The sequence below is a fragment of the Streptomyces caatingaensis genome (genome assembly GCF_001187435.1).
GTDB classification, from domain to species: Bacteria; Actinomycetota; Actinomycetes; order Streptomycetales; family Streptomycetaceae; genus Streptomyces; species Streptomyces caatingaensis.
The window spans coordinates 172777-230326 of sequence record NZ_LFXA01000013.1 but is presented as its reverse complement, the minus strand read 5'-3'; the positions used below and the strand labels follow the sequence as shown (position 1 = coordinate 230326).

Sequence of the window (57550 nt, the reverse complement as noted above, 5' to 3'; positions counted from 1 at the left end):
TGGTCTCGTTCCGCGCCCCCACACGCCTGGACGTGACCCATGGCCCCCGAGCGGGACGAGAGGCCGCACATCCCGCGTGAAACCGGCGGACCTCCACGGTTCCGGCCCCTCCCGGGCCGGGAGGCCCGCCCGCGCGGCGCCCCGCCGACCCGGTCCCGCACCCCGATCACCTGGAAGGTCCCGTGAAACCAGAGATCGCCCCACCGGGTGGCGCCCCCCACGCCCGCATCCTCGGGGTGGGCGCCCACCGCCCCCGGCGCGTGGTGGACAACGACGAGGTCTGCCGGTTCATCGACTCCACCGACGCGTGGATCCGGCAGCGGACCGGCATCGTGACCCGCCGCTGGGCCGCGCCGGACGAGACCCTGGAGACGATGGGCGCCGAGGCGGCCGGCAAGGCCCTCGCGGCGGCGGGCATCGACCCCCCACGGATCGACTGCGTCATCGCGGCCACGTTCACGCACCTCCTCCAGACCCCGGCCGCCGCCGCGCTGATCGCCCACCGCATCGGCGCCACCCGCGCCGCGGCCTTCGACGTCTCGGCCGGGTGCGCGGGCTTCGTCCACGGCGTGGCCCTCGCCGCCGACACCGTCCGCGGCCGCGGCGGCCACGTCCTGGTGGTCGGCGTGGAGCGCATGACCGACGTGCTGGACCTCCACGACCGCTCGACCGCCTTCATCTTCGGCGACGGCGCCGGGGCCGTCGTCCTGGGCCCCTCCGACACCCCCGGAATCGGCCCGGTGGTCTGGGGCGCCGACGGCTCCCAGGCGGACGTCATCACCCAGACGGAACCGTGGACGGCCCTCAGGGACACACCCGGCCGCGCGTTCCCCTCGCTGCGGCAGGAAGGACAGCGCGTCTTCCGGTGGGCCATCTCCCAGATGCCCGGCGTGGCGCTGGCCGCCCTGCGCGCGGCCGGCCTCCCGGCGGAGGACCTGGACGTCTTCATCCCCCACCAGGCCAACGTCCGCATCATCGACTCCCTGACGTCCCGCATCGGCCTCCCCCCGCAGACGGTCGTCGCCAAGGACATCGTCCACACCGGCAACACCTCGGGCGCCTCCATCCCCCTGGCCATGGAGGCGGTGCTCGGCTCCGGCCGGGCCGGGAGCGGCGACACGGCCCTGCTCCTCGGATACGGCGCGGGCCTGTCGTACGCCGGGGTCGTCGTGACCCTGCCCTGACGTCACCGGGCCTGCCGCGCAGGGCAATTGACCGTCACCGACCCCGGAATCCGGCGGCCGTGTCACCGCCGCCGGCCGGGACGGGCCTCCGCCGCGGCGCGGGCGGCGTGGGGGAGGGCGTCGAGGACGCGGTCGACCGCGCGGTCGTCGTGGGCGGCCGTGACGCACCACGCCTCGTAGACGCTGGGCGGCAGGGCGACGCCGCGTTCGAGCCTGGCGTGGAAGAACGGCGGGAAGCGGAAGGCCTCCTGGGCCTGCACGTCGTCGTGGTTCCGGGCCGGCTGCGGGGCGAAGAGGACGGAGAACAGGTTGCCCGCCGACCGGACGGTATGGGGCACGCCGGCCTTCGACAGGGCGTCGGACACCGCTGTGCGCACGGTGGCGCTCGTCCCGTCGAGGCGGGCGCAGGCCGAACGAGAGCCCCGCGACGCGGCGTCCCGGACCGCGGCCACGACCTCCGGACGGGCGTGACCGAGGATCGCCGGCCCCCAGGAGGCGAGCTCGGTCCGCCGGGCACGCGCCCGGTCACGGGGAACCGGCGCCCGCGGGAGCCTGTCCACCCGCTCGGCGGCCCTCGCCTGCGGCCTCCTCCGGCTCGGCGAGCCGGCTCGCGAGCCGTTCTATCGCCGCACGGATGCCGTGGCCGTAGCCGTCATCCTTGAGGGCGTCGAGGTGTTGCCGCGCCTTGGCGAGGTGCGTGCGGGCCTGCCCGGTGTCACCAAGCTTGTGGTGGTCGGCGGCGAGGTTGAGGTGCAGGGACGGGTAGAAGCCGCGGATCGACAGGGACGCGTGGTGCTGTTCGGCGCGCTCGTCGGTCACCGACCCGGCGGCTTCCAGGGCACGCAGGTCCCAGGCGAGTTCGTCCCGCGGGTCCTGCTGGAGATCGGCCATGTAGTGGGCGAGGACGCATCGGTGGAAGGGGTCACCGTCGGAGGCGATCTCGTCCCAGATCTCGGTGAACCGCTGCCGGGCGCTCCCGGTGTCGCCGGCGTGCTGCAGCGCGATGGCCTCCTCGATGCGCCTCATCGTCCTGTCCTCGGTGGTCACGGGTCCTCCTCGGTGGTTGCCGGTGGTCGTGCCCGAAGCGTAGGGGCGGCCACTGACACCCGTGCCGGACGCGCCGGGGCGGCGCACGTCGCTCCCGGCTTCCCGGCGCGGCTGTGCGCCGTCGCCGCACCCGCGCCGTGGCACGGCCGGGCCACCGCTGCACGAGGAAGGACGCGCCGTCCGCCGGCGTCCCCCGCCCGCACCGGCGGCGGTCAAGGGCGCAACGGGTTGGACAGCAGGGTCCACTGGTCGCCCGCCGGGGACAGGCGCATCAGGGTCAGGGCCTTGGCGGGGAGGGGCTCGGTGCGGAGGGTGTGGAGGTCGGGGGTCGGGGGGAGGCCGCGGAGGGCGGACTCCAGGAGGGTGCCCAGGGCCGCGGCGTTCCCGGCCAGGGGGCCCAGGGCGCCGGTGAGCAGGCAGCCGAAGACCTTGCGGCGGAGGACGGTGGGGTCGTCCTCGAGGAGGCGGCCGGTCAGGGGCGGGGGCGGGAAGCCGTGGCGCAGGAGGCGGGACGGGCTGACGCGGATGTCGGCCAGGTCGCGGTAGACCAGCCGCCGGGCCCAGCCGTCCGCGTCGACCACCGCCAGGAGGTTCTGGCCGTGGCCCTCCACCGCCACGCCCAGACGCAGGAGTTCCGAGCACACCTCCAGGGCCAGGCGGGCGAAGGCGATGGTCCTGGACAGGCGTTCCCCGCCGGGAAGGGGGGCAAGGAGGGTGGGCAGCTCCGCCACGGGGACGACTTGTTCGTCCGCACCGGCGTACACGTACGGGGACTCGCGTAGCACCGCCGCCAGATCCGGCGTGCCCGCGCCCGCCGCGGCCAGCGTCCGCGCGATGTGCAGGCGGCCGTCCAGACGTTCCGCGACTTGTTCGGCGACCCGGGAAGTGACCAGGGCGTTGTCGACGGAGTAGGGCGAGATGTCGCGGACGGCCGAGGTCAGGCGGGTGCTCAGGGCCGTTTTCACGTGCGTCCGGCCGTCCAGGGCGAGGGAGCGGAGGGCCAGCAGGGGGTGCGCCGCCGGGCCCGGCAGCAGCGGGCGGCCCACCAGGACGTGGCCCGCCTGCCAGGGGTGTACGGGAATCAACGGCGTTGCGCCGTCGTGGAGTTCGGGCGGCCACGGGCCCGTCACCGTGGCGGTTCTCACCGGCGCCAGCCGCAGGGACACCAGCGGCCGGTGCTCCGGCGCGTACGCCAGCTGCTCGGCGGCCGAGAAGCCGGGGCGGGAGCGGCAGCCGGGGTGGTAGGGATGGCCGTCCGGCGAGCGCTGCTCCCAGTCCCACGGCGTCAGCGGTGGGGCATCGGGGCGGGGTGCCGTTCTGGACAGGGCCAGTGACGCGACGCTGTTGTCGAGTTCGGTGGCGAAGCGGTCGCCGCCCGGTACCGCGAGGGCCGTCAGGAGGCGGGCGGGGTGGTCGTACGCGACGTCGTCCAGCTCCAGGGCGGCGACCGTCGCGCCCGTCGTCCACGGGTCCGACGGAGGGCCGTGCAGGCGTCGTCCGTCCGCCAGCCGGAGGGTGACGCCGTCGGCGGACGGCGCGCGGGACGTGACCCAGGGCAGCGGCTCGTGGACCAGGCCGCGCCACAGCCGGGCCAGCACCGCCGCCCGCGCACCGGGCAGGGCGGCGAGGTACGCCGTGGTCAAGTCCGGTCGAACGCTGTCCAGTTCCTTCGCGAGATCCTGCTCGGCGATGGTGTGGCGCACGGGCATGTCCTACCGCACTCGAACATCCTCCACACATACTGATGCTCGATGAATGCCTCGTCGATGAACGCCTCCGCCCGGGCGGCCGACGTGCTGGCCGTCGCTCCCCTCCTCAACTGCCTGCTCCGCGAGGCCGCCGCACCGGTGGGGGAGGAGCCGGTCGCCGGCCGTGCCGTCCACCGCCTGCGCAGGAGCGGCCAGTTGCTGCGGTTCCGCACCGGGCACCGGCCCTCCGCCCCCGAACTGCGCACCGGCGGCACCTGGCGGCCCCTGCGCCATCACGACCTCGTCGCGCTCGTCGCGCAGGAGATGCGCGCCGCCACCGGCCGCACCAACGCCGCCCTCACCGCCGAAATGGCCGCCAGCCGCGCCGCGGTGGAGGCCCTGCTCGCCGCCCGCGCCCACGGCACGCCGCCCGGTGACCCGTGGCTGCGCTCCGAACAGGCCCTCGTCATGGGCCATCCCTTCCACCCCGCCCCCAAGTCCCGCAGCGGTGGCGGGCCGCCGCAGTCCTGGCTGCGCTACGCCCCCGAGGCGTACGCCCGTTTCCCGCTCGTCCTGCTGGGCGTGCGGGAGGACGCGGTGGTCGACGACGGCGACACCCGCGCCCTCGACGCCCTGGGGCAGGCCCCGCCCGGGCATCGCCTGCTGCCCGTTCACCCCTGGCAGTTTGCCCTCGCGGGGCAACTGCCCGCCGTACGCGCCGCCTTGGCCGACGGGCGGCTCGTTCGGCTGGGGGATACGCCCTGGGAGGCCCGCGCCACCTCGTCCGTGCGCACGGTCCATGTCCGGACGGGGCCCCAACGGCCGGATCTCTTCCTGAAGTTCAGCCTTGAAGTGCAGATCACGAACGACGTCCGGCGGATCCGGCGGCATGAGCTGAGCGCCGTCCGCCGCACCGACCCGCTGGTCGCCGCCGCCTTCCGGGCCATGGACGGCCCCGCCGCCTGGTTGCGGGAGCGCGGGCACCGTACCGTACGCGGCCTGGAGGAGACCTTCCCCGTCCTCGTCCGCGACGGACTGGACGGCCACCTGCTGCCGGGCACCACCGCCGTCCTGGCCGCCGCGCTCCCCGAGGGCTTCGACGGCAGCCCGCTGGACCGCCTGACCGATCCGCTGCCGTGGTGGTCGGCCTACCTGGCCCACGTCGTGCCGCCCGTCCTGGAGGCATACGACCGGCACGGCGTCGCCGTCGAATGCCACCTCCAGAACACCCTGATCGCCGTCGACGGGGACGGCACGCCCGTCCAGGCCGTCTTCCGTGACACCGAAGGCGCCAAGGTGATCCCCGTAACGCCCCGCGCGAGAGCCTGGGAACGTCTCGCGTACTGCCTCGTGGTCAACAACCTGACCGAGATCGCGGGGGTGCTCGCTCACCGCTTCCCCCGTTCCGCCGGGGCGCTGTGGCCCGCCGCGCGGCGGGAGGTCGAACGGTGCGCGAAGGAGCGGGGCTTCGCCGGGGCCGAGGAGCTCCTCGCCGCGCCGACCGTGCCGGCCAAGGCGAATCTCCTCTCACGGTGGATCGATGCGGACGGGACCGAGCCGCGCTACCTTCCCGTCCCCAACCCCCTGGCCCTCACGAGCCCTGCTGATCCGCCGAGTTGACGCCGTCCTCCGGTACGGTGCGCCGGGCGCGCAGGGCCCGGACCTTGTGGCGGTTCCCGCAGCGCTCCATGGAGCACCAGCGGCGCCGGCCGGGGCGCGAGGTGTCGACGAACACCAATTTGCAGTTGTCCGCCGCGCATTCGCGGATCCGTCCGGCGTGCGGGCCGGTGAACAGCTCGACGGCGTCGCGGGCGACGGTGGACAGCGCCTGCGTGGCGGTGGCCGGCAGGGCCCAGGCGCGTGTGCCGGCGGAGGCGATGCGGGGGACGAGCGGGGGAGCGGTCGCTGCCGCGTTGACGGCGGCGACGTCGTCCGGGTGCGGTCGCGTGCCGCGGACGATCGCTCCGGCCGCGCGCCACAGCGCGTCCCGCAGGGCGCGGCCTTCCCCCAACTCGGCCGCCGAGACGGTCACTTCGTCCGGCCGCAGCCCCAGCCGCGAGCGCCCCAGCCAGTCGGCCAGATCCCGCGGCTCGTGCAGCCGCTCCCAGTGGGCCAGTTCGCCCGGGCCGCCCGTGCACAGGAGCTCCAGGCACAGGGTGCCGGGGTCGAAGCGGAAGCTCGTGCCGTCGGAGGAGTGCAGGAGGAGTCCGGTTGCGATGGCGATCACGTAACCACTATAAGTGGTGTCGGGCCTCAAGGTCCCGGAAAATCGGAGGAACATCTCATGGCCGTCCACTGGAAAGTCGTCGTCGACTGCGCCGACCCGCTGCCTCTCGCCGACTTCTGGGCCGCCGCCCTCGGCTACGAGGTCGAGGACCACGGCGCCCTCATCGACCGGCTGCTCGCCGCCGGCGTCATCGACGACAGCCAGTGGACGGCCGTCGGCGACCGCAAGGCCTGGGTCCACGCCGCGGCCGTCCGCCACCCCGACGACCCCGTCGACGCGTCCACCGGCACCGGCCTCGGCCGCCGCATCCTCTTCCAGGCCGTCCCCGAACCCAAGGAGGGCAAGAACCGGCTCCACCTGGACCTCCACTTCGGCCCGGAGCAGCGCGACGTGGAAGTCGCCCGGCTGGAGGGGCTGGGGGCGCGGGTGCTGCGGACGGTGGTCGAGCACGGCAGCCACCACGTCACGATGGCGGATCCTGAGGGGAACGAGTTCTGCGTGCAGTGACCCGTTCACGCGGGGGGGGAGGGTGGCTCGTCAGGCTTGCCATCCCTTCCTCGATGCCGGACACCGTGGTGGCCCCCGCCCTCGACCGCTACGGCCGGTCCCTCCAGGGCCTGATCAAGATGGTGGCCGAGCCCCGCCGCCGCGAGATCGGCTTCACCTCGGCTCCGCGAAGACCTCGGCACCCCCTCGGGCGGCCGGCTCGTCTGCCAGGTCTTCGCCGCCCTGGCAGACCGCCATGCCACAGCAGAGGCCGGCTGCTCATTAAATGCTTGGCGACGCAAGGGAGTTCGGCGCTAGGGTCCGGCCGGACGTGAACTCGCATCAGGCTTGGCCAAGCAGTTGGGCCTCTCACGAGAGGAGTGTGACGTGGAGGGGTTCGATCCCAAGACGAGCTTCGGCTACGAGGTGTCCCAGCGGTACGACGACGATCCACGCGGTGATGAGGCCGAGACGGTCGAGTTCCTGGCGAGGCTCGCCGGTCAACGGGACGCCCTCGAACTCGCCGTGGGCACCGGCCGGATCGCGCTCCCCCTCAGGGGGGCCGGGGTACGGGTGGACGGGATCGAGTTGTCGCAAGACATGGTCGACCGGATGCGCGAGAAACCAGGCGGAGATCAAGTCGACGTGACCATGGGCGACATGTCGCGCGTCACCACCGGCCGCACCTACGGGCTCGTCTACCTGGTCTTCAACACGATCGGCAACCTGCTCACCCAAGAGGACCAGGTCCGGTGCTTCCAGAACGCCGCCGGCCATCTCACCGAGGACGGTGTGTTCGTCCTCGAATGCCGCATCCCCACCGCACCCTCGCGCCCCGGGCACCAGTACCTCGACACCGAGCAGGTCGGTCTCGATCACGTTGACCTCGACGCCGGCCGGTACGACCCGCTGACCCAGATCCTCGATCTGAACCACATCCGCATCAGCAGCAAGGGCATCAGGCTCTCCCCCATCAGGCTGCGTCTGGCCCACCCTCCCGAGTTCGACCTCATGGCCCGCCTCGCCGGACTCCGGCTCCGCGAACGCTGGGGCGGCTGGAAGGGCGAGCCGTACACCGCCGCAAGCTGGCGCCACATCAGTGTTTACGAACGCGACCGCTAAGAACACCCCTTTCGTCTCTGGTCGGGTCCGCCCGTTGCCCGGGAACTGACCTCGCTGGCCGCGGTGCCCGCGGGCACCGCGATGCCGCCGATGACGCTGCCCATGACGACGGTGCGGGAGAGGCACAGGGCCGAGGGGACGCCGACCAGGACCGAACAAGCCGAGCCCAATGCCGGGCGACAGCTCGGTTGAAGACGCCGCGACGGCGCCGATGTTTTCGCGCATGCCCGCAGTGTGAAGTCGGCCCCGCCGGGGCTGCGGAGGGGGTGTGCGGGCTCACGTCAGCCGAGCTGGTCATGGCCCGTGCCCCCGCCGTTGCACCCGCATCACCCGCGACCGTCCCCCGCCCCCACCGCGGGCGGCCCGCCCCACGGTGCCTCCAGTGCCGCCCGCAGCGCGTCCACCGCCGGCCGGCCGATGCGGGCGGCGAGTTCGGACTCCAGCTGCTGGAGGATGAACTCGGCCTGCTGGTGGGCGCGTTCGCCGTCGGGGGTGCGGCGGATGAGGCGTTGGCGGCCTGGGGTGGGGGAGTGTTCCAGGAGGCCGGCGGTGATGAGGGTGTGGACGGCCTGGTGGGCGGTCTGGCGGGTGACGCCCATGCGGCGGGCCAGTTCGGAGACCGTGGTGCCGGGCTCGTCGAGGACGGCGAAGAGCTGGACCTGGGTGGGGGAGACGGGGGTCGCGCCGGTTTCCTGCATGGCCGTCGTCAGGGCGTCCTCGAACCAGCGGCGGGCCTCGGTGAGCAGCTGGGGGAGGCTGCGGGCGGTGGGGGGCATGTGGTCCTCACGGTGCTGACGGGATGGCTTGCCGTGCGGCAGGCGCTCGTGTCAGGCTACCTGACATTCGACGTCCCGCGACTGGAGACGAGCATGACCATCGAGTACGCCACCCCCTACCGCCGGGCCTCCCGCATCCCCGCCGAGCCGGGCAAGCCCTACTTCATCGAGAAGGGCGAGGGCGACCGCGCCCACCTCTTCGGCGACCTGATCACCGTCTACGCGGGCGGCGAGCAGACGGAGAACGCCTTCAACTTCTTCACCGTCGAAGGCCCGAAGGGCAAGATCATCCCTGCCCATCTGCACCCCGACACCTACGAGGTCTTCTACGTGACGGACGGGGCCGTCCGCCTGTTCGTCGAGGACACCGGGGGCGAGCAGCAGGAAAAGCTGCTCACCCCGGGCGACTTCGGCTTCGTCCCCAAGAACTGCCCGCACGCCTACCGCATGGAGCGGCACCACAGCCGCGTCGTCGGCGTCGCCGCCGGCCCCGGCGGCACCTTCGAGCGGTTCTTCGAGAACCTCGGGGTCCCCACGGAGCAACTCGGGCTGCCCGGCGCCCCCGTCGTCCCTCCGGCCGAGAAGTTCGCCACCGTTCCTCGGCGTTACGACGTGCGGTTCCTCCCCGATCACCAGTGGCGCACCGGCTGAGCGGCGGCCATTCCCGGCCAAGTCGTACGCCTGTGCGGACAGGGTGATGGGCGTCGCACCAGCACCGGACGTCACGGGAGTGCTCCACAGCGTGGCCGAAGCCTTTCGGGCGGTGGTGTCAGGCGCCCCACAGGTCCCTACTCTCCTCCGCCATGCGCCCTACAACACGCAGACGCCTCGGTCTCTCCAGTGTCCTCGCCCTCGGCATCGCCCTGCCCGGCCTGGCGGTCCAGCCCGCCTCGGCCGCCGCGGCGGCGCCCATGACGATCAGCGTCGACAAGGCCAGCGCGACGCCCGGTTCCACGGTCACCATCACGATGACCTTCACCAACGACCAGCAGACGAACACCCAGTTCGTGTACCAGTCGATCCAGCCGACGTGGAACACGACGCAGGACCCCGGCCTCAAGTACGCGTTCAAGTCCTGCACCGGCGAGGCCGTGCAGTGTGACGTGAACGGCACGAGCGGCACGGTGCGTTACAACGTCCCCGTCATCCCCGGCGCGACGCGGACCGTCAAGCTGACGTACGACATCGCCGCGGATTCGGCCTGCGGGCCCAGCCGCCGCATCGACTTCTACTCCTACGTCTACTACGAGTACCAGGGCGGCCAGGCCAAGAAGGACGGCGTCTACAACACGGGCACGGACATCGCCTGCAAGACCACGCCGGCCAGGGCGGCGCTGAAGGGCGCGCACACCGCGAAGGGCCTCAAGGCCCCGGCCGGGAGGCACTGAGGCACGGTCGAGGGGGCCGGGCCACCGCTGCCCGCCCCCTCACCTCGCCCCGCCTCACCTCACCTCGCCCGGCGCGCCGCGGCGTGCGCCCGCAGCCCGGCCGCGCCGAGTGACAGCCCCGTCAGCGACACGACCGCCGCCAGGGCGGCGATCGTCCGCCCGCCGCCCGCCGGCCCCCCGTACAGCACCGCGGCGGCGGCCGCCCCGGCCGTGAGCGGACCGGCCAGCAGCAGACCCGCCACGGTGCGGCGCGGACGCGCCACAAGTCGGGCCGTGTCCCGGCCGGTTGGGCGGATGACGGCGGCCGCCCCGGCCCCGCCCGTCAGCTCGGCCCACTCCTCCCGCGCCGCGCGCCGCTCCCGCCGGCGGCACACCGCGGCGCCGCAGCCCAGCCCCGCCGTGAGGACCGCCCCCGTCAGGGCCACCGCCGCGACGACGGGCCACGGGGCGCACAGGAACAGCAGAGGGGCCAGCAGGGCCGTCGTCGCCCAGCCCGACAGACACGCGGCCGCCGCCGTGCGGCGGTGACGGGGGCGGTCGTCGCCCGCGCGGAGGTCGGCGACCGCCGGCAGGTACCAGACGCAGCCGGAGACGCACAGGGCCGCCGCCCCCAGGCCCAGGACGGCGTGGGACATGGACTGTTCCTCCTCGCGGTCGACGCACGGAGCCGGGAAGGGCCTCGATGCCGCGGGGGACTGGGCATCCCGGGCCCTTCCCGGCCCTGTCCCAGGATCCGGCGCGGCCCGCCCCGGGCCGTAGGGCCGAACGGGGCCCAGGCCCTCGGACCGAAGGTCCCGCCCCCGACGTCCTGACGGCACGTCACCTCGCACACCCCGCACCCCCTCCGCTTGGGCCGAACGGCCCCGTCACCCAGGGCCCCTCGGGCACATGCGGCCAGTGCCATACTGACGCGCGCCGCCCACCGGCCGGCCGGGAACACCGGCTCCACGGCAGCCGGCCCGTACCACCCCGCCTCCCCCAGGAGACCCGCCCATGGCACGCCCCGACCCCCACGCCCCCACCGCCGGCCCGGCGGCACGGGCCCCGCGAGCGAAGGGGTGCCGCCCGTGAACACCGTCGGCGACGAGTACCACGGCCTGCTGGCCCGCCACGACGCGATGCGGCTGCGCCGCTCCCTGCTCTCCCCCGGGCAGCCCGAACGCCCGGCCGCCCCCGTGCGGGCGCCCTACGACGGCCGGGCCGACCAGCAGCTGATCCTGCGCGGCCTGGACCTCGTGTCCCCCTTCGACGGCCTGATCGCCGAGCTGTACGCCGAACTCTTCGCGCGCCACCCCTACTTGCGCGCCCTCTTCCCCGAGTCGATGGAGTTCCAGCGCCGGCACCTCGCGCACATCTTCCACTACCTCATCGAGCACCTGCACGACCCCGACCACGTGACCGCCACCTTCACCCGCCTCGGCCGCGACCACCGCAAGCTCGGCGTACGGCCCGCGCACTACGAGGCGTTCGAGGAGGCCCTGCGCGAGGCGCTGCGCCGCACCGCCGGCTCGCGCTGGACGGGCGCCCTGGAGGGCGCGTGGCTGCGGATGCTGCGCTTCGCCGTGGCCGCCATGGTCGAGGGCGCCGAGGCGGCCCTCGGGGAACCCGCCGCGTGGCAGGCCGAGGTCACCGGGCACGAGCGCCGCCGCCGCGACCTCGCGGTGCTGCGGGTGCGGACCGGCGAGCCGTACTCCTGCCGGGCCGGCCAGTACGCGGCCGTGCAGTCGCCGCTGCTGCCGCAGGCGTGGCGGTACTACTCGTTCGCCGGCGCGCCGCGCCCCGACGGCGAGCTGGAGTTCCACGTCCGGCTCGCCGGGCGCGGGGGCGTGAGCGAGGCCCTGGTCGAGCGCACCCGGGCCGGCGACACCCTGCGGCTGGGGCCCGCGAGCGGCACGATGACCCTCGACGAGGAGCTGCCCCGCGACCTGCTGCTCGTCGCGGGGGACACCGGATGGGCGCCCCTGAAGGCCCTGCTGGAGGAGATGACCGCGCGCCGTCCCGGGCCGCGCTCCGTCCACCTCTTCCTCGGCGCGCGCCGCTTCGCCGACCTCTACGACGCCGACGCGGCCACCGAACTGGCCCTGCGGCGCCCGTGGTTGCGCGTCGTCCCGCTGATCGAGGACGAACCGGGGCCGCGCTGCTGGGAGTCGGTGGCGGGCGCGGTGCTCCGGCACGGCGACTGGTCGCGCCACACCGCCTACCTCGCCGGCCCGCCCGCCCTCGTCGCCACGGCCGCGGCCGGCCTGACCGCCGCCGGGCTGCCCGCCGGCCGGGTGCGGCACGACCCGCTGCCCGCGGCCCCGGACAGGGCGCGGGTGGGCTCATGAGGCCGCGTGTCCCCCCGCGGTACCGTCGTCCGCCCGGTCGTCCAGGACGATGGTGACGGCGGTGCCGGACCGCGCGTCGCCGCCGGTCCGTTCGACGGCGGCGGCGACGCGCACGTACAGCTCCACGGCCAGCGCCCAGTCCCCGGTGGCGGCGTGCCCCGCACCGGCCGTGTGCCACAGGCTCGTCAGGACGGCGATCAGGGAGCGGCCCGACAGGGCGGCCTCGACGCGGTCGCCGCCGGGGCTGAGGACCTGCCCCGGGGCGCGGAAGTGCCGGTCGCGGGCGGCCTGTTCGAGGACGAACGCCCAGGTGTCGCGGTGGCACAGGAGGGTGGCCGACGCGATGCCGGCCGCGCACCGCAGCAGGCCGGGCAGGCGCGCCGGGGCCAGCGGCGACGGCTCGTCCGGCCCGGCGGCCTCCCCGCCGTCCTCCGCGGCAGGTGCCGGGGCGGCGGGCTCCGGCGGCCGCCGCGCCTCCAGCAGGTGGCGGCGCAGGGACTCCATGTCCGTACGGGCCCGGGCGATGTCCTGCCGGGCCTCGGCCAGTTCGCCCACCGCGCGGTCCAGGCGGCGGCGCAGGTCGCGGTTCTCGTTGCGCAGGTCCGAGACGCCGGAGGTGACCGCGTCGAGGAGCTCCTGGCGTATGGCCCCCAGGGAGCCGCGGAGTTCGGCCAGACCCGAGCCCAGCGCGTCACCGATCTCGCGGCGGGTCGCGCGGTTGTCCTCCAGGACCGCCGCCGTATCGCTCCGGTTGTTCCAGGCCATGCGCGGTCCCCCTGACTCCCGGCTGCCGACGCGGAGATGTCTTTCCGTGCGGACCGCCGCCGACGCATCACTTTTCGGACGTACGACGCGTCCGGTGCGGGAAGCGGACGAACCGGTGGGACCGCTGGGTCAGCGGACGCGCCACGAGCCGTCGGCCAGCGCCTCCGTCACCCGGCGCTTGACCGCCGCGCGCGCCTCCACGTCCAGTAACTCCCGGTCCAGCAGGCCCGGTCGGTACTCGTACGGCGCCAACCGGCCCCGGATCCAGGCGTATTCCTCGGCGTACAGCTCCGCCAGCCGGCAGCCCGCGCGGTCGCGCGCCTCGGCCTCCGCGACGCACCGCGGGTCCTCCCGGCCCACCCGCCCGGCGGCCGCCGCCACGTGCCGGGTGCGGTGGCCGCACTCGACGCGCCGCTGCAGCACGGCGGCCATGAACCGCCGGGCGTTGAGCAGCCGGAACAGCTCCCCGTGCGGCAGCGCCGCGGCCGCCGGCGGCAACGGGCCGAGCGCGCACGGGCTCCCGGCGCCCGCCAGGGGGAACGTGATCCTGGCCAGCTCGCGCAGCGCCTGGTCCCACCGGCGCAGCAGCAGCGGGTGGAGGAGGGCCGGCTCGCGGCCCTCCGGGCGGCGGGCGTCGTCGGCCGCGGCGTCCCGCACGGCGCGCGCCGGGGCGCGCAGCAGGCCGCGGACGCCGGGGGTGAGCGGGGCCTCGATCCAGCCGCGCCGGTAGGCCAGTTCGATCGAGTCGTAGACGTCCCGGGCGGCCGGCTCCTCCAGCGGAGGGAGCCCGTGCGCGGCCCGCTCCTCCGCCAGGAGCTTGGCGAACTCGTCGGCGTGCGCCTTCGACAGCCAGTTGCGGGCCGTGTGGCAGGCGTCCCGCATCGGCGAGCGCAGCAGGCCGCTGTTGTGGGCGCGGCGCCGGAAGTCGGCCGCGACGCGGTGGGCGGCGGTCAGGGTGCTGCGCACCCGGCGCAGGCGGTACTCGTTGCGGGTCGCCCGGGCGTCGCCGGTGCACAGCATCCGCTCCACCGACACCTGGAGCTCGCCCTCGGCGTACTTGAGCGCGTCCAGCCAGTCCAGGTGCCACTCCCGGCGGCGCAGCAGCCGCCGGGTGGACGACGGGACGCGCATCGTCGCCTCGGCGATGGCCACCGTCACCAGGGCCGTGAAGCTCCGTTCGACATACGGGATCAGCTCGGCCGTCGGCATCACGGCGACGTCGCCGAGCCTGAGCCTTGGGTGTGCCGCTGGTCCGTCCACGCTTCCCCCCTCGCAGGCCGGTGGGCAATCGCGAACATTCTGTCCCGCGCGGCGGCCGTAAGGGGGCGGTTCCGGCAGGCCGCCGCCCGCCCGGGGCATCCGGGGGCGGCGGCCCGCCGTCAGTGCCGGCGGGCGGACAGCCAGGGGGACACCGGCAGTCCCACGGGCTCCCTGTACGTCACGTCACCGGGGACCGGGACCACCAGGGTGGTGGCCGGCGGGAAGAGGCGGGTCCGCAGACGGGCCCGCCCCGCGTACACCGCGTCCAGGAACGCGGCCGCGTGCTCGTGCGGCACGTCCGCGAACTCCACGCCCTCCACGACGATCCTGGTGTCGCCCTCGGGGTGCACCGTCAGCTCGACCGCCGGCGGGCCGGCGATCTCCGCGTACACCTCGTGCGGGAGCGAGCCGTCGGGGTCGGTGACCGCGAGGAGCGGGGCGCCGGTGCGGCGGGAGACGCGGTCCGCGCCGATGTCGTGCTCGACCGTCGTCAGGGTGCGGCCGTGCCGCGCGGCGACGTCGCGGACGGCGGTGAGGACCTCTTCGGTGTACATGGGCCCAATCATGCGGGAGCCGGTGCGGACGTGCCGGGGCGGGTCTAGAGGTGGATCTCCTCGCACGCCCGCCCGCGCGACTGGAAGCCCCCCTTCACGTGCTCCCAGCCCTCCGCGCACACCACCGACCGGTTCGGCAGGTCCCGCCCCACCGGCACCGTGAACTTCTGGTGGTAACCCCAGAAGCCCGTACGGCTGTTGGTGTCCAGGCCACCGCCCCACACGTGGAAGTGCCCGGTGAAGTCACCGCCCCACGTCGTGGACGCCGACACCGCGTCGACGTGGAGCCCGCTCCCGTCGACGGCGATGCACGTCCGGTGGTTGCAGCCCCGGGAGCCCGCGCCCGCCGGCGGCGCGCCCACCGCCAGGAGCGCCACCGCCCCGGCCGCCACCGCCCCCGTCCGCAGGGCCCGTCGCGCCCTCGCCCCCGCCGTCGGTCCGGCCTTCGTTCCCCAGAAGCTCAAGAAACCCACGCAGCTCACGCTCTCCGTCTCACACCGCTGCCAACGCGGGCGACCCTGCCAGTGATCGGGCCCCGGCGCCTCGTCCGGCCGCCGATTCCACCCGATCGATGGAGGCGGGGGCCGTCGTGTGAACGGCTGGGAGCAGGCGGGCAGTTCGGGCCGCCGCCGGGGAGAGGTCCGGGATCGGGCGCGCGGCCGATCCGGTGACGGCGTGCGCGCCGGGCCGGGCCGGGGCCGCGCGCGCTCCTAGCCTGACCGGATGCGCATCAGTACCGTCATCCTCCCCGTCCACCGCTGGCCCACCGCGCAGGAGCACTGGCGCCGCGCGGAGGAACTGGGCCTGCACGCCGCCTACACCTTCGACCACCTGGCCTTCCGCAGCTTCCGCAGCGGCCCGTGGCTGGGCGCGGTGCCCACCCTGGCCGCGGCCGCGGCCGTCACCTCGCGGATCCGGCTCGGCACCCTGGTCGCCTCGCCCAACTTCCGCCACCCCGTGACGCTGGCCCAGGAGCTGATGAGCCTGGACGACATCTCCGGCGGCCGGGTGACCGCCGGGATCGGCGCCGGCGGCGAGGGGTACGACACCACCATCCTCGGGCAGCGGCCGTGGACGCCGCGCGAACGGGCCGACCGCTTCGACGAGTTCGTGCCCCTGCTGGACCGGCTGCTCACCCGCCCGGCCACCACCTCCCGCGGCACCCACTACGCGGCCGTCGAGGCGCCGATGATCCCGGGCTGCGTCCAGCGCCCCCGCATGCCCTTCACCATCGCGGCCACCGGGCCGCGCGGCCTCGCCCTGGCCGCCCGGTACGGGCAGGGCTGGGTGACCTTCGGCGACCGCCGGCAGGCCGCCGGGCAGAGCGGGGACGCGGCCGCCGCGGCCGTGCGCGACCAGGTGACCCGGCTGGGCGAGGCGTGCGCGGCGCTCGGCCGCGACCCCGGCGACCTGGAGAAGGTCCTCATGACCGGCTTCACCAAGGACCCCTGGCAGGCGTCCGTCGACGCCTTCGTGGACCTCGCGGGCCGCTACTCCTGCCTCGGCATCACCGAGATCGTCCTGCCGCGGCCGGTGCCCGGCACGATGTTCGACGGCTCGGAGGCGGCCTTCGAGAAGATCGTCACCGAGGGCCGGGGCCAGCTGGCGGACTGACCGGCCCGCCGGCCGGAGGGCTCAGGAGGCCCCGTCCGGCACCAGGACGAGCGCCGCCACCTCGCCGTCCGCGTCGTGGACGTCGTCGATGACGAGCCCGGCCGCGGCGGCGAGGGCGTTCCACCCGGCCAGGGTGCGCTCCCGGCCGCCGGTGATGGCCATCATCCACATGTCGGCCAACCGCCCCCGGTCCGGCCCCCGTTCGGACAGGACACGCTCCAGCAGGACGATCCGCCCGCCGTCGTCCAGGGCCCGGTGGCAGCGGCGCAGGACGGCGACGGCCTCCTCGTCGGCCCAGTCGTGCAGCACACTGCCCAGCAGGTAGGCGTCGTGGCCCGGGGGCAGGTCCGAGCGCAGCATGTCCCCGGGGTACAGGACCAGGCGCTCGCCGAAGCGGGCGCGCAGGGCGTGCGGCACCCGCTCGATCACCTCCGGCCGGTCGAGCAGCGTGACGCGCAGCGCGTCGTCGGCGGCCAGCAGCAGTTCCGTCAGGCCGCCCGTGCCGCCGGCCACGTCCACGACGTCGCCGAAGCCACGCTTGCACAGGTACGGGACGAGCGGCGCGTACAACTGGGCCGCCCGCGTCCGCATGTAGGAGTGGAAGGCGTCCAGGGACGCCGGGTCGGCGCCGATCCGCTCGAACAGCGCGCCGCCGCGGGCCCGTTCGTAGCTGGTGCCGCCGTGCGCGACGCACTCGGCGAAGGCGCCCCAGCCCAGGAACATGTCGGTCTCGGCGAACTCCGGCCGCAGCGTGTCCGGATGGTCGGAGCGCAGCAGCCGCCCGCCCTCGGTCAGGCGCACCGTCCCGGACGCGTCGACGCGCAGCACACCGAGCGTCTCGGCCGCCAGCACCAGCCGGGTGAGCCGGCCGGGATCCGCCTCGGCGGCCGAGGCGAGCCGGCCCGTCCCGATGCCCTCGGGCGGGATCAGGTCGGGGACGGCCAGGGCGCACAGGGCGTGCAGGATCCTGCTCGGCGCGACGTCGAACAGGTCGGCCAGCCGCCGCCGTTCCTCCTTCAGGTCCGCCTCGTCCATGCCTGTCCTTTCGGCCGGTCCTTCCGGCCCGTCTTCTCGGCCCTCGCTTCCGCCGGTGCCGCGGCGGGCGGGCTACGCCGGCAGCGGGGTGTGCCAGTCGAGGAGCCGCCGCAGGCCCTCGTCCAGGTGCGAGAGGCGGCGCAGCGGACTGCGCGGCCGGCGGGCGGTGGCGACCGGGATCCAGTCCGGGGGGCCGCTCGCGGTGAGCAGGGCGCTGACGGCGATGTTCCGCTCGGCGCGCGGCCTGCGGTGGCGTTCGTAGCGTTCCAGCGCCGCCTGCCGATGGGGGGCGTCGCGCAGGGCCTTCGCCAGGACGACGGCGTCCTCGAAGGCCATGGACGCGCCCTGCCCGGTCGCGGGCGGCGCGGCGTGGGCGGCGTCGCCGACGAGGACGACGCGGCGGCCGCACCAGCGCACGCCGGGGGTCAGCCGGACGGCGTTGGTCACCATCAGCTTGTCCTCGGTGGCCCGCACGATGTCGGCGGCGGGGGAGCGGTCCGGGCGCAGCAGGGCGACGAGCCGGTCGCGCCAGGTGCCGGGCGGGGTGACGGCGGCCTCCTCCGCGCCGACCGCGGGGCCGCGCAGACGGGCGAACCAGTACGTCTCCCCGGCGGGCGAGACCAGACAGCCGAAGAGCACCCGGCTGGCCCTGATCATGGTGAGCCGGTCGGGTTCGAGGCACGCCCCGGCGGCCGGGTCGCGGGTGTAGCCGTAGAAGATGCTCTGGCCCGCGTAGACCGGCCGCGCCGCCGGGTCGAGGTGCGCGCGGACGGCCGAGCGCAGCCCGTCGGCGCCCACGAGCAGGTCGCCGGTGGCCGAACTCCCGTCGGAGAAGCGGGCGGTGACCCGCTCGTCGTCCTCCTCGACGGACACCAGACGGGCCGACCAGCGGAACGGCACGCCGCGCCGCCGGGCCTCCTCCTGGAGCGCGGCGCCCAGCTCGGCGCGGCGCATGCAGCGGTAGCGCAGCAGCGGCGCGTCCTCGCCCAGCGGGACGGACTCCAGCCGCGCGCCGCTCTCGTCGACGAAGCGCATGCCGGTCACGGGGAAGCCGTGGCCGGTGACCGGCCCGGCCGCGCCGATCTGCGCGAGGGCCTGCATGCCGTTGCTCGCCAGGGTGAGGAACGCCCCGATGTCCGCGCCGGTCTGCGGGTGCGCCTCGTGGACGGTGACCTCGAAACCGGCCTGCCGCAGGGCGAGTCCCGCGGCGGACCCGGCGACGCCGCCGCCGACGACCAGGATCCCGGACACGGCCGTCAGCAGCCTTCGGCGTCGTACATCGCGCGCTCCCAGTCGGTGACCGCCCCGCAGAAGCGGGCCCACTCCTGGCGCTTCAACCGCAGGAAGAGATCGGTCAGTTCGGGGCCGATGCCCTGCACCAGCACCTGGTCGGCGGCCAGGAGGTCGAGCGCCTCGTCGAGCGCCAGCGGCAGGGTGCCGAAGCGGTCGGCGACGGCGGCGTCGGTGCCGCCGCGGGGCGGGCCGGGGTCGATGCTGTTCTTCAGGCCGTCCTCGACGGAGGCGAGGATCGCGGCGTGCGAGAGGTACGGATTGGCCATGGCGTCGGGCGCCTTGACCTCCAGGCGCCCGGCGGCCGGCAGGCGCACCGCACAGGTCTTGTTGTCCATCCCCCAGTTGATCGCCTGCGGCGCGAACTGGCCCGTGGCGACGAAGCGTTTGTAGGAGTTGACCGTCGGCGCCATCACCGCGGCGGCCGCCGCGGAGTGCGCCAGGATGCCGCCGAGCGCGTGCCGGCCCGTCAGGCTGAGGTGGAGGCCGGACGCCTCGGGATCGAGGAGGACGTTGCGGTCGCCCTCCCAGAGGCTGATGTTGTGATGGCAGCCGTTGCCCAGCCGGTCCTCGGCCGGCTTGGGCATGAAGGTGACCTTCGCCCCCAGCTCGCGGGCGACCTGGCGGCAGATCAGCCGGTGCAGCACCAGCCGGTCCGCCGTGCGGTCGGCGCGGTCGTACATCCAGTTGAGCTCCAGCTGCCCGGGGCCCTCGCAGTTGCTCTCGATCATCGCCAGGCCGAGCTCCTGCCCGTAGGACATGACCTTCTGGTAGACCGGCCGCAGCTGTTCCATCTGGCCCACGTGGTACATCGGGTGCGGGGCGCCGGGCACGTGCTCGCAGGACATCCCCGGCACCGTCCAGGTGGCCTCCGGCTCGCAGCCGCTGCGCAGCTCCAGCCCGGTGCGGGCGGTGAACGCGGCGTGCGACCGGGCGAAGGCGCCGCGCGCGTCCAGCGGCATCGGCCGGCCGCCCGTCCCGTCCGGCGCGCCCGGCGGTTCGTACATGCGGCAGAAGAAGAAGCCGGTGCGCCGGTCCCAGGGCAGGACGGCGAACGAGTCCAGGTCCGGCATCACCACGCACTCGCAGCGCTCGGGGTGCCCGGCGAGCATGATGCCGGCGCCGTCCGTCTGGAGGTCCGCGAGGACGCCGGGGTGCGCGCGCAGTCCGTTCTCGACGTTGCGCATCAGCTCGGTCGCGGGCGCCACCTTGCCGACGATCCGGCCGGTGACGGTCACCACCTGGTAGTAGACGAACTCCACGCCCGCCTCGGCGACGCGCGCCCGCACCGCCTCGATCGCGGACTGGTCGCCGTTGCGTTCACGGTGCTCGTCCAGGAGGGACTGCACGGGCTGGGGGGCGGCGGTCGTCATGCGGGTCTCCCGTGGGTGGTCGCCGAACCGGCGGAGCGGGCGGACGCGGAGGGGGAAGTGGGGGCATGGAGGGGACCGCGGGCGGTGCGCGCCGCCCGCCGGCGGGGCCGGAACCACGCGCCCCGCGGGGGCACGGTCTCCCGGCCCCGGACCACGTTATGCCACGCCGCGGCGGCCCGCGCGCCCGACCACCGGGGCACATAGCCCGTTGGGGGGACATTCCCGCCGGACCGCATATCGCCCCCGGCGGGGGGAACACGTCAGCCGCTCGCTTCCCGCCCGTGGGGCGGAAGCGCCGGACCGGCACCAACAGGCCTGTTCCCAGGCCGAGTTGGGGAAAACCGCGGGTCCGTTCGGGGAGAGCGCGTACGGCCCCCTTTCCCGGGCGCTGTGCAACACGTCCTGAGCAAGGGAGCGATGGGTTCATGGTGCTTCACCGCATGGCGCGCAGCGGCATCCGACTGGGGACCCTGGCCGAACGGGCCGCCGCCCGCCACCCGGCCAACGTCCTCGTCCTCGACCACGACCTCGACGTCGCCCCGCACCTGGGGCGCCGCACCACGGTCGCCGAAGTCGCCGACCTCGTGGCCGACCTGGCCTCCCGGCTGGCGGCCGCGGGCGTCCGGCCCGGCGACCACGTCGCCGTCCACAAGGCCGACGGCCTCGACATCACCCTCCTGGCCTTCGCCGCCGCCCGCGCCGGCGCCGTCCCCGTCCTGCTGTCCGCCCGGCTCGACGGCGCGACCGTCCTGCGGCTGCTGCGCCGCGCCGGCCGGCCGTTCCTGGTCACCGACCGGCACAAGCTCGACCGCGAGCTGCCCCAGCCGGTCTTCGACGAGACCGAGCGCGTCCTCGTCGTCCGCGGCTCCTACCCCCGCGCCACCGGCCTCGAAGCCCTGGCCGGCGCCGAGCGGATCGCCCCCGTGCACACCGCGCCGCACCGCCCGGCGCTCATCACCCACACCTCCGGCACCACCGGTGTCCCCAAACTCGCCGTGCACACCGGGATCACCCAGGAGATCCGCTACCTCCTCCAGCTCTCCGCCCTCGCCCCCGTCGTGCCCCGGCGCGAGACCATCGCCATCCACGCCTCCTTCGTCCACTCCCGGATGATCAGCGTGCTGGCCATCGCCCTGCTGCGCGGCCTGCCCATGCTCGTCCTGGCCGACGAGAACCCCCAGCGGGCCGCGGACCACTTCGTCCGCATGCGCCCGGGCATCATCGAGGCGCACCCCAACACCTTCATGGCCTGGGAACCGCTGGCCGACGACCCCCGCCGCCCCTTCGCCAACGTCAAGCTCTTCAGCAGCACCTTCGACGCCCTCCACCCGCGCACCGTGCACCGCATGCTCGGCGCCTCCGGCCGGCGCGCCCCGCTCTTCGGCCAGATGTACGGCCAGACGGAGACCGGCCCCGTGGTCTGCCGCGGCTTCACCCGCCGCCGCTCCCACCGCGCCGACGGCCGCTGCGTCGGCTTCCCCTTCGTCGGCACGACCGCCGTCCGCGTCGTCGGCCGCGACGGCCGGCCGCCCTCCGCCCGCACACCCGGCTTCATCGAGGTGCGCAGCAAAGGGCGCTTCGTCACCTACCTCGGCGAACAGGAGCGCCACGACCGGCAGTTGTCGGCCGACGGCTGGTGGCGCACCGGCGACGTCGGCTACCGCACCAAGTGGGGCTGCGTCCACCTGCTGGACCGCGAGGTCGACGTCATCGACGACTTCGGCAGCACCCTGGACGCCGAGGACCGGCTGCTCGGCGGGATCGCCGACCTGACCGAGGTCGTCATCGTCCGCGGCGCCGACGGCCTGCCGGTCCCGGTGGTGTGCACCCACGACGACCGGCCGTTGGACGAGGCGGCCTGGCGCGCCGCGGCCGCCGCCCTCCCGCCCATGGCCCCGCCGGTGCACTGGCGCGAGGACGACCTGCCCAAGACCGCCACCATGAAGATCAAACGGTTCGAGCTGGCCCGGATCCTGGCCGAACGGCAGAGCGCGGCCCAGGGCCCCCGCCGGACCCCATGAACCGGCCCCCGTCCGCGGGAGACCGCCCCCGGGAGACTGCAGGAGACTGTGACGTGGCAGAGATGCGAGCCATCCTCAAACAGGGCACCTCCGTCCAGGTCGAGCACGTCCCCGTGCCGGAGCCCGCCGCCGGGGAAGTGCTCATCCGGGTGGCGGTGGCCGGCGTCTGCCGCAGCGACGTCAACGCCGCGCTCGGGCTCGTCCCCTGCGCCGACCCCCTCGTCCTGGGCCACGAGTTCTCCGGCGTCATCGCCGGACTCGCCCCGGACGTACGGGGGTTCGCCGTCGAGGACCGGGTGACCGTGATGCCGCTGATCCCCTGCATGAACTGCGAGCGCTGCGCCGAGGGCGACACCGAGAGCTGCCCCTACCACGAGTGCCTCGGCTTCCAGCGCCCCGGCGCCTTCGCCGAGTTCGTCACCGTCCCCGCCCGGGTCGTGCACCGCATGCCCGGCACGCTCACCTTCCGCGAGGGCGCCTACGCCGAACCCGTCTGCTCCTCGCTGGGCGTCCTCAAGGCCGACATCAAGCCCCCCGACCGCGGCCTGGTCCACGGCGCCGACCGCACCGCCCGGCTCGCCGAACGCGTCCTGCGCTCCTACGGGTTCACCTCCCTCGACGTCCGCGGCACCGGCACCGGCGAGGACCGCGCCGGGCGCATCCCGCCCGACACCTACGACTTCGTCGTCGCCAGCGAGCCCCGCGCCGAGGTCCTCGACGAGATGATCCGCGTCGTCCGCCCCGGCGGCCGCGTCATCGTCCGCGGCCGCCCCCTCGAACCCGTCCCCCTCGACCTCGCCACGGCGCTGCGCAAGGAAGTCACCCTGGAATCCGTCTCCTACGGCACCTTCGCCGCCTCCCTGGCCTTCCTCTGCCAGGAGCGGGGACACGTCTCCGATCTGCTCGGCAGCGTCCGCCCGCTGGAGGACTTCGAGGACGTCTTCTCCGCCGAGAGCGAGAGCCAGCGCCTCAAGAGCTTCTTCTGCCCCGACTTCGCCGGGATCGGCACCGACGAGATCGAGGCGTGGGCGCGGCTGATGGGCCCGGGGGCCTGACGGCGGCCGGTCCCGCGGCCCGTCCCGCGAGCGCTCCGGGTGCCGCGGACGGGCGACGGCGCGCGGGGGCCCGCCGGGGACGTGCGGAGTGCACGGGGGCGTACGGTTCCGCGGCGGGCTTCGGAACGGAGGCCGGGCATGCACTCACAAGAGTGGTCCTTCCTCTTGAACGTGACATTCCGGTCCAAGCTGGGTGGAGACCGTACGGACAGTGTCCACCGTCGGGAGGAGCACCGCCGGCATGAGCGATCCGTTCACCCGGGAGCCCGCGTGGGATCCCCGGCTCTTCCCGCCGGCCTTCCGCGCGCCGCGCGCCGTGCAGACCGCGCGCAACCTCCTGGATCCGCTGGCGTACGGGCAGGCCCTGCGCCGGAGGTTCGGCCCGGTGTACTCGCTGCGCATGTACCCCTACCGGGGCGCCCTCGTCTGCGCGACCGACGTGGCGACGAGCCGGGCGGTGATGACCGACCACAAGCGGTTCCCCGGCGGGGACGCCGCCGCCGGCCTGGCCGCCGTCGTCGGCGCCGCGTCGCTGATCTGCACGCCCCCGCCCCGGCACCTGCCCCACCGCATGCTCCTGCTGCCCCCCTTCCACGGCGAGCGGGTCACCCGCTGGACCCGGCGGGTGCGGGAACTCGTCCGCGCCGGACTGCCCGACCTGCTGGCCCCCGGCCCCAAGGCGGTACGGCCCTGGGCGCAGCGGCTGACGCTCGACGTCATCCTGCGCGCCGTCTTCGGCCTCACGGACCCCGCCCGCATCGCGGCCTTCCGCGACGCGGTGGACGCGTTCATCGGCATGGGCAACTTCCCCGTGCTCTTCCTGCCCCGGCCGCTGCGCCGCGACTTCGGCCCCCTCTCGCCCGGCGGCCGCTTCCTCCGGCGCCGCGCGGCCGTACGGAAGCTGGTCCGCCAGGAGATCGCCGCGCGCCGGGCCGTCACCGACCGCGCCGGCCGCGACGACGTGCTGTCCATGCTGCTCGACGTCCGCGACGAGCACGGCGCCGGGCTCAGCGACCAGCAGCTCCAGGACGAACTGCTCGGCCTCGTCCTGGCCGGCCACGAGACCACCGCCACCACCGTCGCCTGGGCCCTGCACCTGCTCGCCCACCACCCCGCCGCCCGCGACGACCTCATCGCCGACCTCGACGCCGGATCGGACCGGCTCCTCAAGGCGGTCCTCAAGGAATCCGGCCGGCTGCGCCCCGCCGTCTACGGCTCCCTGCGCACCGCCGCGCACGACACGGAACTCGGCGGGCACCCCGTGCCCGGGCACGCCTTCGTCGCCGCGATGTTCCCCCTCACCCACCTCGACCCCGAACTGTGGCCCCAGCCGCACGCCTTCCGGCCCGAACGGCACCTGGGCGCCGACCCCGTGCCCTACGCGCTGACGCCGTTCGGCGGCGGCGTGCGCCGCTGCATCGGGGTGTCGCTGGCGCACCTGGAGGTCGAGACCGTCCTGCGGGAGACCCTCGCGACCGCCGTTCCCGAACCGGCCGGGCCGCTGGAGTCGGCGCGGCTCATGACCGTCATGCTCGTCCCCGCCCACGGGGCGCGGATCCGGCTGCGCCGCCGGACGGCCCGAGTGGCGTGCCGGTAGGGGAGGCCGGCCCGGCCGCCGGGGTCAGCGGCGGCGCCACAGCGCGGCGGTGGTGAGGGAGAAGAAGAGCAGGTTGCCGACGCTCAGGGCCGCGCCCCGGAGCGCGGTCCCGGCCGCTCCGGGCAGCGCCTTGGTGATCAGCGCGCCGACGGGGACGAGGACGAGGGGCGTGGCCGCGCACATCCACCTCGGGAAGGCCGTCGGCCCCCGCAGCACGCACACGGCCATCCCGACGGAACCGGCCGCCCAGCAGGCCAGCAGGACCGCGTACGGGACGACGAGCACCGCGGCGATGTCGCCCGGCAGGCGGTGAGCACCTGCGCGCGGGCGCCGGAGTCGTGCACGGCCCGGGCGGCCCGGCCCCAGTAGGAGAACGAGCCGTGCGCGAAGGGCGCCAGCGCGAAGCCGGCCGTGAGCAGGGCGACGGGCGGCAGCGACAGCCGGCGCGGCGCGGTCCGCAGCCCGCACCACACGTGCCGGCAGGCCGCCAGGTACAGGGGGCCGGTCAGGAACGCCCAGGAGGGCTCCGACGGCGAGGCGCGCCGTCGAGGCGGGCAGCATGGCCGCCAGCGAGTCGCGGGCCGTGCCCTCGTACGCCGCCGGCAGCGGGTACCGGTCGGCTGTGCCCATGGGCTCGCCGAGCAGCAGGACGTCCCCCGCCAGCCAGGCGACCGAGGCCGGCACGCCCGCCAGTCCGGCCAGCCGTGGCCAGGGGGTGCCGAGGGGGAGAGGGCGGGGCGGGGCGGGCGGGGCCGTGGGTAAGGCCTCCGGCCGTGCCGACGACGTCATCGAGGAGTTCCCCCTCCGGGTCGACCAGGATCAACTTAGGTTAGCCGAGCCTAAATTGTCGATCGCAGGGGCGGGCCGCCGGGGGCGCGTCACATCGCCCGCAGGACGCGGCCGCTCACCTCCGCGGGCACGACCCGGATCCACAGGTCGCGCTCGCCGCCCGCCCACGGCCGCGCCCCCGGCCGCTCGGCGAGCGTGCGCACCACGTGCGGGTCGGTGACGCGGTCAGCGGTGCCCTGGACGAGCACACTCCAGCCGTTGCTCAGGTGCTCGTCGAGGTGGTCCGCCTCGAAGGCCAGCCGCTCCCCGGCGGCCACCGCCGCCGGTCCGTCGGCCTCCGTCCGGTAGACGACCGTGCGGGCGTCGACCAGGAAGTTGACCGGCAGGACGACGGGACCGGCCCCGCCGGACAGCCCCAGGCGGCCGATCCCGTGCGTACCCAGCCGCTCCCAGCACTCCTGCTCCGACAGCCGCATCAGCACCGGGCGGGCCGCCGGTGGCGCCTGGCCGGGCGCGGCGTCCGGACGGCCCGACACCAGCTCCGCGTAGGGCATCTCCAGGGCGGCGGCCAGCCGCATGACGGCGCCCGGGTCGAAGTCGCCCCGGAACGTCTCCAGTTGACGCAGATAGGCGACCGACATGCCGGCCCGCTGCGCCAGTTCCTCGCGCGACATGCCCAGCTGCCGACGGCGCAGGGTGGCGCGGGTGCCCAGCGTGTCGCCGTCGGACTGCACCGTTCCGTCTTCGTCTCGCACGGCCGCTCCTCCGCACTGTCGCCCGCCGCCGGTCCCCTCGTTCAGAGGATCAGACGGACCGGTGTCGTGCCACCGCTGGGCGGCCGTTCGGCACGGGTCAGGGCTGCGGAGCCACGTCCGGCGCCTCCGCGAGCCGGAGCTCCACGTTCACCACCCCGTCCACGGCCCGGACGAGCCGCGCCAGGACCGCCGCCAGCGACGGATCGGCCGGCGACCCGGAGAGCGTGACCACGCCCTCCCGCACCCGGGCCTCCACCGGGGGCCGCCGGTCGCGGAACAGGTGGGCGAGCACGTCGTCGCGGATCTCGCGGGCGATGTCCTCGTCCTCCCGCAGGTACACCTTGAGCAGGTCGCCGCGGCTGACGATGCCGGTCAGCATGCCGTGCGCGTCCACGACCGGGAGGCGCTTGACGCCCCTGCGCGCCATCACCCGGGCCGCCTCCGCGAGGGACGCGTCGGCGTGGACGGTGACCGCGGGCGTGCTCATGAGCTCCTCGGCCGTGCCCGCGTCGGCCTTCGCCAGCTCGTCGAGCCGCGGCGACAGCTCCGGCCGGGACGGGTCGCGGTCCATGAACTCCTCCTTCGGCAGCAGGTCGGCCTCGGAGACGACGCCGATGACCCGGCCCTCGCCCTCGAGCACCGGCATCGCGCTGACCCTCCACTCGGCGAGCGTCCTGACGATCTCCTTGTAGGGCGCGTTGCGGCTGATCGCCACGACCGTCTGGGTCATGACGTCGCTGACGGTGCGCCGGTTGTCGTTCATCGCTGACTCCTCGGGTCGCGATCCGACGGACCAGGAAGCGGGGAAGGGGCCGCGCACCCGGACCACGTTCCGCGTCATGAGCCCGCCGACCGCTCGGGGCCGCCGCGGCATGGCCCCGCTCCTTCTCCGGGGGCTTTCGGTGCCCACGATTCCAGCGTCGCAGGACGGGCGGCACCGCCGGAACGAAGCCGGTCGGCCACCCCGGCGCCCGCGCCGCGGTACTCACCGCGGCGGCGGAGCCCCGGTGGAGCGCAGCACCTCCAGGCGCCGCCGGTACTCCTCCTCGTCGATCTCGCCGCGGGCGAAGCGCTCGGCGAGGACCTGTTCGGCGGGCGCCGTGGGCGGAGGGCCCCAGCGGGTGTGCTGGTGCGGCCGCCCCAGGGAGCGGGCCAGCAGGACCAGGGCCGCGACCACCACGGCCCAGAAGAGGACCATGCCGATCGACATGGCGACCCAGCCCCAGCCGCCGCCGTGGTCCCCGTACCAGAACGTCATCGTCGGTCATCTCCCGGCCGGACGGTCCCCTCCTCCCAGCCTGCCGCACGGCGCGGCCGGGGGCGGCCCGCCCTCACCGCGGTTCGCCGCTCCCGGCCGGGCCGTAGAGGTCCAGGAGCCGGGTGCGGGCGGCGCGCAGGCGCCGGCCGATGGTCTCCGCGACGTAGACGAGCAGCGCGTGGTCGAGCTCCGGGTCGCGGGCGCACAGCGCGCGGACCTCGTCGGCGTCGAACTCCCAGGCGCGCACGGGGCCGGTGGCCTCGGCGCCCAGGTGCCACTGCCGGGGCGCGAACAGCCAGGACCAGCCGAGGAGTTCGCCGGAGCCCACCGTCTCGATGACGGCCGGGCGGCGGCCGGGGACGTGCAGGTCGAGGGCGACGGTGCCGGTGTGCAGGACCCAGAAGCGGTCGGCGTGCCCGCCCTCCTCGAAGATGCGGGTGCCGACCGGGAACGACACCTCGCGCGCGGCGGCCAGCAGCGTCTCGCGCCGGCCCTCGGGCAGGGCCCCGAAGACGCCCGCCCGGGCCATCACGGCGGCTCCCCGGCCGGGAGCGCGTCCGTGCTCTCCTGCGGATCCCGCGGGGCGGTGGCACACGCCATGCCCCCAGCGTGACCGCACCCTCGCCGGCCCGCACCCCGAGCGGGCCGCCCCGCCCCCGCGGTGGCCGTTCCCCCGCGACGGAGGTCTCCTGAACGGACGGGGTCTCCTGGACGGACGGAGATCCCCGGATGGTGGAGGGAGGCGACGACGGCCGTGCCGGAGCGGAACCCACCGGAGGCACCCGGGTGGACCTGGGAGTACACCGGCTACGACCCCGCCACCGAGGGGCTGCGCGAAGCGCTGTGCACGCTCGGCAACGGACGCTTCGCCACCCGGGGCGCCGCCCCCGAGAGCCCCGCGGGGGCCGGGCACTACCCGGGCACCTACGCGGCCGGCTGCTACGACCGCCTCGTGTCGTCCGTCGCCGGCCGCGAGGTCGAGAACGAGGACATGGTCAACCTCCCGAACTGGCTGCCGCTGCGCTTCCGCCCGCTCCCCGACGACGGCCCGCCGGGGCCCTGGGCCGTCATGGACGACGGCGGGTTCCTCGACCACCGGCTGACGCTGCGGCTGCGGCACGGGACGCTGATCCGGACCTTCCGCCACCAGGGCGCCGACGGCCGCGTCCTGGCCGTCGCACAGCACCGGCTGGTCCACATGGGCGACCCGTACACCGCGGCGCTGCGCACCGTCCTCACCCCCGAGGGCTGGAGCGGCCGGATCGAGGTCGAGTGCGCCCTCGACGGCGCCGTCGAGAACGCCAACGTGCCGCGCTACCGGGACCTCGACGGCCGCCACCTGACCGGCTTCCGCACCGGGACCGCCGGGCCGGACACGGTCTGGCTGCGCTGCCGCACCCGCACCTCCGACATCGCCGTCGCCCTCGCCCAGCGCACCACCGTCACCAGCGGCGGACCCGTGGACGCGCGACGCGAGGCCCGCGCCCGGTGCGCGGTCCACCGGCTCCGGCTCGCCGTCGCCGACGGCCGGCCCGTCACCGTGGACAAGACCGTCGCCCTGCACACCTCCCACGACCGCGCCGTCAGCGACCCCTTCACCGCGGCCGTCGAACGCGTCGGCGCCGCACCGGACTTCGCGGAGCTCCTGCGGACGCACACCGTCGCCTGGGAGCAGCTGTGGCGGCGCGCGGACGTGCGGTTCCCGGGGGAGGCGGGCCGGGTCCTGCGCCTGCACGTCTTCCACGTGCTGCAGACGCTCTCCCCGCACACCACGGACCTGGACGCGGGGGTGCCCGCGCGCGGACTGCACGGCGAGGCCTACCGGGGCCACGTCTTCTGGGACGAGCTGTTCGTCCTGCCGTACCTGAACCTGCACTTCCCCGAGGTGTCCCGGGCGCTGATCGACTACCGTCACCGCCGCCTGCCGAGAGCACTCCTGACGGCCCGTCAGGAAGGCCGGGCCGGGGCGCGCTACCCCTGGCAGAGCGGCAGCGACGGCCGCGACGAGACGCAGACGCTGCACCTCAACCCCCGTTCCGGCCGCTGGCTCCCGGACCGCTCGCGGCTCCAGCACCACGTCGGCTCCGCCGTCGCCTACAACGTGTGGCAGTACTGCCAGGCGACGGGCGACGAGGAGTACCTGCACACCAAGGGCGCCGAGATGCTGCTGCCGATCGCCCGGTTCTGGTCCCACAGCGCCGTCCACGATCCCGCGAGCGGCCGCTACCGCATCCGCGGGGTCGTCGGCCCCGACGAGTACCACGACGCCTACCCGGAGTCCGCCGCCCCCGGCATCGACGACAACGCGTACACCAACGTCACCGCCGCCTGGGTCCTGGGCCGGGCACTGGAGCTGGTGGGGAGACTGCCGGGGCGGCGGCGCCGGGAGCTGGCCGAGCGCGGCGTCCTGGACGCGGAGGAGCTCGCGCGGTGGGAGGAGGTCGCCCACCGCCTCCACGTGCCGTTCCACCGGGGCGTCATCGGCCAGTTCGAGGGGTACGGGGACCTGGCCGAGCTCGACTGGGACGCCTACCGCGCACGCTACGGCGACATCCGCCGGCTCGACCGGATCCTGGAGGCCGAGGACGACACGGTCAACCGCTACCAGGCGTCGAAACAGGCGGACGTGCTCATGCTCGGCTACCTCTTCTCGCCCGCCGAACTGGCCGATCTCTTCCGGCAGTTGGGCTACGAGCTGACCGACGGCACCTGGCGCCGCACGGTCGACCACTACCTGCGGCGCACCAGCCACGGCTCCACCCTCAGCAGCCTGGTGCACGGCTGGGTGCTGGCCCGGGCCCGGCGGGCCGACGCCTGGCGGTACTGCCGCGAGGCGCTGGAGGAGGACGTGGCGGACGTCCAGGGCGGCACCACCGCCGAGGGCATCCACCTCGGCGCGATGGCCGGCACCCTCGACCTGGTACAGCGCGGTCTCACCGGACTGGAGACCCGCGAGGACGCCCTGTGGACCGACCCGGTGGCGGTTCCCGGGCTCTCCGGGTTCGGCTTCACCCTCCGCTACCGGGGGCACTGGGGGATCGGCGTGCGCCTCAGCGGCGACCGCCTCACCGTCAGCGTCCCGGAGTCGGCCGGATCGGCCCTGCGCATCGTGCTCCGCGGACGCCCCCTCACCGTCCGGCCCGGCGAGACCCGCACGTTCACGCCCGCCCGCGGCGGCCGCTGACCCGGCGCGGCCACGGACGGCGCACGCTCGTCACGGCACCGCCGCCCGCTCCCCGTCCGGATCCGGATCCTCCGGCCGCACCCGTCCCCCCAGCCGCACCGACAGGCACTCCCGGGCGATCGCGTCCGCGTCGCCCAGAATGACCGAGTCGACGCCCGGCCGTATCCCGGCGGCCGTCGCCCAGTGCACCGTCTCCGTCGGCACACCGAAGGCGAACCGGTACGGATGCGGGCGGCCCGCCGCGTCCACCAGGCGGTACGGGCGCGGCGTCACCATCAGCCCGCCCGTCTCCACATGGCCGTCCCACCCGGAAGGGATCAGGTAGGGGCGGCAGGCGCCCCGGGCCCGCAGGTCGCGCACCAGGGGATCGGTCGTGCTGCGTACATCCACCTCTGGGAGCCGCGCCTCCACCAGCGTCGTCACGCGCCGCTCCGAGCCCGGCACGGCCGCCGAGGCGACCGCGAAACCGCCGGGCACCGGGGCCACCCGCATCCCCGGCCCCACCATCTCCACCACGCCCGCCTCGATCAGCGCGATCAACTCCTCGATGCGGCGCGGCGGCGGGCCGATCGACAGGTACGCGTTGAGCGGGGTGAACCAGGTGCGCAGCTCGTCGCGGTACGACTCGCCGGTGATCCCCGCGTGGTCCACCGCGAGCCGCACCTCGTTGCGCAGGTCCCGCAGGACGTCCAGGGCCGCCTTCAGCGGACCGTCCACGTTGCCGAGGCGGGCCTCGGCGAGGTCGTCGCGGAGGTAGCCCAGCAGCCATTCCCGGTAGGCCGCGGGGCCCGTGAACTCCCGGTCGCCGTACGGCCGGCAGATCCGCTCCCAGTCCCACGCGTCGTCCCGCACGATCCCGAAGCGCTCCAGCAGCCGTTCGTCCACCGGCGTGCCGAACGGCTGCCGCAGGTACTCCCTCAGGAACGCCTCCCGCTCGCCGCGGCGCGACCGCCGGGCCAGCAGGGCCGCGAAGTACACGGCCGTCACCTCCCGGTCGATCAACGGCCACACGTCGCGCAGGAAACGAATCTGCTCCCCGTTCCGCCGCCGGCGCCGCAGCGCGGCGATCCGCTCCTGGGTCAGCACCACCGGCCGGTGCCGGCCGAAGGCGCCCTTCTGGTTCTCGCCGCGCGCGTGGTACGGCACTCCGCGCCGCGACCCGGCGAACAGCCGGGGCTCCCAGCCGGACGGCAGGTAGCGCAGCCGGCCGCCCGCCGTCCGGTGGAAGGAGCCGCCGCGGCCCACCGTCAACAGGGCGAGATAGTCGAAGAAGTTGAGGCCCAGGCCGCGCAGGGCGACCCGTTCGCCCGCCGCCACCGCCCCCAGGTCCGCCTCCGCCGGGCTGGCCGGCGGGAGGTAGCCGAGGCCGTACCGCCGCGCGTGCCCCAGCAGTTCCGCCTCCTCCGGGCACGTGGCCGCCGGCATGTCCAGGTGCCCCTGCGCCAGGACCACGCAGTCCACCAGCAGCCGCGCCCCCGTCTCCAGCGTGACGACCTGCGCCGCGCCCTCCGCCTCCGTCAGCCGCACCGCCCGGTGCCGGTGCGTCCGGACGGTCACCCCGTCCGGCGCCGTACGCGTCAACAGGTCGAGCACCCACGTCAGATAGCGGCCGCAGAAGGCCCGCGAGGGGTACGACCCCGGGCCCAGCCGCGCGGCCTCCGCCCGCACCCAGCCCGGCACCGCGCCCGCCGGCTCGGCCGGCACCACGTCCTTGGCCCAGTCGTACAGGCTCGGCCCCGGCCGGATCGGCCCCGCGCAGCTGACGCTCCGGTCGGTGAACATCGTCACCTGCGCCGCCACCGTGTTCATCAGCAGCTCCCGCGGCTGCGTGCTGCGCCACACCCGCCCGCCGGCGCCGAGGTAGGGGTCGACGACGTGGACGACGACGGGCCGGCCCGCCGCGCCCGCGTTCGCCGTCAGGCGCTCGACCACCGACAGCCCGCGCGGGCCCGCGCCGATCACGGCGACCGTTCTGGCCCGTCCCTCGTCCACCACCGCCACCCTCCCCCCGTCGTCAGCGGCAGATCAGCAGGGAGCTGCGGGGCGCCCGCTGGTAGTCCTCCCAGAACGCCGCGTTCCAGCGTTCGTCCGGCGGGGGCGTACGCGTCGACTGCCACCGGACGTTCCCGAACCCGGCCTCGCGCGCGGCCTGTTCGTAGTCGGCGCGCTGCCACTCGTAGTACGCGAACGGCACCGGCGGGTCGGACAGGAACTCCATGCGCATCAGCGGTGCCTCCCCGCCCGGCACCCGCTCCACCAGCCGCGCGCCGGCGGCGCCGTGCGCCTCCTCCAGGAAGGGGCCGGTGTTGGGCACGATCGCCAGCAGCGTCCCGTCCGGCGCCAGATTGGCCCGGATCGCCGCGAACATCGCGCGCTTGACCGCCCGCGTGGGCGCGTAGTTGAACAGATAGCTCGCCGTCGCCACCGCGAAGCGGCCCAGCACCGGCAGTTCGGCCGCGTCCGCCACCAGGTACCGGATCCCCCGCGGCTCCCGGTGCTCCAGGGCCCGCGCCAGCCGCACCATCTCCGCGGACACGTCCACGCCGATCACCGGGGAGGCGCCGCGCCCGGCCAGCAGCCGCGCGATGTCGCCGTGCCCGCACGCCACGTCCAGCGCGGGCTTCCCGCGCAGGTCCCCGCAGGCCCGCAGCGCGTCGAGGAGCGTGTGGGAATCGGCCACGCAGAAGGCCGCGTTCTCCTTCATCCGCGCGTACCGTTGCCCGATCACGTCGTACTGCGCCTTCTCGGTCATCTGCCCTCACCTCGTGCGGACGGGACGGGTGGTGCGGCGGACCGCCGCCGGGGCGTGCCCCGTGCGGGGCGCGCCCTCGTCCGGCAGCGCCTGGACGGTGGCGGCGGCCTTGAGCAGGATCTCGGCGTACTCGGCGGCCGGATCGGAGTCCAGCAGGATCGCCCCGCCGGTCCCCGCGGTCAGGACGCCGTCGTGCAGGACGGCGGTGCGGATGACGATGCTCAGGTCCGCCGGGCCCGAGGCGGACAGATAGCCGAGCGCGCCCGAGTATATGCCGCGCGGCCGCTTTTCGAGCCCGTCGAGGATGTCCAGCGACCGCAGTTTCGGCGCGCCCGTCATCGACCCGCCGGGGAAGCACGCCCGCACGGCGCCCACCGCCCCCACGTCCGGGCGCAGCCGGCCCCGGACCGTCGACACCAGCTGGTGGACGGTGGCGTAGCTCTCCGTCGCGAGGAACTCGGGCACCTCGACGGTGCCCACCTCGCAGACCCGGCCGAGGTCGTTGCGGAGCAGATCGGCGATCATCAGGTTCTCGGCACGGGTCTTGGGGTCCTCGCGCAGCGAGCGACACAGCGCCTCGTCCTCCGCCGGGTCGTCGCCGCGCCGGGCGGTGCCCTTGATCGGCTTGCTCTCCGCCGTCCGGTCGCGGTCCACGCGCAGGAAACGCTCCGGGGAGGCGCTGAGCACCCACGTCCCGCCGAAGCGCAACAGGGCGCCGTACGGGGCCGGGTTGAGGGCGCGCAGCCGGGTGTAGCAGGCGAGCGGGTCGTCGGGCGCGGGCAGGGTGACCGTGTTGGTCAGGCACAGCTCGTAGCTCTCGCCCGCGTACAACTGCCGTCGGCACTCGGCGATGTCGGCGAGGTAGCCGGCCTCGGGGCGGGCCAGGGCGGCCTCGGCGCGGCGGGCGGCGGCCCGGGTGTCCGGCGGGCGCGCGGCCGCGGCGCCCGGCGGGCGCCGGGTGTGCGGCAGTTCGCGCACCGCCCGCGCGGTCGCCGCCAGCCAGTCCTCCGCGGCCTGCGGCTCGCCCGGCTCCTCCGGGCGGCACAGCGCCACCAGCCAGGTCCGCTTCTCCCGGTGGTCGACGGCGACGAAGCGGTCGCAGAACAGCCACTGGGCGTCCGGGGCGGGGGCCCGGCGGCCGTGCGGGGAGCCGCAGTCGGCCCGCAGCTCGTACCCGAAGTAGCCGACGTACCCGCCGGCGAAGTCGAACGGCGGATCGTGCGGCGGGGCCACCGACCGCACCCGCAACCGCTCCTCCAGGACGTCGAAGACGCTGCCGGGGCAGGTGGTGGTCACCCCGTTGCCGTGCCGGACGGTCACCCGCCCCTCGCCGGCGCGGTACGTCAGCAGCTCGCCCAGCGGGCCGGACGCGTCACCCAGGAAGGAGAAGCGGGAGAGCCCCTCCGCCACATGCGCGCTGTCCAGCCAGAAGACCGGGTCGCTGTCGCGGTACAGGGCCGTGAAGACGGCGCGGGTGTCGGTCTCGCCGGGCAGGACGGTGTACTTGACCTCCAGCGGCGGCGCGCCGGGGGCCGGTCGCGCGGCCGTCCGGCGGGGGGCCGCGCGCGGGGCCGAGGGCCGGGCCGCCGTCCGCCGGCCGTCCCGGCGGTGGGCGGCGCGCGCCAGGGAACGGAAGTTGGCCATCAGCCGGGCACCGTGCTCCGAGGCCACCGACTCGGGATGGAACTGCACACCCCACCACGGGCGTTCGCGGTGGGCCACCGCCATGACGACCCCGTCCTCGGCCCGCGCGGTCACCCGCAGGACGTCCGGCACGGGCTCGGCCAGGCACAGCGAGTGGTAGCGCACCGCCGTGAACTCCCGTGGCACGCCCGCGAACAGCGCGTCACCGGTGTGCGTGACGGTCGTCAGGTGCCCGTGCCGCGGGCGCGGGGACTGCACCACCCGGGCGCCCGCCTCCGCCCCGAGGCCCTGGTGGCCCAGGCACACGCCGAGCACCGGGAGGCGGCCGTCGGCCAGGACGTCCCGCGAGCGCCCGAAGTCCCGCGGTCTGCCGGGGCGTCCGGGGCCGGGGGAGATGACGGCCGCGTCGTAGGAGCGGAGGTCGACGCCCTCCCACGCCGGGTCGTCGTTGGTCAGGACGTCGGGTTCCGTGCCGTATTCCGCGGCTATGAGCTGGAAGAGGTTGTACGTGTACGAGTCGTGGTTGTCGACGAGGAGGACTTTGATGGCGGGCTCCGAGGTTCGCGCCGGACGGGGGACCCTGTGCTGGGTGTCCCCTCGTCCCGGCCGCAAAAGCACCCGGCTCCCCGGCCACACGGATGGACGCACGACATCGGCCGTTCGCCACGGCCGGGTTGCGGGCCCCGACCCCCGGGCTCAGCGCCAGAACTGCGCGAGGATGCCCTCCTTGAACGGGGTGGGCGGGATGGTGAGGTCGCCGGAGAACGGGCGGTCCAGGGTGAGGACGAGGAGGACGCTCACGCCGATCAGGGCCGCGACCGCGCCGACGAAGACGATCTGCACGCGGATGCTGCGGATCCCGTACACCCAGGTCAGCGGGATGATCACGAGCGCGCCGCCCAGGACCAGGACGGTGAGCAGGACCGGGAGCTGCTCCTGGGAGGTCGCGAGCCGGCTGCGGCGCGCGGCGGCGACGCCGCCCAGGTTGGAGACCGCCTGGGCGTAATAGGCCTTCTGCGCCTCGGTGGTGGGCTCGTAGGTCTGGAACGCCCGGTAGAGGGCGACGACTTGGGGGTTGGTGAGGTTCGGGTCCGGATGCCCCTCGCGCATGCGCGGCCACTGCTTGTCGACGATGGCGTGCACGTACGCCCCTATGGCGGAGGATACGGCGCGCTGCTGCGCGGGCGGGAAGACCGCGGCGTCCCGCAGGACTTCGGCGGTCTGCGTGGCCTCGGTGGCGACGTTGTTGCGGGCGGTGCCCAGGGCCTCCCACTCGGCCACGATGACGAAGGCCAGGATGATGCCGTAGATCGCGCCGTAGATGCCGAGGACGACGCCGACGGTCTCGTTGTGCCGCCCCGCGACGGTGTGCGGCATCCGGCGCCGCACCAGCAGGCCGCCGGCCACGGCGAAGAGCACGATGCCGCCGATGAAGACGGTGGCCAGGGCAGGGGTGCTGAAGGTGTTGAGCAGCCAGAGTTCCACGACGCCCTTCCGCGAGCCGTCCGGTCGGTCCTTTCCGGATCATCCCGTGGTGCGGGGGTGCCGGGCGGGCGGACGGCCCGGGGAGCACAGGGCCTTCGCAGCCGCTTCACCGGGACGTCGTCCGGAGGCCCGGAAAAAACCGGATGCGGAGGGCCGGGCTCCGCGTTAGCATGCCTCCCATGCCGACGCCCCGCATCTCCTAGCCGAGGAACCCGCCTCCACGCCACCCGTGTGTTCCTCAGCCCTTCCGGAGCGTCATCCCATGATCACCGCCCGTGGTGTCGACCTGCGCGTCGGCCCCCGCCTCCTGCTCTCCCAGGTCTCCTTCCACGTCGCCCCCGGCGACCGGGTCGGCCTCGTCGGCCGCAACGGCGCCGGCAAGACCACCCTGCTGACCGCCCTGGCCGGACGGGCCAGGCCGGCCGCCGGCACCATCACCCGCACCGGCGGCGTCGGTTACCTGCCCCAGGACCCGGCCGCCGCCGACCCCGCCGCCACCGTCACCGAGCGGATCCTGTCCGCCCGCGGCCTCGACGGGGCCGTCCGCGCCCTGCGCCGCACCGCCGACGCCATGGCGGAGGCCACCGCGGAGGCCGGCCGGGAGCGGGCCATGAACGCCTACGCCCGCGCCGAGGCCGAGTTCCAGGCGGGCGGCGGCTGGGCCGCCGAGGCCGAGGCGGCCCGCGTCGCCGCGGGCCTCGGCCTGCCCGCGCACGTCATGGACCGGCCCGTCGGCACGCTCTCCGGCGGCCAGCGCCGCCGCGTCGAACTCGCCCGCGTCCTGTTCGCCGGCCACCCCACCCTGCTGCTCGACGAGCCGACCAACCACCTCGACGCCGACTCCGTCGCCTGGCTGCGCGGCTTCCTCGCCGACCACCGCGGCGGCCTCGTCCTCATCAGCCACGACACCGGCCTGCTCGCCGCCACCGTCAACCGCGTCTTCCACCTCGACCCGCAGCGCGCCGCGCTCGACGTCCACAACACCGGCTGGACCGCGTACCTGGAGCGGCGCGCGGCCGACGAACGCCGCCGCGCCCGCGAACGCGCCAACGCCCAACGCAAGGCCGCCGCCCTGCACGCGCAGGCCGACCGCATGCGCGCCCGCTCCGCCACGGCCGTCACCGCGCGCAGCATGGCCCGCCGCGCCGACCGGATGCTCGCCGGCCTCGAACCCGCCCGGCGCGCCGAAAAGACCGCCCGCATCCGGCTCCCCGAACCCGCCCCCTGCGGCCGCATCCCCCTCGGCGCCGTCTCCCTCGCCAAGTCCTACGCCGGCCGGCCCGTGCTCGACGGCGTCGACCTCGCCGTCGACCGCGGCAGCCGCCTCGTCGTCCTCGGCCTCAACGGCGCGGGGAAGACCACCCTATTGCGCCTGCTCGCCGGCCGCGAACGCCCCGACGCCGGGCGCGTGGTGCGCGGACCGGGGCTGCGCGTCGGCTACTTCGCGCAGGAGCACGACACCCTCGACGGCGACCGGACCGTCCGCGCGAACCTGGCCGCCGTGGCACCGCACCTGACCGACGGCGAAGTGCGGCACGTCCTCGGCGCGTTCCTCTTCGGCGGGGACGACGCCGACAAGCCCGCCCGCGTCCTGTCCGGCGGCGAGAAGACCCGCCTCGCCCTGGCCTGCCTCGTCCACTCCGGCGCCAACGTCCTGCTGCTCGACGAGCCCACCAACAACCTCGACCCCGCCTCCCGCGACGGCGTCCTCGCCGCCGTGGGCACCTACCCGGGCGCGATCGTCATGGTCACCCACGACGAGGGGGCCGTCGACGCGCTGCGCCCCGACCGCGTCCTGCTGCTCCCGGACGCGGACGAGGACCTGTGGAGCGAGGAGTACCGGGAGCTGGTCACCCTCGCCTGAGCCGGGCCGTCGCCGCCGCGCGCAGCTCCCCGCGCACGGCGGCGACGGCCGTGCGGAGCGTGCGGGCGGTCACCTCGGCGGGGATCATCGGCACCGGGGCCGGGAGCCGGCGGGCGCGCTCCAGCAGGCCGGTGCGGTCGCCGGCGCCGTCCGCGATCCAGCGGCCCATCGCCTCGCGCAGGTCGCGGCGCACGGCGTCGGGGACGGACTCCCAGCGGAACATGGGCAGTTCGAGGGTGAGGACGGGGATGCCGAGGGCGTCCGGCAGGAAGCACCCGGCGCTCTCCTGGCCGCGCACGCCCAGGCGGGCGGCAGGGAAGTAGGCGTAGGTGCGCGGCCCCAGGCGGTCCGTCCAGGCGGCCGGCGGCACCGTGCCCGCCGGGTGGTCGGGGGAGCGCAGCAGGGCGTCCTCCAGGGCGGGCCAGGGGCGGTGGGCGTAGAGGTAGGGGAAGGGGGAGAACGCGTCGTTGTGGAGGAGGAGCAGCGCCTCGGCCCCGGTCGCGCCGACGGCGCGGCGGAAGGCGTGCGCGCGCCGCTGCCCCAAGGTCGCCGGCTCCGCCGCGGTGTGGGAGAACTCGGCCTGGTCGGGGAGGGGCGGCAGGTGTCCGCCGGCGAGGAAGGCGAGGAGGTCGCAGGGCAGGGGGAAGCGGCCGGCGGCGGGCGGGGGTTCGACCGGGCCGACCAGCCACAGCCCCTCCGGGTCGCCGGCGTAGTCGCCGGTCCGCGACAGGACGACGTTGCCGAGGGGCTCGTTGGCGTGGGGCAGCAGGCCCAGGGCGACGGCGGGCCCCTCCGTCCCGCCGACGCGCGTCGCGGTGACCGCGTCGTGCGCCGGCCACGCGTACCACGCCTTCTGGGTGGGGGAGTTCACCAGATGCTGTACCCCCCGTCGGCCACGAGCACGTGTCCCGTGACGTGGTCCGACATCGCCGAGGCGAGGAAGAGCAGCGGGCCGTTGAGGGAGTCGCCGCGGCCGACGCTGCCGTTGGGCATGAAGCGGTCGACGAAGGACCGGCCCGCCGGGGAGGCGAAGTAGCCGGCGTTCTTGGGGCCTTCGAGGTAGCCGGGGGCCAGGACGTTGGCCTGGACGTGGCGCGGGGCGTACTCCAGGGCGATGCTGCGGGTGAAGCCGATCAGGGCGGCCTTGGCGGCGGCGTAGGCCGCGACCGTCGGCACGGGGTGCATCGCCAGGACCGACGAAACGTTGATGATCTTTCCGTGGCCGCGCTCGCCCATGCCCGGGGCCAGGCGCCGGCACAGCCGCACGGCGGGCCGCAGGTTGGCGTCCAGCATGCCGTCGAGCTGCTCGTCGGAGGTGTCGGCCAGGGTGATCGAGACGCCGGAGCCGACGTTGTTGACGAGGACGTCCACCACGGGCCACTGGTCGGCGACCGCGTCGCAGAACGCCGGGTCCGCCAGGTCCCCCACCAGGTGGCCGGCGAGCACGCCCGCCGCCCGCAGGCCGTCCAGCGGCCCCTGGTTGCGGTCCACGGCGAGCACCTTGGCGCCCGCCTCCGCGAAGGTGTGGACGGCTTCCCTGCCGATGGCCCCGGAGGCCCCGGTGACCAGGACGTGTTTGCCGTCCAGTGAACAGAGCGACTCGATCCGCTTCACACCGCCTCCTTGTCACACTGCTTCACCCTGCATCGTCCCTTTCACACTGCGTCCTCGCGCCGGGTCCTCGCCGTACCGAGGTGGCCGGCCGGCTGCGCAGCCGCCGGCCGGCGCAGCTGGACGGACATCGTGGCGCCCGCCGCCAGCAGCAGCGCCGTGCACGTCAGCGCCAGGCCCGTGCGGTGGAGCCGGTCGACGAGCAGGCCCAGGAAGGGGGCGAGCACCGCGAAGCCCAGGCTGGTGGTCGTCGTGACCAGGCTCATGGCCGCGGCCTCCCCGTACCGGCCCAGGTCCCGCATCACCCGGGCCCGGTAGCGCGGCAGCAGCCGGGCCTGACCGGCCTGGACGAGGACGCCGCCGGCGAGCGCCACCGCCGCCACCGGCACCGTGAACGCCAGCGCCCCGGCGGCGGCCAGCAGCACCGGGACGCGCAGGGTCCAGCCGCCCGGCAGCAGGTAGCCGAGACCGGCCGCCACCAGGGAGATGCCGGCGCTCGCCGCGCCGGTGAGGTGGGCGTCGACGCCCGCGCCGACCAGGAACGCCGGGACGAGGTAGAGCAGCGCCGCGAACGCCGTGCCCGTGAGGACCATCGCCGCCAGGTCCAGCCGCAGGGCGGGGGAGGCGCGCAGGGCCCCGTACAGCCGGCGGGCCCAGGCGGCCATGCCCAGCCGCTCGTCCGCCCCGCCGCCCGCGCCGCCCGCCGTACGGCAGTCCGGCACGGTGAACAGCAGGGCCACCGCGGCGAGTTGGGTGATCCCGGTGGCCAGGAACGTCGCCGGGAAGCCGATGAGCGACAGCGCGCTGCCGGCCACGAACACCGCCGCGTTCCAGCCCAGGCTCGTCGACTGCAGGATCCGCTCGCCCCGCTCGAAGGCCGCCTCGAACGCGGCCTCCCGCGCCGGGTCCGCGCGCGCCTCCCGCCGCAGCAGCGCCCCCGCCAGGCCCGCGTCGGCCCCCTGGGTCAGCGCCATCGCCCCGGCGAACAGCGGCTGGGCGGCCCAGAAGACCCCCGGGTGCGCCCACAGGCCCAGCAGCAGCGCCCCGGCCGCCTCCAGGGACGCTCCCACCACCAGCGCCCGGCGCGGTCCGATGCGGTCCGCGAACTGCCCGGCGGGCAGATCGGCGAGGACGACCAGCAGGGAGAAGAACGCCTCGACGGCCAGCAGGGTGCCCAGCGACACCCCGATGTCCTGCGCGTACAGGACGATGAAGGGGACGAAGAAGTAGCCGCGCAGCAGCACCCGGGCGCCGAGCAGCCGTCTGTAGCCGCGGGGCCAGGCCCGGGTGCGGCCCGCCGGGGCCGCTACGGGTGCGCGCACGTCACTGCCCCGGTGCGGCGGTCAGGGCGTCCCAGCTGCCGGGTTCGGACTGTTCCAGCCAAATCAGTTCCTCGTAGATCCGCTTGTAGTAGGAGCAGTGCTCGGACTCCCGGTCCAGCCGCTTGAAGTGGGTGTAGCTCTTGTGGACGCAGCCGCCGTGGCACAGCTGCTTCCAGGTGCACACGGCGCACTCGGGGATCTCCTCCACGTGCCGCTCCCGGAGCGTGCGCACCACCTCGCTGGTGTCGACGGCGTTGCGGATGGTGGTCCGGGCGAGGTTGCCGATGACGAACTCCGGCTTGCCGATCATCTCCTCGCAGGGGTAGAGGTCGCCGTTGACGTCCACGGTGATCATATTGACACCGGCGCCGCACGGGTTGCGCATGCACATGTACTCGCGGCGGAAGGAGCGCAGCGAACCCAGCTCGCCCGCCACGAGGTTGGCGAGCGGCACGACCTTCTCCCCGGCCCGGCCGCGGGCCGCCACGTGGCGGACGACGCCGAAGTACGCCTCGAAATAGCGGTCGCCGGTCAGCCAGTCCCCGTCGTCGGCCTTGCCGGTCTTGAAGACGGGCAGGAAGCGGATGCTCTCCACGCCGAGCTCCGCCATCGAGTCGTACATCTCGGTGACGCGGTCCACGTTGCCGAGGTGGACGACGCACACGGCGTGCACCGGCACCCCGCGCTCCTGCAGGCGCCGGATGCCCTTGACGACGCCCCGGTAGGTGCCCTTGCCGCCGCGGTCGACGCGGAACTCGTCGTGCATGTCCGGGGTGCCGTCGAGGGAGACGCGCACGGAGAAGCGGTTGTCGGCGAGGAAGTCGCGCACCCGGGGGCTGAGGTTGTAGCCGTTGGTCTGGATCGAGAAGACGGCCTTCTTGCCCGCCGCGCCGTAGACGCGCCGCGCGTAGGCGGTGACCGCCTCGATGTCCGGCATGGCCATGGTCGGCTCGCCGCCGTGGAACTCGAAGCTGGTGAAGGCGGTGGGCATGGCCACCATCTCGTCCACGGCCTTGCACATCAGCTCCCGCCCGATCTTCTCGGGCGGCGCCTCCTCGTCGATGGTGTAGCAGTAAGTGCACGCCAGATTGCACCAGTTGTGGACGTGGAAGACGGCGAGCACCGGATAGGAGTTGTGGGCCGTCCTCGGCGTGAGGACCTTCAGCTCGCCGGGGCGCGCGCTGGAGGTGGCGTAGGCGACGCCGTCGAGCGCCACCAAACCCCGGCGGAACAGCTCCAGCACCGCCTCGCGCGGCACCGCGGTCTCGGCCTCGCCCATCGTCGTCCCGGATCCGCCGTCCAGCCGGCCGAGCAGACCGACGAGCGCCTCGTCGTCCGTCACGGTCCAGCCGGCCGTGCCCGGCGAGACCACGAGGGTCCGCCCGTCCCGCTCGATGAACCGCAGCCCGTCCGTGGCGGTCACCCGGGTGGCGGGGGTCAGCGACAAACTCGGCATGTCATTCTCCTGGATCGGCAGGGGGTCGACGGGCCGGTGAGCGGGGCGGGGAGCGGCCGCACCGCTCCCCGCCGCGCCGGTCCGGTGGCACCGGATCAGGTGGCCGTCCAGCTGGCGGCCACGGTCTCCTCCTCCTCGGGGAGCTCCACGGTCTCCTGCATCGTCAACACCTCCCCTCTCCGACGGGCGCCCCCGTCAGCGCGTCGGAACGGCGCTTCGGCGGGGTGCGGAAAGGGACACTACGGATCCGGCCGGCTGTCGTACGACGCTCCTTTGCGACATTCCGAATGCGGCTTTTCATGGGGATTGCCGCATGACACACGTGTCCGGTCTGTCAGGTTCTGCCGTCATGACCAGGTATGGCGTGAACCGTATCTCGCCATGTGAGAGAACATGTTGAGACGGCAACGGAGTCCGGATGGCCGCACTTGACCGGCGGCGAAAGATACGTACCCGGCGGTTTGCCCGCCCCGAAGGGCGGCCGGGCCGCACACCCGGCACTGTGGAAGGGGTGGCCGCGGAAGGAGGCCGGCGATGGCGGACGGACCGATGACGCTCTTTGACGAGAGCCCGGAGGACCCGTTCTCGGCCGCCCGCGCCGCCCTGGCCGTCGTCGACCACCGCGGCGTCGTCACCGGCTGGGGCGCCCGCACCCAAGAGCTGCTGGGCCACCGCCCCGAGGACGTCCTCGGCCGGCCCGCCCGCTGCGTCCTCATCGACCCCCGCGACCACGACGACATCGCCCGCGCCACCGCCGACTGCCTCCGCGGCCACGGCTGGTTCGGCATCCTCCCCCTGCTCCACCGCGACGGCCGGCGCGTCCACGTCGGCATCCGCGCCCGCCGCGTCACCCGGACGGACGCGCCCCCCGAATGGTTCCTCGTCGGCGCCGCCGCCGCCCAGGTCGTCCAGTGGGAGACCGACCGCGCCGTCCTCGACGGACTCTTCCGCCGCTCACCCATCGGACTGGCCGTCCACGCCCCCGACCTCAGCGTCCTGCGCGTCAACCGCGCCGTCGCCGGCATCGCCGGCATCCGCCCCGACCAGGCCGTCGGCCACCGCACCGGCGACTTCGTCGTCGCCGCCGACACCGAGACCGTGGAAAGCCGCCTCCGCCAGGTCCTCGAGACCGGCCGGCCCATGATCTTCACCGAACAGTCCTGCCGGCTGCGCTCCGACCCCGCCCACGAACGCTACGTCTCCGTCTCCGCCTTCCGCCTCAACGACTCCGCCGGCCGCGTCCTCGGCGTCACCCAGCTCGTCGAGGACGTCACCGAACGCCACCGCGCCCGCCTGCGCCTCGCCCTCCTCAACGAGGCCGGCACCCGCATCGGCACCACCCTCGACGTCGCCACCACCGCCCGCGAACTCGCCGACGTCCTCGTCCCCGAACTCGCCGACTGCGCCTCCGTCGACCTCCTCGAACCCGTCAGCCGCGGCGAGGAACCCTCCCAGGACGCCTTCGGCCCCGTCCGCCGCTGCGCCCTGCGCTGCGCCGTCCCCGGCGCCGAGACCATGCTCCACCCCGTCGGCCACCGCATCGACTTCCCCCCGGACAGCCCCCAGGCCCGCTGCCTCACCGAGATGCGCCCCTTCCTCGTCCCGCACGGCGCCGGCCCCACCGGCCTGGCCGCCGTCGCCCAGGAACGCGCCGGCAAGACCCCCGACCCCGCCGTCCACTCCCTCATGCTCGTCCCGCTCGCCGCCCGCGGCCTCGTCCTCGGCCTCGCCGTCCTCTGGCGCGCCTCCCGCCCCGAGGCCTTCGAGGCCGACGACCTCACCCTCGCCGGCGAGTTCGCCGCCCGCGCCGCCGTCTGCATCGACAACGCCCGCCGCTACACCCGCCAGCACCAGGCCGCCCTCTCCCTCCAATGGCGCCTGCTCCCCGGCGAGCTGCCCGACCTGCCCGCCGCCGAGGTCGCCCGCCAGTACATCCCCGCCGGAGCCGCCGAAGGCGTCGGCGGCGACTGGTTCGACATCATCCCCCTCTCCGGCGCCCGCGTCGCCTTCGTCGTCGGCGACGTCATCGGCCACGGCATCGACGCCGCCGCCACCATGGGCCGGCTGCGCACCGCCGTCCACACCCTCGCCGAACTCGACCTCGACCCCGAGGAACTCCTCTCCCACCTCGACGACCTCGTCCACCGGCTCGCCGCCGAACAGGAGGCCGCCAGCCACGACTTCCCCAACGACCAGGTCACCGGCGCCAGTTGCCTCTACGCCGTCTACGACCCCGTCTCCCGCCGCTGCTCACTGGCCCGCGCCGGCCACCCCCCGCCCGTCCTGGTCACCCCCGACGGACAGGTCACCTTCCCCGACCTGCCCGCCGGACCGCCCCTGGGCCTGGGCGGGCTGCCCTTCGAGGCCGCCGAACTCGAACTCCCCGAGGGAACCCTCCTCGCCCTGTTCACCAACGGACTCATCCAGGCCGCCGCCATCGACATCGACACCGCCCTCGACCGGCTCACCGGCCAACTCCGCGACCGCGAACGGCCCCTGCCCGACCTCGCCCGGTCCGTGGTCGACGCCCTCCTGCCCGCCCGCCCCCTGGACGACGTCGCCCTCCTGCTCGCCCGCACCCGCGTCCTCGGCCCCCGGCACGTCGCCGCCTGGACCCTGCCGCCCGACCCCCGCGCCGCCTCCAGCGCCCGCACCCTCGTCGCCGGACAACTCGCCGACTGGGACCTCGACGAACTCGCCTTCGCCACCGAACTCGTCGTCAGCGAACTCGTCACCAACGCCTACCGCTACGCCCACGGCCCCGTCACCCTGCGCCTCATCCGCGGCCAGAGCCTCATCTGCGAGGTCTCCGACACCAGCAACACCTCCCCCCACCTGCGCCGCGCCCGCAGCACCGACGAGGGCGGCCGCGGCCTCTTCCTCGTCGCCCAGCTCACCGAACGCTGGGGCACCCGCTACGAACGCGAGGGCAAGACCGTCTGGACGGAACAGCCACTGCCACCGGACAGCGGCCCGGCCCCACGGCCGGCCTAGGGGGACCACGCTCCGCGTAGCCTCTGTCCCATGCCAGCCTCCCGCCTCCACCGCGTCGCCGTCCTCGTGCTCGACGGCGCGAAACCACTCGACGTCGGAATCCCCGCGCAGGTCTTCACGACCCGCACGAGCATGCCGTACGAGGTGCGGGTGTGCGGCGCGGCGCCCGGTCCCGTGACCGGCGGCGACGGTCTCGCCTACCACGTCGCCCACGGCCTCGACGCCCTGGCGTGGGCCGACATCGTCTTCGTCCCCGGCTACCGCTTCCCCGACCGGGACGACCCGCCGCGGCCCGTCGTCGACGCGCTGATCGCCGCCCACGACCGGGGCGCACGGCTCGCCGCCATCTCGACCGGCGCCTTCGCGCTCGCCGCCACCGGCCTGCTCGACGGCCGGCGCGCCACCACGCACTGGCACTACACGCGGGAACTCGCCGCCCGGCACCCGCTCGTCCGGGTCGACGAGAACGTCCTGTTCGTCGACGAGGGCAGCCTGCTCACCTCGGCCGGCGCCGCCTCCGGCATCGACCTGTGCCTGCACATCCTGCGCCGCGACCTCGGGGTGGCCGCGTCCAACCACGCCGCCCGCCGCCTGGTCGCCGCCCCCTACCGCAGCGGCGGCCAGGCCCAGTACGTGCCGCGCAGCGTCCCCGACCCGCTCGGCGAGCGCTTCGGCGCCACCCGCGAGTGGGCGCTGCGCCGCCTCGGCGAGCACCTCACCCTCGACATACTGGCGCGGCAGGCCGAGGTATCGCCGCGCACGTTCTCGCGCCGCTTCGTCGAGGAGACCGGCTGCACGCCGATGCAGTGGGTGATGCGCGCCCGCGTCGACCGGGCCCGCGAACTGCTGGAGCGGTCGCAGCGCAGCGTCGAACAGATCGCCGCCGACGTCGGCCTCGGCACCGGCGCGAACCTGCGCCTGCACTTCCAGCGCATCCTCGGCACCACCCCGACCGAGTACCGGCGCACCTTCACCCGGGGCGAATAGCACCGCGGCGGGCCCGGCGAGGCGTGGCGGGATCCTTGTGAACCATGGCGGTCCCGCCACTGTCAGCGGCGCGCGCCGCGGGCCAGCCTGGAGGCGAACGAAAGGGAGACCGCTCATGACCCGCATCGCCATCAACGGATTCGGCCGCATCGGACGCAACGTGCTGCGCGCCCTGCTCGAACGCGACAGCGCCCTCGACGTCGTCGCCGTCAACGACCTGACGGAGCCCGCCGCGCTCGCCCGGCTGCTCGCCTACGACAGCACGGCCGGCCGGCTCGGACGCCCGGTGACCACCGACGGGGACGCGCTCGTCGTCGACGGCCGCCGGATCGCGGTGACGGCCGAGCGCGAGCCGGCGCGGCTGCCGTGGGCCGAACTCGGCGTCGACGTCGTCCTGGAGGCCACCGGCCGCTTCACCTCGGCCGAGGCCGCCCGCGCCCACCTCGCCGCGGGCGCGAGGAAGGTGCTCGTCAGCGCGCCGTCGGACGGCGCCGACGTCACGCTCGCCTTCGGCGTCAACACCGACGCCTACGACCCGGCCGCCCACACGATCGTCTCGAACGCCTCCTGCACCACCAACGCGCTCGCCCCGCTGGCGGCGGTCCTGGACGAACTCGCCGGTATCGAGCACGGGTTCATGACGACGGTGCACGCCTACACGCAGGAGCAGAACCTGCAGGACGGCCCGCACCGCGACCCCCGCCGCGCCCGGGCCGCCGGCGTCAACATCGTGCCGACCACGACCGGCGCCGCCAAGGCCATCGGCCTGGTCCTGCCGCGGCTCGACGGCAAGCTGTCGGGCGACTCGATCCGCGTCCCCGTGCCGGTCGGCTCGATCGTCGAACTCAACACGACCGTCGCCCGCGACGTGACGCGCGACGAGGTGCTGGCGGCGTACCGCGCCGCGGCGCGGGGGCCGCTCGCCGGCATCCTCGAGTACTCCGACGACCCGCTCGTGTCGTCCGACATCACCGGCAACCCCGCCTCGTCCATCTTCGACTCGGCCCTCACCCGCGTCGACGGCCGCCACATCAAGGTGGTCGCCTGGTACGACAACGAGTGGGGCTTCTCGCACCGCGTGATCGACACGCTCGAACTCCTCGCCGCCACCGGCTGACCGGACACCACACCGGCCTCCGCCCCGCGCCGCGCAAAAGGGGTCGTCCGGTCCGCGGCGGGCGACTAACGTCCGTGACATGACGTCTTCCGCCGCCGACAGGGGCTCGCACCTCCGTTCCGCGGTCGTCCTGATCACCGGCGTGATGGCGGCCGGGAAGTCCACCGTGGCCGAACTCCTGGCCCGGCGGCTGCCCCGGGCCGCCCACGTGCGCGGCGACCTCTTCCGCCGGATGATCGTCTCCGGCCGGGCGGAACCGCTGCCCGAGGAGACCGCCGAGGCCAGGGCCCAACTGGAGCTGCGACACCGGCTGTCCGCGCTCGTGGCCGACGAGTACGCGCGGCACGGCTGGACCGCGGTCGTCCAGGACATCGTCCTGGGGGAGGACCTGGTCCGGTATGTCGCCGGCGTGCGGACCCGCCCCCTGTACGTCGTCGTCCTGGCCCCCTCCGCCGCGGCCGTCCGGACCAGAGAGGCCGCACGCGCCAAGACCGGCTACGGCGCCTGGACCGTCGAGGCCCTCGACCGGGCCCTGCGCAGCGAGACCCCGCGCATCGGCCTCTGGCTGGACACCTCGGACCAGACACCGGACCAGACGGTCTCGGCGATCCTGGACGGACTGCCCGCCGCCCGGGTGGAGGCCGGCTGACCGGGGCCGCCACCCGGCCCGCAGGCTCCGCCCGGCCGTCAGCCGTCCCTGCACAGGACGGTGCGCACGGCACGGTCCAGGACCGGGGCCGCCTCCTCGCGGGGGCGGGCGTGGGGGTCGCGCCAGGCGACGTGGCCGTCCGGGCGCACCAGGACGGCACCGCCGGAGGTGATGCCGTACAGGGCGGTCCAGGAAGGGGCGATCCACGAGGGGTCGCGCCCCAGGACGTAGGCGTGCACGGGAACGCCCAGGCGGGCGGAGAGGCGGGCGGCCGCGGTGGCCCACGGTCCGCCGTCCGGGCCGGCCAGCAGGGTCAGTTCGGTGGTGAAGAGGTCCAGGAGGGAGCCCCGGGCCGCGGCGGGGCCCAGGGGGAGGTGCGGGGCGCGGTGGCCGGGGCGGGCGGTCGGCACGTACTCCGTGCGGGCGTCGGGGGGAGCGGGGCGGGGGGTGCCGTCGGGGACGAGCGCGCCGCTCTCGTAGTGGACGCCCAGGACCAGGCCGTCCTTGACACGGCGCCGGGGCAGTTCGACGCGCCAGCGGTCCCAGGAGCCGGTGGCGAGCGCGGCGGCCGTGCCGGCGCGGTCCTCCCGGACGTGCCGCTCGGCGACCGGGCGGCGCTCGGCGTCGTAGCTCTCCAGCAGGCCGGGCCCGGCCCGGCCCCGCAGCACGGCGGCCAGTTTCCACGCCAGGTTGTGCGCGTCCTGGACGCCCAGGTTGAGGCCGGAGCCGCTGAAGGGCGTCACCAGGTGGGCCGCGTCGCCCGCGAGGAACCCGCGGCCGGCGGACATCCGGTCCGCGGCCTCGCTGCGACTGGTCCAGTCCCGCGCCGCCAGGACCGTCACCGGCACATCGTCGCGGCCGGTCACGGCCCGCACCACGGCCTCGTCCGGGAGCCCGGGCGCGCCCGGGTCCAGGATCCGGTTGAACGTCCAGCGGTCCGGCCGCGCGGTGGGCTGGAGGTAGCCGCGGACGCCGCCGGCGTGCAGGAAGACGATGCCCGCGGCGCGGTCGCCGAGCAGCGGGCCCAGCCCGGCCTCGAAGAGGACGTGCCGGTTCTCCGCGACCGGCCCCCCGGGCCGCAGCCGCAGCCCCAGCGCCCGCCGCACCGCGCTGTGCGCGCCGTCGCATCCCACGACGTACCGGCAACGCACCTGCTCCACAAGCCCGTTGGCGTCGACGAGCCGGGCGGTGACCCCGGTGCCGTCCTGCTCCAGGCCGGCGAGCCGCACCCCGTGCCGGACGCGGCCGGCCGGCACCCGGCGGCGCAGGATCTCCTCGACGACGTCCTGCGGGCACAGCACCGTCGCCACCGGACTGTGCCCGGCCCGCCGGCCGGTGACCACGCTGCGCGCGACCAGCGCGTCCGGCTCGTGGAGCGACGCGAGCGTCCGGGCGAACGCGAAGGGGAGACCCGCGTCCTCCCGGCCGAGCGCCGCGTCACGGACCTCCCCGGCGACGCCGAGCCAGCGGAAGACCTCCATCGTCCGGGTGTTCACGGCCCGGGACCTCGGCAGGGCGCCCGGCGAGGCGCGCCGCTCGACCGTGAGGGACGGGACGCCGAACCGGTCCAGCAGGAGACCCAGGACGAGCCCCGCCGGACCGGCCCCGGCGATGAGGACGGGGACGTCGGCGGACGCCGTGTCCGCAGCAGCCATGGCCCTCACGACCGCGCCCCTCACGACCGCCCGAAGGCGAGCACCACGTTGTGCCCGCCGAACGCGAAGGAACTGGACAGCACGGCCGACACGGAAACGTCGCGCGGCTCGCCCGCCACCACGTCGAGGCCCAGCTCCGGATCCGGGTGGTCGAGATTGGCCGTGGGCGGCACCACCTGGTACATCAGCGCCTGCACCGCCGCCACCGCCTCGACGGCGCCGGCCGCGCCGAGCGTGTGACCGGTCATCGACTTCGTCGCGGTCACCGGCACCCGCGCGGCCGCCGCCCCCAGGGCGCGGTGCAGCGCGGCCGCCTCCGCCGCGTCGTTGAGGACGGTCCCCGTGCCATGGGCGTTGACGTGCGAGACCTCCCCGGGCGCGAGCCCCGCCGAGCGCAGCGCCCGGGTCACGGCCCGGGCGGCGGCCGACCCGTCCGGGCGGGGCGCGACGATGTGATGGGCGTCGCCGGTCCGCCCGTAGCCGAGGAGCTCCGCCAGCGGCCGCGCCCCCCGGGCCCGGGCGTGGCCGGCGCTCTCCAGGACGAGGACGGCCGCGCCCTCCCCGAGCACGAAGCCCGTGCGGTCCCGGTCGAAGGGCCGGCTCGCCCGCCCCGGCTCGTCGTTGCGGGCCGACAGCGCCTTCATCCGCGCGAAGCCGCTCACCAGCAGGTCGGTGAGCGGCGCCTCCGCGCCGCCCGCCAGCACCACGTCCGCCTCGTCCGCGACGATCATCTGATGGGCCGTCACCAGCGCGTCCGCGCCGCTCGCGCAGGCCGTGACGCTGGTGGTGACCGGACCGCCCAGACCGTGGCGGATGGCGATCCACGCCGCCGGGCTGTTGGACATCGACATCGGCACGAAACGCGCCCCGACCCGTCCGCCGCCCACCAGCGCCGCGGCCGCGTTGGCGCGGATGCTCTCCGCCCCGCCGCACCCCGTGCCGAGCACCACCCCCACCCGCTCCCGGTCGACCGCGTCCAGATCCAGCCCGGCGTCCCGCAGCGCCAGTCCGGCGGCCGCCGCGGCCAGGTGCGTGACCCGGTCGGAGATCACGGCGTCCCGCCGCTCCGGCCGCAGCCCGTCCGGCAGATCGACCTCCGCCCCGATGCGGACCGGAAGACCGGACGCGTCGAACCTGCCGAGGGCGCGCACCGCGCTGCGCCCCTCCAACTGGCCGGCGTGGAACTCCTTCGCGCCGACCCCCACCGACGTCACCGGGCCCAGCCCGGTGACCACCACCCGGCGCCCGCTCACGCCGGTGTCCCCGCCGCCCCGCCCCGCAACGACTCCACATAGGCGACGACGTCGCCGAGCGAGGTCAGGGACGCGGCCGCCTCGTCGGGCACCGACGTGCCGATCTCCTCCTCCAGGACCGTGACCAGCTCCACCATGTCCAGGGAGTCCAGGCCCAGATCCTCCTTGAAACGGGCGGTGCGGCTCAGCTCGTCCGGCCGCATGCCCAGCCGGTCCACCAGGACGTCGACCAGACGCTGTTCCACGATGCTGCTCATGAGGGTTCCTCCCGCGTGATGTTGGGGTTCAAGGGGCTCAAGATCCGGACGGACGCCAGGCGTCCAGGTCCGCGTGGAGCGCCAGCTCCCGGCAGACCGCCTCGACCCCGTCGGCGAACCGGTCGGCCTCGGCGGGCGAGAGCACCAGCGGCGGCTGGATCCGCATCACCTGCGTGCGGTTGGCCGTGACGAAGGTGAGGATGCGGTGGTCCCGCGCGAGCGCGCTCACGAACCGCAGGCACATCAGGTCGCCCAGGGTGGACTCCACCGCCGTGCCCGCCCGGCGCAGCGCCGTCCGCAGGTCGTCGGGCAGCCAGTCGGCCAGCGCGTGGAGATCGCCCGGCAGCCGGGTCAGCAGCTCACCCGTCAGCGAGGACACCGCCCCCGAGAAGTCCCGGTCGAACTCCAGGGCCGTCATCAGGCCGATGCCGCGCACCTCCTTGACGAAGCCGTACGGCTCGCACACCGCCCGCAGCCGCCCGCGCAGGTGCTCGCCGACCGCCGCGGCGTGCTCGGGCAGCCGCTCGGCGGCCAGCACGTCCAGGGTGGCCAGCCCCGCCACGGCCGCGAAGTTGCCGCCGCCGAACGTGGAGGAGTGCAGCGTGGACCGGTCGGTGCTGCCGTAGGCCGCGTCCCACAGGTCGCCGCGGAACAGCGTCGCGCCGATCGGCACCAGCCCCCCGGACAGCGACTTCGCCACGCACAGCACGTCCGGGTCGAGCCCGTCGTGCTCGGCCGCGAACAGCCGCCCCGTCCGCCCCAGCCCGGTCTGGATCTCGTCCAGGACGAACGCCGCGCCCGCCCGGCGGCACAACTCCCGCGCCGCCGTGAGGTATCCGGGCGGCGGCAGGACGACCCCGCCCTCGCCCTGCACCGGCTCCACGACGAACGCCGCCGCGCCGTCGATGACGGCGGCCAGCGCGTCCAGATCCCCGTAGGGCACCGCCACCGTCTCCGGCAGCAGCGGGCCGAACGGCGCCCGGTGCCGGTCGCGGCCGGTCACGGACAGGGCGCCCAGCGTCTTGCCGTGGTAGCTGTTCTCCGCGTGGACCAGACGGCCGCGACCCGTCGCGGCCCGGGCCGCCTTCAGCGCCGCCTCCACGGCCTCGGTGCCCGAGTTGCAGAAGAAGACGCGCTCCGGCCGGCCCGGCGCCACCGCGCACAGCCGCTCGGCCAGCTCGGCCGCCTGCTCGGGCATCGACACGTACTGCACGAAGCTCGGCGCGCCCCGGTCGAGGAACTCCCGCAGCCGGCCGGTCACCTCCGGGTGGTTGTGGCCCAGGTTCAGACACCCGTAACCCGCCACGAAATCCAGGTAGTCGGTGCCGTCCTCGGTCGTCAGGGTGCAGCCCCGGCCCCGGGTGAACACCCGGTCCAGGCCGTGCGCCCCGAACAGCCGGGCCATGGGCGGGTTGACGCGCTCGCGGAACCGCCGCCGGGTGAGCTCGGTGACGCCCGGCGCCGCGCCCGGGCCGCCGCGCGCCGGGTGGTGGTGGCGGGCCAGGCGCAGCACGTCCTCGTCGCGGACGGGCCGCCCGAAGGAGGCCAGCGGCAGCGGCAGGAAGCCGTGCCGGGCCGCCAGTTCACCGACGGCGCGGACGCGGTCGACCGGCAGGTCGCGGCCGAGCGAGAAGGACTCGGCCCGTCCCTCCAGGGCCAGGACGACCGTCTCGGCCAGGCAGCCGTTGAGCTGCTGCGTGGGCCCGGGCAGGTCACCGTCGCCGACGGTCACCTCCGCCGAGCCGCTCACCAGGCCCCCGTCGACCACCAGGACGTCCGAGCCGGCGCGGGGCGGGACGGGGACGTCGCGGGGCAGGGCCACGTCGATCACCACGGAACCCGGCGGCAGCCGCTCCGGGTCCAGCAGGCCGCCCACCGACGACGCCGCCACGAACAGCCGCGTCCCCGCCGAGCACTGGGACACGTCGTCGATCAGCCGCACCCTGCCGTGGTCCCGCGGGTCGAGGTGGGCGAGCAGGGCCGAGGGCGCGCGGTTGCCGCGCCGGCAGACCAGGTCCGGCGCGAAGCCGTCGGCCAGCAGCAGCCGCGTCATCGCCAGCCCGATCGACCCGGGGTACCCCACCACCGCCACCCGCGTGTCCTCGGGCTTGAGCTCCAACAGCCGGGCCACGTGCAACAGTTCCTGGTGGGCGGCGTAGACGGTCAGTGAATTGCCGCTGGTCACCGGGGTGCCTACCTGGCGGGCCGTCCACTCGCCCCGGTCGCCCACGATGGACGTGGCGCCGCCCAGACCGATCAGCCGGGCCCCGGCGTCGCGCAGCCGGGCCGCCTCCTCGGCGACCATCGCGCGGGCCGCGGTCGGACGGCGCAGCAACTGGCCGGCGGTATAGGGCAGATACCGCACCTCACCGGCGCAGCGGGCGCCGGCCGCCGAGACGACCGAGGTGAACAGCGGCAGCGGGACGCTGTGGCGCACGCCGGGGTCGCGCGCCGCGCCCCGGTGTTCGTCGAGGAGCCGGCCGAACAGGTCGAGGGCGCGGACCTGGTTGCGGTGCCCGGGGCTCACGGGATGGGCCAGGAAGCCGAAACGGACCGGGGGTGGGATGGGTGTTTCCGTGCGGGACAAACTGTGCCTCCGGAAAGGAAGAACGAGGACGCCGCGGGACGGGGGCGGGGCTCCGCCGCCTCAGCCGCGGCCGTGTGCCGTGCCGCCGCGCCGGGCGGCCGCTACGGCGAGCGGGGAGAGTTCGTCGCGCTGCCAGCCCATGGACGACAGCAGGCTCAGGCCGTCGCCCTCGTTGTTGTGGGACAGGAGCACGGAGCAGAGGGTGACGGTCGCGGGGCGGGTCAGCCAGTCGCGCAGCCGCTCGGGCGGGACGTCGGCCAGGTGACGGTGCCGGACCGTCAGGTCGCCGAAGTCCTTGGTCCACTCGGGGTCGAGGAGGTGCAGCACCTGGTTCTGCCGGCTCAGCCCGGAGCCGGAGCGGCCCTCGTGGTACGAGCGGATCACCGAGTGCCCGCCGTCGATGAGCCGGAAGACGGTCACGTTGCGGCGCAGCCGCCGCCCGTACAGGCACACCTGCTGGACCAGGGTGGGCACGATGTCGGGCACCAGCGCCGACGCGCCGTCGCCGACGAACGCCAGGACGTTGTCGTCCCGGGTCAGCGCCACGGCGGGCACGGCCTGCAGCGCGTCGCCCATCAGGGCCCGCCCGTACCACCCGGAGAAACCGGGGCCCGTCCGGGGCAGGTTGCGGATCGCCGACAGGCCCCCGCGGCCCACGTCGTACACGCCCGTGTACGTGTAGCCCTCCTCGGTGATCAGGCGCTCCAGCACCTCGCGTACGCGGTGGAAGAAGTAGTTGGCGGACATGGGCTGGACGGGCAGGGCGTGCACGGCGTCGTCCGCGCTCTCCCGCGTCCGCTCCAGGGCGGCCCGCCGCCGGGCCAGCAACGCGGGGTCCACGTCGAGGCGTTCGCGCAGCGCCCGCAGGAACGGGAGCGCCTCCGCGTGCACCGGATGGTCGGTGAACGGCGCCAGGTGCGCGGCCTCACGGGTGACCTGGACGATCCGCAGTCCGCGTGCCAGGGCCCGGGGCGAGAACGGCGTGGAGACCTCGCCGGCGCGGCTCTTGAGGAGGAACAGGCACTGCTCGTCCCGCGGCCGCAGCCGCCCGCCGTCGTGCAGGAAGGCGTGGACCCGGGCCGCATAGCCGTACAGGCCCAGGCTGCCCAGGTACTCCTCCACCCGCCGGCCGTCGCGGTAGGCCGCCACCGTGCCCGGCCGGGCCAGCGAGTCGGCGAGCCCGGCGCCGGCCCGGGCCGCGATCTCGTGGACGAGGGCGGACTCCTCCGCGTCGAGCCGGCCGCACTGCCAAAGGAGCCGGTCGGGGCCGGTGTTGACGAGGTCCACCACCGGGGCGAGCTGGTCCTCGCGGACGGTGGGCGCGGCCCGCGGGGGCGGCGGCGCGGCGGTCGTGGGCGGTGCGGCGGGCGGCGCGGTGGCCGCCAGGGCCTCGGGCGTGGCGAGGACGACGACCGGGCCCTCGTCCGCGAGGTACGCGGCCCGGGCGGCGGCCAGGCCCTCCGCGAGCCCGTCCGGCCCCTCCAGGTACACGTGCCGGATCCCGCGGGCGGCGAGGACGGCCCGGGAGTCCTCGGCGGCGTGGACCGTGCCCTGGAAGGGGAACCAGGCGTTCCGCGCGGAGTCGGCGCAGACCACGAAGCCGCGGGCCCCGGCCTGGCGCAGATTGGCCAGCGTGCCCCGGAACTCGTCGACCATGCCGCTGGTGACGACGATCAGGAAGGGCGCCTCGTCCAGCTGCCAGCGGGCCAGCGCCCCGCAGGCCAGGGAGTGTTCGCTCGGGCCCCGCAGGACCGGGTTGCCGGAGGCGCCGGCGAGGCGTTCCAGCTCGGAGATGAGGCCCGAGACGACCGAGCCGGTGTAGTAGTGCAGGCCCCAGCGGGAACCGGCCTGCTCGGCGAGGAAACCGTGCAGGGCCGCGGCGAGCGCCGGCGGGCCGGTGCGGGACGCCGTGCGCAGGGCCGCGGCGCCGTGGTGGAGCTGCACGTGGTCGGTGAACCGGCGCAGCACGTCGGCGGTGAGCACCCACGGCTCGTCGGGCAGCCGCAGCACCTCGTAGGGCTGGGCCACGCGGACGGCGGCCGGCGGCCCCTCCGCGTACACCGCGACGTTCCCCGTGGACAGGGCGTCGGGCGGCGCCCCCGACAGGCGGGCGGTCAGCGCGTCGGCCGTGCCCGGCGGCCGGGGATCCAGGGGGGCGCCGCCCAGCCCCGCGCCCGCCGCGTCGACGAGGACGAGGGGCGGCACGCCGGGCCCGGCCGGGCGGGACCGCGCCGCACGGGCGGCGCGCGCCGGGGTGTCGGCGGTGACCATCAGGACGTCCGCGCGCGGCAGCGCCTGGTCGAGGAAGCGGCGGGCCCTGGACAGCAGGTCCCGGTAGGCGGGCTGCCCGGGGCGGCCGGTGGTGGTGCCGCCCGGCGGGGAGCCGCCGGCGGAGCGGTGGCGTAACGTCCGGCCGGAGCCGGCCGTCAGATCGGTGAGGGCCTGCCGCACCGAGGCGTGGAAACTGGAGCGCTTGCCGATGGAGACGACGACGAACCGGGGAGGACCTTCCATGCTGTGGACAGGACTCAATTTCTTGATCTCCGTTCCGGTCATGGAGCGAGCGCGCGAACGCCGCACCCGCACGGCGGCAGACCAGAACGAATCCCCGTTGATTCCCCCGTTGTCCCCCCGTGCGCGTGCCGCGGGGCCCGTTGATCCCGGGCCGGGCAGGCGGTCGCGCACGCTTACTATAGCCGCACTCTAGTTCCGTCATCCATGAGAATCGGTGTGAGGAAGGCCCCTCCGCGCGGGGAGCGGAGGGGCCTTGGGGGGCCCGGCGGCGAACGCCGGTTGCGGACGGGCGCGTTCAGCCCTCGCGCAGCCCGATCCTGTCGTGCAGCCGGCGGACCGGGCCGGGCGCCCACCAGTTGGCCCGGCCGCACAGCTTCATCACCGCGGGGACCAGGATGCCGCGCACGAGCGTCGCGTCCACCAGGACCGCCAGCGCCAGCCCGGCGCCCAGCAGTTTGAGCAGGCTCAGCGACGAGGTCGCCAGGGCGCCCAGGACCGTGGCCACGACCAGGGCGGCGGCGGTGATCAGCCGGCCGGTGTGGTCGATGCCGAACACCACGGCCCGGGTGTTGTCGTCGGAGGCCAGGTACTTCTCCCGGATCCGCGAC

General features: G+C 75.2%; 50 protein-coding genes (2 of these 50 running past the window's edge). 18 read left to right on the top strand and 32 right to left on the bottom strand.

The annotated features are described in order from the left end of the window. Both AC230_RS20360 and AC230_RS20355 read left to right on the top strand, forming a co-directional pair. On the top strand, positions 1-80 hold the final stretch of the coding sequence (locus tag AC230_RS20360) for a cytochrome P450 (protein WP_049717729.1). 1210 nt of this gene lie to the left of the window's left edge; only the last 80 of its 1290 coding nucleotides appear in the window; its start codon lies beyond the left edge, outside the window; the stop codon is at positions 78-80. 102 nt (positions 81-182) lie between these two features. Further along, entirely contained in the window at positions 183-1184 is a 1002-nt protein-coding gene (locus AC230_RS20355) for a beta-ketoacyl-ACP synthase 3 (protein ID WP_049717728.1), read from the top strand. 62 nt (positions 1185-1246) lie between these two features. On the opposite strand, the gene AC230_RS32675 is transcribed toward AC230_RS20355, so the two are convergent. The 3 genes from AC230_RS32675 to AC230_RS20340 all read right to left on the bottom strand — a co-directional run bounded on the left by AC230_RS32675 (position 1247) and on the right by AC230_RS20340 (position 3940). Next, complete coding sequence (locus AC230_RS32675) at positions 1247-1561, bottom strand: PLP-dependent aminotransferase family protein (protein ID WP_157868617.1); 315 nt, start codon at positions 1559-1561, stop codon at positions 1247-1249. 148 nt (positions 1562-1709) lie between these two features. After that, positions 1710-2231, bottom strand: coding sequence for a hypothetical protein (locus AC230_RS20345; protein WP_078871425.1), 522 nt, complete (start codon positions 2229-2231; stop codon positions 1710-1712). 212 nt (positions 2232-2443) lie between these two features. After that, entirely contained in the window at positions 2444-3940 is a 1497-nt protein-coding gene (locus AC230_RS20340; RefSeq protein WP_049717726.1) for an IucA/IucC family protein, read from the bottom strand. A gap of 42 nt (positions 3941-3982) precedes the next feature. Between AC230_RS20340 and AC230_RS20335 the strand changes: the two genes are divergently transcribed. After that, positions 3983-5539: an IucA/IucC family protein gene (locus AC230_RS20335; protein WP_049717725.1), complete on the top strand. Its 1557-nt coding sequence runs from the start codon at positions 3983-3985 to the stop codon at positions 5537-5539. Here AC230_RS20335 and AC230_RS20330 read toward each other — a convergent pair. Continuing rightward, the gene (locus AC230_RS20330) at positions 5511-6146 is read right to left on the bottom strand and encodes a CGNR zinc finger domain-containing protein (RefSeq protein WP_241833301.1); all 636 of its coding nucleotides are present in this window, start codon (positions 6144-6146) and stop codon (positions 5511-5513) included. The two genes, AC230_RS20335 and AC230_RS20330, sit on opposite strands and share 29 nt — an antisense overlap. A gap of 57 nt (positions 6147-6203) precedes the next feature. Here AC230_RS20330 and AC230_RS20325 point away from each other — a divergent pair, with 57 nt between their 5' ends. Together AC230_RS20325 and AC230_RS20320 are read left to right on the top strand one after the other, a co-directional pair. Next, complete coding sequence (locus tag AC230_RS20325; RefSeq protein ID WP_049717723.1) at positions 6204-6653, top strand: VOC family protein; 450 nt, start codon at positions 6204-6206, stop codon at positions 6651-6653. A 366-nt stretch (positions 6654-7019) separates the two neighbouring features. Next, on the top strand, positions 7020-7754 hold the full coding sequence (locus AC230_RS20320) for a class I SAM-dependent DNA methyltransferase (protein ID WP_049717722.1): 735 nt from the start codon (positions 7020-7022) through the stop codon (positions 7752-7754). A 326-nt stretch (positions 7755-8080) separates the two neighbouring features. Here AC230_RS20320 and AC230_RS20315 read toward each other — a convergent pair whose 3' ends face one another. Beyond that, a complete protein-coding gene (locus AC230_RS20315; protein WP_049717721.1) occupies positions 8081-8530 on the bottom strand; it encodes a MarR family winged helix-turn-helix transcriptional regulator in 450 nt (149 codons plus the stop codon). A gap of 93 nt (positions 8531-8623) precedes the next feature. Here AC230_RS20315 and AC230_RS20310 point away from each other — a divergent pair, with 93 nt between their 5' ends. Both AC230_RS20310 and AC230_RS20300 read left to right on the top strand, forming a co-directional pair. Further along, a complete protein-coding gene (locus AC230_RS20310) occupies positions 8624-9181 on the top strand; it encodes a quercetin 2,3-dioxygenase (RefSeq protein WP_049717824.1) in 558 nt (185 codons plus the stop codon). A gap of 152 nt (positions 9182-9333) precedes the next feature. Then, positions 9334-9918, top strand: a complete 585-nt coding sequence (locus AC230_RS20300; protein WP_198535576.1) for a hypothetical protein — start codon at positions 9334-9336, stop codon at positions 9916-9918. Between the two features lie 59 nt (positions 9919-9977). Here the strand turns inward: AC230_RS20300 and AC230_RS33110 are convergent, their stop codons facing one another. Further along, on the bottom strand, positions 9978-10553 hold the full coding sequence (locus AC230_RS33110; RefSeq protein WP_198535575.1) for a hypothetical protein: 576 nt from the start codon (positions 10551-10553) through the stop codon (positions 9978-9980). A 432-nt stretch (positions 10554-10985) separates the two neighbouring features. Here AC230_RS33110 and AC230_RS20290 point away from each other — a divergent pair, with 432 nt between their 5' ends. Next, positions 10986-12245 (top strand): globin domain-containing protein, encoded by a 1260-nt coding sequence (locus tag AC230_RS20290; protein WP_049717718.1) that lies wholly within the window; start codon positions 10986-10988, stop codon positions 12243-12245. On the opposite strand, the gene AC230_RS30400 is transcribed toward AC230_RS20290, so the two are convergent. The 4 genes from AC230_RS30400 to AC230_RS20270 all read right to left on the bottom strand — a co-directional run bounded on the left by AC230_RS30400 (position 12240) and on the right by AC230_RS20270 (position 15297). Further along, the gene (locus AC230_RS30400; RefSeq protein ID WP_053161294.1) at positions 12240-13010 is read right to left on the bottom strand and encodes a hypothetical protein; all 771 of its coding nucleotides are present in this window, start codon (positions 13008-13010) and stop codon (positions 12240-12242) included. The two genes, AC230_RS20290 and AC230_RS30400, sit on opposite strands and share 6 nt — an antisense overlap. Positions 13011-13139: 129 nt before the next feature. Further along, positions 13140-14270 (bottom strand): hypothetical protein, encoded by a 1131-nt coding sequence (locus AC230_RS20280; protein WP_157868616.1) that lies wholly within the window; start codon positions 14268-14270, stop codon positions 13140-13142. A gap of 119 nt (positions 14271-14389) precedes the next feature. Beyond that, positions 14390-14824 carry a hypothetical protein gene (locus AC230_RS20275; RefSeq protein WP_241833300.1) on the bottom strand — a complete coding sequence of 145 codons (435 nt, stop codon included), beginning with the start codon at positions 14822-14824 and terminating at the stop codon, positions 14390-14392. 44 nt (positions 14825-14868) lie between these two features. Then, complete coding sequence (locus AC230_RS20270) at positions 14869-15297, bottom strand: hypothetical protein (protein WP_157868615.1); 429 nt, start codon at positions 15295-15297, stop codon at positions 14869-14871. A gap of 250 nt (positions 15298-15547) precedes the next feature. On the opposite strand from AC230_RS20270, the gene AC230_RS20265 reads away from it, so the two are divergent. Next, the gene (locus tag AC230_RS20265) at positions 15548-16438 is read left to right on the top strand and encodes an LLM class flavin-dependent oxidoreductase (RefSeq protein ID WP_049717714.1); all 891 of its coding nucleotides are present in this window, start codon (positions 15548-15550) and stop codon (positions 16436-16438) included. A 21-nt stretch (positions 16439-16459) separates the two neighbouring features. Here AC230_RS20265 and AC230_RS20260 read toward each other — a convergent pair whose 3' ends face one another. The 3 genes from AC230_RS20260 to AC230_RS20250 form a co-directional block, all read right to left on the bottom strand. Continuing rightward, the gene (locus tag AC230_RS20260) at positions 16460-17473 is read right to left on the bottom strand and encodes a methyltransferase (protein WP_049717713.1); all 1014 of its coding nucleotides are present in this window, start codon (positions 17471-17473) and stop codon (positions 16460-16462) included. A gap of 72 nt (positions 17474-17545) precedes the next feature. Next, the gene (locus AC230_RS20255; protein WP_049717712.1) at positions 17546-18724 is read right to left on the bottom strand and encodes an FAD-dependent monooxygenase; all 1179 of its coding nucleotides are present in this window, start codon (positions 18722-18724) and stop codon (positions 17546-17548) included. Positions 18725-18729: 5 nt separating this feature from the next. Further along, the gene (locus tag AC230_RS20250) at positions 18730-20136 is read right to left on the bottom strand and encodes a glutamine synthetase family protein (RefSeq protein WP_049717711.1); all 1407 of its coding nucleotides are present in this window, start codon (positions 20134-20136) and stop codon (positions 18730-18732) included. A 425-nt stretch (positions 20137-20561) separates the two neighbouring features. Here AC230_RS20250 and AC230_RS20245 point away from each other — a divergent pair, with 425 nt between their 5' ends. The 3 genes from AC230_RS20245 (at position 20562) to AC230_RS20235 (ending at position 24809) form a co-directional block, all read left to right on the top strand. Then, positions 20562-22157, top strand: a complete 1596-nt coding sequence (locus AC230_RS20245) for an AMP-binding protein (protein ID WP_049717710.1) — start codon at positions 20562-20564, stop codon at positions 22155-22157. Positions 22158-22219: 62 nt separating this feature from the next. Further along, a complete protein-coding gene (locus AC230_RS20240; protein ID WP_049717709.1) occupies positions 22220-23212 on the top strand; it encodes a zinc-dependent alcohol dehydrogenase in 993 nt (330 codons plus the stop codon). Positions 23213-23453: 241 nt separating this feature from the next. Then, complete coding sequence (locus tag AC230_RS20235; protein WP_049717708.1) at positions 23454-24809, top strand: cytochrome P450; 1356 nt, start codon at positions 23454-23456, stop codon at positions 24807-24809. A gap of 24 nt (positions 24810-24833) precedes the next feature. Here the strand turns inward: AC230_RS20235 and AC230_RS20230 are convergent, their stop codons facing one another. The 5 genes from AC230_RS20230 to AC230_RS20210 all read right to left on the bottom strand — a co-directional run bounded on the left by AC230_RS20230 (position 24834) and on the right by AC230_RS20210 (position 28140). Then, positions 24834-25094 (bottom strand): DUF6796 family protein, encoded by a 261-nt coding sequence (locus tag AC230_RS20230; RefSeq protein ID WP_049717707.1) that lies wholly within the window; start codon positions 25092-25094, stop codon positions 24834-24836. A 593-nt stretch (positions 25095-25687) separates the two neighbouring features. Then, on the bottom strand, positions 25688-26353 hold the full coding sequence (locus AC230_RS20225; RefSeq protein ID WP_049717706.1) for a helix-turn-helix domain-containing protein: 666 nt from the start codon (positions 26351-26353) through the stop codon (positions 25688-25690). A 97-nt stretch (positions 26354-26450) separates the two neighbouring features. Further along, positions 26451-27116 carry a CBS domain-containing protein gene (locus AC230_RS20220; RefSeq protein ID WP_049717705.1) on the bottom strand — a complete coding sequence of 222 codons (666 nt, stop codon included), beginning with the start codon at positions 27114-27116 and terminating at the stop codon, positions 26451-26453. 222 nt (positions 27117-27338) lie between these two features. After that, positions 27339-27611, bottom strand: coding sequence for an SHOCT domain-containing protein (locus AC230_RS20215; RefSeq protein ID WP_049717704.1), 273 nt, complete (start codon positions 27609-27611; stop codon positions 27339-27341). A gap of 73 nt (positions 27612-27684) precedes the next feature. Next, entirely contained in the window at positions 27685-28140 is a 456-nt protein-coding gene (locus AC230_RS20210; protein ID WP_049717703.1) for a cyclic nucleotide-binding domain-containing protein, read from the bottom strand. A gap of 225 nt (positions 28141-28365) precedes the next feature. On the opposite strand from AC230_RS20210, the gene AC230_RS20205 reads away from it, so the two are divergent. Further along, positions 28366-30795, top strand: coding sequence for a glycoside hydrolase family 65 protein (locus AC230_RS20205; RefSeq protein ID WP_049717702.1), 2430 nt, complete (start codon positions 28366-28368; stop codon positions 30793-30795). 30 nt (positions 30796-30825) lie between these two features. Here AC230_RS20205 and AC230_RS34360 read toward each other — a convergent pair whose 3' ends face one another. From AC230_RS34360 to AC230_RS20185, 4 genes are all read right to left on the bottom strand, one after another. Further along, positions 30826-32790 (bottom strand): FAD/NAD(P)-binding protein, encoded by a 1965-nt coding sequence (locus AC230_RS34360; protein ID WP_198535573.1) that lies wholly within the window; start codon positions 32788-32790, stop codon positions 30826-30828. A 19-nt stretch (positions 32791-32809) separates the two neighbouring features. Next, entirely contained in the window at positions 32810-33547 is a 738-nt protein-coding gene (locus AC230_RS20195; protein WP_241833298.1) for a class I SAM-dependent methyltransferase, read from the bottom strand. A 6-nt stretch (positions 33548-33553) separates the two neighbouring features. After that, positions 33554-35803: an aminodeoxychorismate synthase component I gene (gene pabB, locus AC230_RS20190; RefSeq protein ID WP_338399817.1), complete on the bottom strand. Its 2250-nt coding sequence runs from the start codon at positions 35801-35803 to the stop codon at positions 33554-33556. 84 nt (positions 35804-35887) lie between these two features. Then, entirely contained in the window at positions 35888-36676 is a 789-nt protein-coding gene (locus AC230_RS20185; protein ID WP_049717701.1) for a bestrophin-like domain, read from the bottom strand. A gap of 262 nt (positions 36677-36938) precedes the next feature. Between AC230_RS20185 and AC230_RS20180 the strand changes: the two genes are divergently transcribed. Then, positions 36939-38540 carry an ABC-F family ATP-binding cassette domain-containing protein gene (locus AC230_RS20180; protein WP_078871422.1) on the top strand — a complete coding sequence of 534 codons (1602 nt, stop codon included), beginning with the start codon at positions 36939-36941 and terminating at the stop codon, positions 38538-38540. Here the strand turns inward: AC230_RS20180 and AC230_RS20175 are convergent. From AC230_RS20175 to AC230_RS20160, 4 genes are read right to left on the bottom strand one after another with little or no spacing between them, the layout of a single operon-like run. Continuing rightward, positions 38527-39411 (bottom strand): hypothetical protein, encoded by an 885-nt coding sequence (locus tag AC230_RS20175; RefSeq protein ID WP_049717700.1) that lies wholly within the window; start codon positions 39409-39411, stop codon positions 38527-38529. The two genes, AC230_RS20180 and AC230_RS20175, sit on opposite strands and share 14 nt — an antisense overlap. Continuing rightward, on the bottom strand, positions 39408-40154 hold the full coding sequence (locus AC230_RS20170; protein WP_049717699.1) for an SDR family NAD(P)-dependent oxidoreductase: 747 nt from the start codon (positions 40152-40154) through the stop codon (positions 39408-39410). Before AC230_RS20170 ends, AC230_RS20175 begins: the two co-directional genes overlap by 4 nt. A gap of 41 nt (positions 40155-40195) precedes the next feature. Further along, positions 40196-41473: an MFS transporter gene (locus AC230_RS20165; RefSeq protein ID WP_049717698.1), complete on the bottom strand. Its 1278-nt coding sequence runs from the start codon at positions 41471-41473 to the stop codon at positions 40196-40198. A gap of 1 nt (position 41474) precedes the next feature. Next, entirely contained in the window at positions 41475-42929 is a 1455-nt protein-coding gene (locus AC230_RS20160; RefSeq protein WP_049717697.1) for a radical SAM/SPASM domain-containing protein, read from the bottom strand. Positions 42930-43463: 534 nt separating this feature from the next. Here AC230_RS20160 and AC230_RS20155 point away from each other — a divergent pair. The 4 genes from AC230_RS20155 (at position 43464) to AC230_RS20140 (ending at position 48676) form a co-directional block, all read left to right on the top strand. Beyond that, positions 43464-45923: a SpoIIE family protein phosphatase gene (locus AC230_RS20155; RefSeq protein ID WP_049717696.1), complete on the top strand. Its 2460-nt coding sequence runs from the start codon at positions 43464-43466 to the stop codon at positions 45921-45923. Between the two features lie 30 nt (positions 45924-45953). Then, positions 45954-46910 (top strand): GlxA family transcriptional regulator, encoded by a 957-nt coding sequence (locus AC230_RS20150; RefSeq protein ID WP_049717695.1) that lies wholly within the window; start codon positions 45954-45956, stop codon positions 46908-46910. 115 nt (positions 46911-47025) lie between these two features. After that, positions 47026-48027, top strand: coding sequence for a type I glyceraldehyde-3-phosphate dehydrogenase (gene gap / locus AC230_RS20145; RefSeq protein ID WP_049717694.1), 1002 nt, complete (start codon positions 47026-47028; stop codon positions 48025-48027). 79 nt (positions 48028-48106) lie between these two features. Further along, positions 48107-48676 carry an AAA family ATPase gene (locus AC230_RS20140; protein WP_049717693.1) on the top strand — a complete coding sequence of 190 codons (570 nt, stop codon included), beginning with the start codon at positions 48107-48109 and terminating at the stop codon, positions 48674-48676. Positions 48677-48714: 38 nt separating this feature from the next. On the opposite strand, the gene AC230_RS20135 is transcribed toward AC230_RS20140, so the two are convergent. The 6 genes from AC230_RS20135 to AC230_RS20110 form a co-directional block, all read right to left on the bottom strand. Continuing rightward, a complete protein-coding gene (locus tag AC230_RS20135) occupies positions 48715-50331 on the bottom strand; it encodes an FAD-dependent monooxygenase (protein ID WP_049717692.1) in 1617 nt (538 codons plus the stop codon). A 20-nt stretch (positions 50332-50351) separates the two neighbouring features. Next, on the bottom strand, positions 50352-51584 hold the full coding sequence (locus AC230_RS20130) for a beta-ketoacyl-[acyl-carrier-protein] synthase family protein (RefSeq protein WP_049717691.1): 1233 nt from the start codon (positions 51582-51584) through the stop codon (positions 50352-50354). After that, positions 51581-51841, bottom strand: coding sequence for an acyl carrier protein (gene acpP / locus AC230_RS20125; protein ID WP_049717690.1), 261 nt, complete (start codon positions 51839-51841; stop codon positions 51581-51583). The genes AC230_RS20130 and acpP overlap by 4 nt, the downstream gene beginning before the upstream one ends. 37 nt (positions 51842-51878) lie before the next feature. Further along, positions 51879-54428 carry a prodigiosin MAP biosynthesis aminotransferase PigE gene (pigE, locus tag AC230_RS34355; protein WP_479683270.1) on the bottom strand — a complete coding sequence of 850 codons (2550 nt, stop codon included), beginning with the start codon at positions 54426-54428 and terminating at the stop codon, positions 51879-51881. A gap of 60 nt (positions 54429-54488) precedes the next feature. Beyond that, complete coding sequence (locus AC230_RS20115) at positions 54489-56942, bottom strand: hypothetical protein (RefSeq protein ID WP_053161292.1); 2454 nt, start codon at positions 56940-56942, stop codon at positions 54489-54491. A gap of 295 nt (positions 56943-57237) precedes the next feature. After that, a protein-coding gene (locus tag AC230_RS20110) for an MMPL family transporter (RefSeq protein ID WP_078871421.1) crosses the window boundary here: on the bottom strand, positions 57238-57550 show its end. The gene runs 1961 nt beyond the window's last position; only the last 313 of its 2274 coding nucleotides appear in the window; its start codon lies off the right edge, out of view — the gene reads right to left on this strand; its stop codon occupies positions 57238-57240.

Coding starts and splice junctions, on each gene's coding strand:
- AC230_RS20250 (WP_049717711.1), bottom strand. CDS start 20,136: ATGACGACCGCCGCCCCCCAGCCCGTGCAGTCCCTCCTGGACGAGCAC.
- AC230_RS20235 (WP_049717708.1), top strand. CDS start 23,454: ATGAGCGATCCGTTCACCCGGGAGCCCGCGTGGGATCCCCGGCTCTTC.
- AC230_RS30400 (WP_053161294.1), bottom strand. CDS start 13,010: ATGGCCTGGAACAACCGGAGCGATACGGCGGCGGTCCTGGAGGACAAC.
- AC230_RS20220 (WP_049717705.1), bottom strand. CDS start 27,116: ATGAACGACAACCGGCGCACCGTCAGCGACGTCATGACCCAGACGGTC.
- AC230_RS20115 (WP_053161292.1), bottom strand. CDS start 56,942: ATGGAAGGTCCTCCCCGGTTCGTCGTCGTCTCCATCGGCAAGCGCTCC.
- AC230_RS20160 (WP_049717697.1), bottom strand. CDS start 42,929: ATGCCGAGTTTGTCGCTGACCCCCGCCACCCGGGTGACCGCCACGGAC.
- AC230_RS20140 (WP_049717693.1), top strand. CDS start 48,107: ATGACGTCTTCCGCCGCCGACAGGGGCTCGCACCTCCGTTCCGCGGTC.
- AC230_RS20210 (WP_049717703.1), bottom strand. CDS start 28,140: ATGGCCCGGGCGGGCGTCTTCGGGGCCCTGCCCGAGGGCCGGCGCGAG.
- gap (WP_049717694.1), top strand. CDS start 47,026: ATGACCCGCATCGCCATCAACGGATTCGGCCGCATCGGACGCAACGTG.
- AC230_RS20340 (WP_049717726.1), bottom strand. CDS start 3,940: ATGCCCGTGCGCCACACCATCGCCGAGCAGGATCTCGCGAAGGAACTG.
- AC230_RS20325 (WP_049717723.1), top strand. CDS start 6,204: ATGGCCGTCCACTGGAAAGTCGTCGTCGACTGCGCCGACCCGCTGCCT.
- AC230_RS20265 (WP_049717714.1), top strand. CDS start 15,548: ATGCGCATCAGTACCGTCATCCTCCCCGTCCACCGCTGGCCCACCGCG.
- AC230_RS20275 (WP_241833300.1), bottom strand. CDS start 14,824: ATGTACACCGAAGAGGTCCTCACCGCCGTCCGCGACGTCGCCGCGCGG.
- AC230_RS20150 (WP_049717695.1), top strand. CDS start 45,954: ATGCCAGCCTCCCGCCTCCACCGCGTCGCCGTCCTCGTGCTCGACGGC.
- AC230_RS20240 (WP_049717709.1), top strand. CDS start 22,220: ATGCGAGCCATCCTCAAACAGGGCACCTCCGTCCAGGTCGAGCACGTC.
- AC230_RS20245 (WP_049717710.1), top strand. CDS start 20,562: ATGGTGCTTCACCGCATGGCGCGCAGCGGCATCCGACTGGGGACCCTG.
- acpP (WP_049717690.1), bottom strand. CDS start 51,841: ATGAGCAGCATCGTGGAACAGCGTCTGGTCGACGTCCTGGTGGACCGG.
- AC230_RS20300 (WP_198535576.1), top strand. CDS start 9,334: ATGCGCCCTACAACACGCAGACGCCTCGGTCTCTCCAGTGTCCTCGCC.
- AC230_RS20335 (WP_049717725.1), top strand. CDS start 3,983: ATGAATGCCTCGTCGATGAACGCCTCCGCCCGGGCGGCCGACGTGCTG.
- AC230_RS20310 (WP_049717824.1), top strand. CDS start 8,624: ATGACCATCGAGTACGCCACCCCCTACCGCCGGGCCTCCCGCATCCCC.
- AC230_RS20215 (WP_049717704.1), bottom strand. CDS start 27,611: ATGACGTTCTGGTACGGGGACCACGGCGGCGGCTGGGGCTGGGTCGCC.
- AC230_RS20195 (WP_241833298.1), bottom strand. CDS start 33,547: ATGACCGAGAAGGCGCAGTACGACGTGATCGGGCAACGGTACGCGCGG.
- AC230_RS20135 (WP_049717692.1), bottom strand. CDS start 50,331: ATGGCTGCTGCGGACACGGCGTCCGCCGACGTCCCCGTCCTCATCGCC.
- AC230_RS20260 (WP_049717713.1), bottom strand. CDS start 17,473: ATGGACGAGGCGGACCTGAAGGAGGAACGGCGGCGGCTGGCCGACCTG.
- AC230_RS20180 (WP_078871422.1), top strand. CDS start 36,939: ATGATCACCGCCCGTGGTGTCGACCTGCGCGTCGGCCCCCGCCTCCTG.
- AC230_RS33110 (WP_198535575.1), bottom strand. CDS start 10,553: ATGTCCCACGCCGTCCTGGGCCTGGGGGCGGCGGCCCTGTGCGTCTCC.
- AC230_RS20155 (WP_049717696.1), top strand. CDS start 43,464: ATGGCGGACGGACCGATGACGCTCTTTGACGAGAGCCCGGAGGACCCG.
- AC230_RS20315 (WP_049717721.1), bottom strand. CDS start 8,530: ATGCCCCCCACCGCCCGCAGCCTCCCCCAGCTGCTCACCGAGGCCCGC.